Here is a 53201-nt window from a genome sequence, read left to right as displayed (position 1 = left end):
GCGCTTCGCCGGAGCCCCCAAGGCACCCGCCACCCCCTCCGCCGCGCCTGCCCGAGACCCGCGCTGGACCGCGGAGGCGCAGGCCGGCGCGGCCAGGCTCGGCGCGCTGCGGCGGGCCGGGGAGAGCGGCGCCGCCTACCTCGTGCTGTGCGCCGCCGCCGAAGGGCCCGCCGACCGTATCCCCTACGTCGTAAGGGAGTTGGAGCGCACCGGGCTCGGCGCCGACGTCGCCACCCTGCTCTGGGAGATCGCCGCGCTCCCGCCGGAACCGCTCGCCGAGGCCGTCGCCGCGCTCGCCGCCGACGGGCGCGGACCCGACTGCCGCACCCTGCTCCACCAAGCGGCCGCCCGCAGCCCCGAGGACGTCGCCGTCGTGGCCGACCTCCTCCACCACGCCGGCCGCACCGACGAATCCGGCGAACTCCTGGAGACCTTCGCCCGCTCCCGCCCCGCCGCCACCGCGGCCGCCGTCACCCGCACCCGCCCCTCCCTCGCCACCCCCCTCCTCGCCGCCGCCGCCCGCGTCTCCGCCCCCTGCCAACGCGACATCTCCGCGGCACTCCGCCTCTAGCCGGCCCTTGCCCGTGGGCGGTACGGCTCCCGGCGACCGGCTCCATGTCCCGCGCGACTTCCCGGGCATGGACCAGGAGCGGCTTGCTCAGCGGTGCACCCTCAACTCGCCCCGGAAATCCCCCCGGAACGCGGCCCGCACGGCCTCCCGCTCCGGCCGCCACCGGTCAGGTACGACCGCCACCCGGCGATCGTGGCCGTCACTCTCGACGGGAAACGGTGCCACCTGCACGTTGCGGGCAGGGAACCGGTCACCGGCCGGCCGCTGTCCGGCTTCGATCCGGTGGACATGGCGCCTGCGAGCGACGGTGGTTTCTACACCATCGCGGAGAACGCCGCCATCAGCGAGTACGTCCTCCTGCACGTGCCGGCGACCGGGAGGACGGCTGAAGGACATGGCCGCGATATCGACCGCGGAGGCTGACATACGCGCAGCCATCGGCAAGGTGAACGCGATGATGACCCACACCTGGACCGGCTCGGCCGCCGACAAGTGGGGCGCTGACTTCCATGGCCGGATGACCCGGCTGACGCATCTGCTCGACCAGTTCACGCCGGCAGTTCACGCCCGAGCAGATCCGGCTGATCGGCAAGGCGAACACGGCCGACGCCGCCAGGAAGGCCGGCACGAAGCAGTGACCGGGCGGCTTCTCGGCGCGCCGCACCGTGGGCGCGGCCTTCGCCGGCGGACCCGGCCCAGCCCCCGGCAAGGGACCCGCGCGAGGTCCACCGGGATGCGCCGTATGGGTCGGGCGGGCAGGAAACATGCCCGTTGTCGGCTGGTAACCGCACGGGCCTTGCCAGAGTGGAGCGCGGGACTTACGTTCGTCGGACGGCTGGGATCTACGGGCGTAGAACCGACGTGACGTCACGTCAGAGGAGCTGCGGATGAGCAACGTCGTCAGGGCCGCCTTGGTGCAGGCCACCTGGACCGGTGACACCGAGTCGATGATCGCCAAGCACGAGGAGCACGCGCGGGCCGCGGCCGCGCAGGGCGCGAAGGTGATCGGGTTCCAGGAGGTGTTCAACGCCCCCTACTTCTGCCAGGTCCAGGAGGCCGAGCACTACCGGTGGGCCGAACCGGTGCCGGACGGCCCGACGGTGCGCCGGATGCAGGCGCTCGCCAAGGAGACCGGGATGGTCATGGTGGTGCCGGTCTTCGAGGTCGAGCAGTCCGGCTTCTACTACAACACCGCCGCCGTGATCGACGCCGACGGCAGCTACCTCGGCAAGTACCGCAAGCACCACATCCCGCAGGTCAAGGGCTTCTGGGAGAAGTACTACTTCAAGCCCGGCAACCTCGGCTGGCCGGTCTTCGACACCGCCGTCGGCCGGATCGGCGTGTACATCTGCTACGACCGCCACTTCCCCGAGGGCTGGCGCGCCCTGGGCCTGGCCGGCGCCCAGCTCGTCTACAACCCCTCGGCCACCAGCCGCGGCCTGTCGGCGTACCTGTGGCAGCTGGAGCAGCCCGCCGCGGCGGTCGCCAACGAGTACTTCATCGCGGCGATCAACCGGGTCGGCACCGAGCCGTACGGGGACAACGACTTCTACGGCACCAGCTACTTCGTGGACCCGCGCGGCCAACTCGTGGACGGCGCCGCCTCCGACAGCAAGGAGGAACTGCTCGTCCGCGACCTCGACTTCGACCTGATCGACGAGGTCCGCCAGACCTGGGCGTTCTACCGAGACCGCAGGCCGGACGCCTACGGCGACCTGACGGAGGCGTGAGCAGATGGCCACCGCGACCCAGAGCGCGCACGCCGCGCTGTACGCCCGCCACCAGGCGGTGCTCCCCGACTGGCTGGCCACCTACTACGCCCGGCCGATCGAGCTGACGCACGGCGAGGGCCGCCACGTCTGGGACGCCGAGGGACGCCGCTACCTGGACTTCTTCGGCGGCATCCTCACCACCATGACCGCGCACGCGCTGCCGGAGGTGACCGCCGCCGTCACCGAGCAGGCCGGGAAGATCCTGCACACCTCGACGCTCTACCTCAGCCGCCAGGCCGTCGAACTCGCCGAGCGGATCGCCCACCTGTCCGGCATCCCGGACGCCCGGGTGTTCTTCACCACCTCCGGCACCGAGGCCAACGACACCGCGCTGCTGCTGGCCACCACCTACCGCCGCTCCAACCAGGTGCTGGCGCTGCGCAACAGCTACCACGGCCGGTCCTTCACCTCGATCGGCATCACCGGCAACTCCGCCTGGTCCCCGACCAGCCTCTCCCCGCTCCAGACGCTCTACGTGCACGGCGGGGTCCGCACCCGCGGCCCGTACGCGCACCTGACCGACGCGGAGTTCACCGCCGCGTGCGTGGAGGACCTGGAGGACCTGCTCGGGCAGGCGAACGGCACGATCGCGGCGCTCATCGCCGAACCGGTGCAGGGCGTCGGCGGGTTCACCTCCGGTCCCGACGGTCTGCTGGCCGCGTTCAAGCGGGTGCTGGACCGGCACGGCATCCTGTGGATCACCGACGAGGTGCAGACCGGCTGGGGCCGTACCGGCGACCACTTCTGGGGCTGGCAGGCGCACGACCAGGCCGGCCCGCCGGACATCCTCACCTTCGCCAAGGGCATCGGCAACGGCCTGTCCATGGGCGGTGTGGTGGCGCGCGCCGAGGTGATGAACTGCCTGGACGCCAACTCCATCTCCACCTTCGGCGGCAGCCCGATCACCACCGCGGGAGCGCTCGCCAACCTCGCCTACCTGCTCGACCACGACCTCCAGGGCAACGCCCGCAGGGTCGGCGGCCTGCTGAAGTCCCGGCTGGACGCGGTCGCCGCGCGCAGCACCATCGTCCGCGAGGTGCGCGGCCGCGGTCTGATGCTCGGGGTGGAACTGGTCGAACCCGGCACCGACGTCCCGTCGCCGGCCGCCGCCTCGCTGGTCCTCGAAGCCGCCCGCGAGCACGGCCTGCTGATCGGCAAGGGCGGCCGGGCGGGCAACGCGCTGCGGATCGCCCCGCCGCTGACGCTCACCGTGGCCGAGGCGGAGCAGGGCGCCGACGCCCTGAGCGCGGCCCTGAGCGCCGCGCAGGCCGAACTGGAGCGGCAGTCCGCACAAGGGTCGTCCGCGCAGGGGTCGTCCGCGGGACGGGAGCCGTCCGCGCCGCCGCAGCCGTCCGCACCCGCGAAGTCCGCGCCGCCGGTGCAGGAAGGAGCCGCGCAGTGACCCGCACCCTCATCCGCGGCGGCCTGGTGATCACCGCCGCCGACGAGGTCCACGCCGACGTGCTGATCGAGGGCGGGCGGATCGCCGCGCTCGCCGCCCACGACAGCGACACCGCGGCCGGCTGGACCGCCGACACCGTCATCGACGCCACCGACCGCTACGTCATCCCCGGCGGCGTGGACGCGCACACCCACATGGAGATGCCGTTCGGCGGCACCGTCGCCTCGGACACCTTCGAGACCGGCACCCGCGCCGCCGCGTGGGGCGGCACCACCACCATCGTGGACTTCGCCATCCAGCAGGTCGGCGGCAGCCTGCGAGCCGGCCTCGACGCCTGGCACGCGAAGGCCGACGCGCGGTGCGCGATCGACTACGCCTTCCACATGATCGTCGCCGACGTCAACGAGCCGGTGCTCAAGGAGATGGACCTCCTCGTCGAGGAGGGCGTCACCAGCTTCAAGCTCTTCATGGCGTACCCGGGCGTGTTCTACAGCGACGACGGCCGGATTCTGCGGGCGATGCAGCGTGCGGCGGCCAACGGCGGCCTGATCATGACGCACGCCGAGAACGGCATCGCCATCGACGTCCTGGTCCAGCAGGCGCTCGCCGCGGGGAAGACCGACCCGCGCTACCACGGCGAGGTCCGGCACGCGCTGCTGGAGGCCGAGGCCACCCACCGCGCCATCCAGCTCGCCCGGGTCGCCGGCGCGCCGCTGTACGTGGTGCACGTCTCCGCGCAGCAGGCGGTGGCCGAGCTGATCACGGCCCGCGACCAGGGCCTGCCGGTCTTCGGCGAGACCTGCCCGCAGTACCTGTTCCTGTCCACCGACAACCTCGCCGAACCCGGCTTCGAGGGCAGCAAGTACGTGTGCAGCACCCCGCTGCGGCCGCGCGAGCACCAGGCCGCGCTGTGGCAGGGCCTGCGCACCGACGACCTCCAGGTGGTCTCCACCGACCACTGCCCGTTCTGCTTCACCGGGCAGAAGGACATCGGCGTCGGCGACTTCTCCAAGATCCCCAACGGCCTGCCCGGGGTGGAGAACCGGATGGACCTGCTGCACCAGGCGGTCCTCGACGGCCACCTCACCCGGCGCCGCTGGATCGAGATCGCCTGCGCCACCCCGGCCCGGATGTTCGGGCTCTACCCCCGCAAGGGCACCCTCGCGCCCGGCGCCGACGCCGACGTGGTGGTCTACGACCCGCACGCCGGCCAGGTGCTCTCGGCGCAGACCCACCACATGAACGTCGACTACAGCGCGTACGAGGGCCGCCGGATCACCGGGCGGGCGCAGACCGTCCTGTCCCGCGGGGTGCCGGTGATCCAGGACGGCGCGTACGTCGGGCGGGCCGGGCACGGGCAGTACGTGCCGCGCGGCACCTGCCAGTTCCTCGGCTGACGTCCCAGTTCCTCGGCTGACGTCGTTCGGCGCCCGCCGAACCCCGCCGACCCCCTGCGAGCCTCCCCACGTTGAAGGAGCGGTGCCGCCATGGACTTCGGACTCGTCCTGCAGACCGACCCGCCCGCGTCGAACGTCGTCGGCCTGATGCGCCGCGCCGAGCGCAACGGCTTCAGCCACGGCTGGACCTTCGACTCCGCCGTGCTGTGGCAGGAGCCGTTCGTCATCCACAGCCGCATCCTCGACCACACCGACCGGCTCACCGTCGGCACCATGGTCACCAACCCCGGCACCCGCACCTGGGAGGTGACCGCGTCCACGTTCGCCACCCTCAACTCGATGTACGGCAACCGCACGGTGTGCGGCATCGGGCGCGGCGACTCCGCGATGCGGGTGGCGGGCCGCCCGCCCAACACGCTCGCCCGGCTCGGCGAGGCGATCACCGTGATCCGCGACCTCGCCGAGGGCCGCGAGGCAACCGTCGACGGCACCGCGCTGCGGCTGCCGTGGGTGGAGGGCGGCGAACTGCCGGTGTGGATGGCCGCCTACGGGCCGAAGGCGCTGGCCATGGCGGGGGAGAAGGCCGACGGGTTCATCCTCCAGCTCGCCGACGTCTACCTCGCCGAGCAGATGGTCAAGGCGGTGCGCGCAGCCGCGGAGCGGGCCGGCCGCGATCCGGCCGCGATCACCATCTGCGTGGCCGCCCCGGCGTATGTCACCGACGGTTCGGCGGAGGGGCTGGCGCACGCCCGCGAGCAGTGCCGGTGGTTCGGGGGGATGGTCGGCAACCACGTCGCCGATCTCGTCGCCCGCTACGGCGAGCACTCCGCGCTCGTGCCCGACGAGTTGACCGCCTACGTCAAGCAGCGCCAGGGCTACGACTACGCGCACCACGGGCGGACCGGCAACCCCGACACCGCGTTCGTGCCCGACGACATCGTGGACCGCTTCTGCGTGCTCGGCCCCCCCGAGGCGCACCTCGACAAGCTCGCCGCACTCCGTGACCTGGGCGTCGACCAGTTCGCGCTCTACGCCATGCACGACGCGAAGGAGTCCGTCATCGACGCCTACGGTGCCCACGTCGTTCCGGCGCTGCGGTAACCCGCCGCAGGGGTTCGCCGCGGTCCCCGGGCGCGCGCGACCCACCACCGGGCGACAGCCGGGGACGAGACCGGCACCGTCACGGCGGGACACCGTTGTCTGGTTGGATGGCCGCATGGCCAACGATGCTGATGCGGTCGATGACGCGCTCCTCGCCGCTGTCCAGGAGACGGTCAGGGACGTGGTGGCGGCGGAAGTCGTCCCCCGTTGGCGGCAACTGACGGCCGCGGACGTGGTGGAGAAGCACGGCCCGCACGATCTGGTCACCACTGCCGACCGGCGCGCCGAGGAAGCCCTCACCGAACGGCTCCCCGCGCTGCTGCCCGGGTCCGTCGTGGTCGGTGAGGAAGCGGTCGCCGCGGACCCGTCCCGGCTGGAACTGCTGCGCGGCGACGCCCCGGTGTGGGTGGTCGACCCGGTCGACGGCACCTCGGCGTTCGTCCGCGGCGACAAGGGGTTCTCCACGCTGGTGAGCCTGGTGCGCGGCGGCCTGCCGGTGGCCTCCTGGACGTACGCCCCGCTGCTCGGCCTGTTCGCCACCGCCGGACGCGGCCGGGGCGCGTACCTCGACGGCGAGCGGCTTCGTACCGCCGGCGCCCGCGAGCCGCTGCGGATATGGATCTCCAACCCGGTCTTCCGCGACGAGGAGGAGCGCGCCGCGCTGGAGCGGCTGGAGGCCGCGGGCGTCGAGACGGTGCCGTGCACCACGAGCGCGGGGCTGGGCTATCTGGAGGTGGCCCGGGGGATCGCGGACGGGGTGGCGTTCTTCTGGGAGGCGCCCTGGGACCACTCGGCGGGGCTGCTGCTGGTCTCGGAGGCGGGCGGCGCGAGCCTGACGCCGACCGGGGAGCCGTTCCGCGTGGCCGGGGGCAACCGGCTGCCGTTCACGGTGGCCCGGGACGAGGCGACGGCGCGGCGGGTGGTGCGCACCCTGGGGGTCGGCTTCACCGAGGACTCCGCGGACGCCGGGAACGCGGGGAACTCCGCGGACGCCGGCCGGGAAGGCGGCGCGCGGTGAGCCGGGCGGTGGTGGCCGACGCGGTCGTGGTCGGCGCCGGCCCCAACGGGCTGACCGCCGCGGTCGAACTCGCCCGCGCGGGCCTGTCCGTGCACGTCTACGAGGCGGCCGACACCGTCGGCGGCGGCGCCCGCACCGAGGAGTTGACGCTTCCCGGCTTCCGTCACGACCCCTGCTCCGCCGTCCACCCCTTCGGCGTCGGCTCGCCCGTCTTCCGTACGCTGCCGCTGGCCCGGCACGGCCTGGAGTGGCTCCAGCCGCGGGTGCCGATGGCGCACCCCTTCCCCGACGGCACCGCGGCCGTGCTGGCCCGCACGGTCGGCGAGACCGCGGCCTCGCTCGGGCCGCGCGACGCCCCCGTCTACCGCAAGCTGCTCGCCCCGTACGTCGGCCACTGGGAGACGATGGCCGCCGACTTCTTCCGGCCGCCGTGGTCCGGGCTGCCCAAGGACCCTTACCGTTTCGCCCGGTTCGGCCTCACCGGGCTGCCGCCGGTCGGGCTGCTGGCGTACCGGTTCCACGACGCGAAGGCCCGCGCGATGCTCGCGGGTCTCGCCGGGCACGCCATCGCCCGCCTCAGCGAGCCGCTCACCGGTGCGATGGCCCTGATGTTCGCGCTCGCCGCGCACGAACGCGGCTGGCCGGTGGCGCGCGGCGGCTCCCAGGCGATCAGCGACGCGCTCGCCGCCCACCTCACCGAACTCGGCGGTGTCCTCACCACCGGCGTGACCGTACGCAAGCTCGACGAACTCCCGCCCGCCCGCGCCTACGTCTTCGACACCTCGCCGACCGCGCTGGCCCGGATCGCCGCGCTCGGCGACGTCTACCGCGGCTACCGCCACGGGCCGTCCGTCTTCAAGATCGACTACGCGCTGGACGGCCCCGTGCCGTGGACCGCGCCGGTCGCCAGGGAAGCCGGCACCGTGCACATCGGCCCCACGTACACGGAGATCGGCGACGCCCTCAACCGCGCCGTCACCGGCCGCCCGCCGCAGACGCCGTTCCTCATCACCTCCCAGCCCACCGTGGTCGACCCGTCCCGGGCGCCGGAGGGCAAGCACGTCTTCTGGGCGTACGGCCATGTCCCGCGCGGCTGGCACGGTGACGCGACCGACGCCGTCGAGCGGCAGATCGAACGGTTCGCGCCCGGCTTCCGGGACCTGGTGCTGGCCCGCGCGGTGACCGGCCCGGCCGGGCTCGCCGCCCGCAACGCCAACTACGTCGAGGGCGACATCGCCTGTGGCGCGTTCTCCGGCCTGCAGACGGTGTTGCGGCCCCGGCTCGCCGCGATCCCGTACGCCACGCCCCGGCCCGGGGTCTTCCTCTGCTCCGCCGCGACCCCGCCCGGCCCGGGCGTGCACGGCATGAGCGGCCACCACGCGGCGAAGGCGGTGCTGCGGCACCTGCGGCGCGCGGCGGCCCGCCGGTAGGTCGGGCACGCGGGCGGGAACCTCGCGGTTCGGGCCCCGAAGGTGAGGAGCCGGGCAGGTCAGGAGCGGGGCAGGTCAGGAGCCGCGCGGTCAGGAGCCGTGCACCCGGCGGTGGCTCCACACCAGCAGCCCGAGCAGCACCAGGCCGGAGAGGATCAGGCTGGACCCGGTCGACCAGCCGCCGAAGGGCAGCCCGGACACCAGGCGCGCGCCCCAGACGACCCCGGCGCCGATCAGCCCGAGGCCGACCAGCGCGGTGCCCGCGATCCGCCATCGCGAGGCCACGCTCGCCTCGACGCCCTGCATCGCCCGGACCCGTACCGGCTCCTCGAACCGGGCCACCGCGGGCATCGCCCGCGAGAGCAGCACCAGCCCGGCGAGCACCAGCAGCATCCCGGGACCCGGCAGCACCAGCAGCGCCACCCCGACGAGCAGCAGGACGCCTCCTGCGGTGCCCAGCAGCACCCGCTTGGCCGGGTGGATGCGCCGGGCCCGCTCCGCGGCGTCGAGCCTGCCGCCCCCGCCGGTCCTGCCTTCTCCCGCCCGCCGCGCCGCGTTCACTCACTCACCGTAACGGTTTGGCGTGCGGCGAGCACGGCAACGCGCCTGGTGGGGCGGTACGGCCACGGTGACGACCGCGGGCCCGGCCACGGGCGACGGGCGGTTCAGCCGCGGGCCAGCTCCTGGAGCCCGACCACGCGCAGCAGCTCCAGCCGCTCGTGCGACTCGCTGCCCGGGCGGGCGGAGTGGACGATCAGCCGCTGGTCGTGGTCCGGGTTGAGCAGCACCTCGCAGTCCAGCTCCAGCAGGCCGACCACCGGATGGAGGAAGCGTTTGACGTCGCTGCGGCGCACCGCCACGCGGTGGTCGTCCCACAGCGCCGCGAACTCCTCGCTGCGGGCGCGCAGCCGGCGGACGAGCCCGGCCAGCCGCGCGTCGTCCGGGCGGCGGGCGCAGGTCGCGCGCAGGTCCGCCACCGACACGCGGGCGGCCCGCTCCCGGTCCTCGGCCGGGATGAGGTCCCGCGCGGCGGGATTGGTGAAGTACCGCCAGATGATGTTGCGTTCGGCCTCGGGGCGGGCGGACGCGTCGCCATGCAGCGCCTTGGCCATCGGGTTCTGCGCGAGGATGTCGCCGCGGTCGCTCACCACCTGGGCGGGGGTGTCGGTCAGCCGGTCGAGGAGCAGGAGCAGGCCGGGGCGGACGTGCTCCGTGGCGGGCCGGTTGCCGCGCGGGGGCTCCTCGCCGGCCAGATGGAAGAGGTGGTCCCGTTCGTCGCCGGTCAGGCGCAGCGCGCGGGCGACGGCGGCGAGCATCTGGCGGGACGGGTGCGAGCCCCTGGCCTGCTCCAGCCGCGTGTAGTGGTCCGTGGACATCCCCGCCAACTGCGCCACCTCCTCGCGGCGCAGCCCCGGGGTACGGCGCCGCGGGCCTTCGGAGAGCCCCACGTCGGCAGGGGCGAGCCGGGTACGGCAGCGGCGCAGGAAGTCGGCCAGCTCGGTTCTGTCCACCTCTCCACCATGCACCGGGACGCCGGGCGCAGCCAGGGACCGGCTGTCCCTGGATGAGGACGTCTCTCCCGCCGGCCCCCGAACCGCCCCAGGCTGGGCACCGGACGCGGCGCCGCACCCTCGGCACCCTCGACCAGGCGTACGTGCCGCCGGCCCTCCGGCAGGTGAGCCTGCGCCGCCGCCCGGTCGGCGAACGCACCGCCTCCTGACAAAGCCCGCGGCGGCGTTCCCGCGGGGCTAGGGTGGCGGGATGAGTGATCTTCGGGGGTATCACCGTACGGCGATCGAGGTGGCGTCGGCACTGGTCGGTGGCGTGCCGGCGGACGGGCTCGGGGTGGCGACGCCCTGCGGCTCCTGGGACCTGGGGCGACTGCTCGCGCACATGACCGGGCAGAACCACGGGTTCGCGGCGGCGGCGCGCGGCGAGCGCGAGGACATGGGGATCTGGGCGGACCGCCCGGTGGCGGCGGGGGAGGACCCGGGGCGGGTCTTCGCCGCGTCCGGCACCGAGGTGGTGGCCGCGTTCGCGGCGATCGAGGACCTGCCGGGCAGCCGGATGTGGCTGCCCGAGGTCCGGCCCGAGCCGCTGCGCGCCGAGGTGGCGGTCGGCTTCCAGCTCGTGGACACCGTCGTGCACGCCTGGGACGTGGCCAAGTCCGTCGGTGCGCGGGCCGAGTTCGACGCGGACCTGCTCGACGTCACGCTGCGGATCGCGCTGGCGGTGCCGGACGGCGCCGAACGGACGGCGCAGGGCGCGGCGTTCGCGCCCGGGGTGGCGGCGCCCGAGGGGGCCGCGGCCCTGGACCGCATCGTGGCGGCGCTGGGCCGCGACCCCCACTGGGCCGCGCCTGCGGGGTGACCGGTGTGATCAGGCGGTCGGGTAGCCGTAGCCCTGGCCGGGCTGCTGGCCGGGCTGACCGCCGGGCTGCTGCGGGTAGCCGTAACCGGGCGCCGGCTGCTGGTAGTTGGGCTGCTGCTGGTAGCCGAGCTGCGCCGGCTGGCCGCCGGCCGGGAACGCGCCGTTGGGGTCGCGGACCTCGGACAGCGCCCGCTTGATGACGACCTTCTGGAAGTAGCCGCTGCCGAAGAGTATGCAGAGGATGACGTACCAGAACTTCTCCGCGCCGGTCATCTCGACCAGGCCGTACTCGCTCAGCGCCTTCTTCACCGGCACCTTGGCCATGTAGTAGGCACCGAAGTAGATGCAGCCGAGGACGTACCAGAACTTCTCCGCACCGGTGTTGGTGCCGTGTCCGAGGAACTGCCGTTCCGCCATGGGACTTTCCGCCTTCTGTCGCTCGAAATGGGAGTGCCGGGGTCGTGCCCGACCCGACTCCCGTCGGAGCGATGCCAGCTGGGCCGTCCGCGAAGCGGAAAGCCGTCGTCCCCCGTGGGCGGAATCCTAAGGGGCAAGGGGCACGGATGTCCCGTCCCGGTGGGGAAGCCTTGCCACGTGGAGAGCGGTTCATTAACCTTACTCATGAGTAAGGTTACTCCGAAGTCAGGAACAGGAAGAGGCGTTCGCATGGCCGCACTTGATGATCTCGACCTGGAGGCACTGGACTTCGGGTCGGTCGAGCCCCGGGAGTTCGCCCGGATCGTGAAGGGTCTGCCCGGCCGGCGGATCGCCGAGCTGATGGCCGGGCCGCAGCGCCGCCGGGTGCTCGACGAGGTGTTCGGGCGGATGCACACCCTCTTCAAGCCCGAGGCCGCGGGCGGCCGGGACGCCCTGATCCGCTGGCGGATCACCGAGAACGGCACCGAGCCGGGCGACGGCGACGACGTCTACGAAACGCACATCGCCCGGGGCGCCTGCACCGTCGTCACCGAACGCACCGACCGCACACCGCAGTTGAGTCTCACGATGGCCGCGCCGGAGTTCCTGAAGCTGGTCTCGGGCAACGCCTCGGGGCCGACCCTGTTCTTCACCCGCAAGTTGAAGCTGAAGGGCGACATCCGGCTCGCGGGCGGCCTCACCTACTTCTTCGACATCCCCAAGGCGTGAGCGGCCGCGGCGGTCAACTCCCCGCGGAGTCGGCCGAGCCGGCCGAGTCGGCTGGAGTGGCCGAGTCGGCCTGAGCGGGCGAGCCGGCCGCGTCCGCCGGGTCCCCGTCGACCAGTTCGACCGGTCCGGTGCCCGCCGCCAGCGCGGCCAGCCCGGCGCGGATGCGGCGCGCGCCGTTCGCGTACAGGTACTGCTCCAGGTCGTCGGGCTCGACCAGCCGCCAGGAGTCCAACTCCTCCTCCTGCAGCCGGATCGCGCCGAGTTCCTGCTCGCCGAGCACGCCGCCGTCGTAGAGGTAGATCACCAGCGGGGGCCGCGCGGTCCCGCCGATCCAGTCCACCGCGAGCAGCGCGCCCGGCGGCACGTCGAGACCGATCTCCTCCAGGGTCTCCCGGCGGGCGCCCTGCCGCGGGTTCTCGCCCTGGTCCGACTCGATGGTGCCGCCCGGCAGCGTCCAGGTGCCGTCGTCCCGGTAGTTGGGCTCCACGAGCAGGACCCGGCCGTCGGCCGACCGGAACAGGGTGTTCGCGCTCGCCAGGATCTTGGGCAGCGAGGCGATGTACGTGGCGTAGTCGGTGGTCATGCGCACCAACCTACGGGGCGCGCAGCGCACGTGGGATAAGGTCCGGAGCGGCGCGACGTTCCGTTTCGGATCAGGAGAATTCACGTGTCCGATGCAGTACGACGGCCGACGGGGCATGTGCTCGTCGCCGCGGACAAGTTCAAGGGCTCGCTCACCGCGGTCGAGGTGGCCGCCCGTGTCACGGCCGGCCTGCACCAGGTCGCACCCGAGGTGACCGTCACGTCGCTTCCGGTGGCCGACGGGGGCGACGGCACCGTGGACGCGGCGGTCGCCGCCGGGTTCGAGCGCCGTACCGCCCGGGTGACCGGCCCGCTCGGCGAGCCGGTCGAGGCCGCGTACGCGCTGCGCGAGGGCACCGCGGTGGTCGAGATGGCCGAGGCGTCCGGGTTGCGGCACCTGCCGCCCGGGGTCTTCGCGCCGCTGACCGCCACCACCTACGGCACCGGTGAGCTGCTGCGGGCCGCGCTCGACGACGGTGCCCGCACGATCGTGCTCGGGGTCGGCGGCAGCGCCACCACCGACGGCGGCGCGGGCATGCTCAGCGCGCTCGGCGCGCGGCTGCTGGACGCGGAGGGGGTGCCCGTCGCCCCCGGTGGCGCCGCGCTGGCGTCGCTCGCCACCGCCGACCTGTCCGCGCTGGACCCGCGGCTGGCGGACACCGGGATCGTGCTCGCCAGCGACGTCGACAACCCGCTGCGCGGGCCCAAGGGCGCCGCGGCCGTCTACGGGCCGCAGAAGGGCGCCTCCGAGGACGACGTGGCGCTGCTGGACGGTGCGCTCGGGCAGTACGCGGCCGTGCTCGGCGCCACCCTCGGGGGTGCCGCGCTCAGCGCCGCCGACGCCCCGGGAGCGGGCGCCGCCGGCGGGATCGGCTACGGCGCCCTCGTCGGGCTGCGCGCGTCGTTCCGGCCCGGGATCGACGTCCTCCTCGACGTCCTCGGGTTCGCCGCCGCCCTCGCCAAGGCCGACCTCGTCATCACCGGGGAGGGGTCCCTCGACGCCCAGACCCTGCACGGGAAGGCCCCGGTCGGGGTCGCCGCGGCGGCGAACGCCTCCGGTGTGCCCGTGGTGGCGGTCTGCGGCCGCCTCGCCCTTTCCCCCGCGGAGCTCGCGGGGGCGGGGATCAGCCGCGCCTACGCACTTGCCGAGCTGGAGCCCGACGTCCAGCGGTCCATGGCTGAGGCGGGGCCGCTTCTTGAGCGGGCGGCCGTCGCCCTCGCGCGGGATTTCCTGGGGTAGCGGCTAACGAACCCCCGGGCCGCCCCCGTCCTGCCGGTTCAGGGACCACCCGTGAGCAGCTGCGGCTCCCTCCGTGCTTGAGGCGGAGGGAGCCGTGCTCAGCAGGCCACCGGCCTGGGGTCGGGAAAACACCGTGGCCGGGAAACACCGCGGCCCCGACGGCGGGTAGCCGAAGGGGCGCGGGGAACGGGCGCGGGGACCCACCACTCACCGGTGGTCCCGGAACCGACAGGACGGGGAAACCCGGGGGGACCGCCTACCGGGCGGTAGCGCGCTCACGACGGTTCGCCCGGATCGTGTTGACCCGACGGGTCGTCGCGAACCCGGGAATCGTGGCCGCGGCCACACACTGGAGGGCGCAGCCCGCCTGCAGAAGCTGGTGCCCACCGGGAATGTTCAGGGTCCACGCGGCGAGGCACCCCATGCTGACCAGCGTCCAGCAGAACGTGATCAGCGCGAGCCGTCCGCGCGGCTTGGGGTACTCGACCCGGCTCACCATCAGCCACGCCACCCCGACGATCGCGATCACCGTGGGCAGGAAGGGCAGCTCCAGCAGGACCAGGGAGACCACGGTCATCGCCCCGAAGGGACTGGGCATGCCCTGGAAGACCCCGTCCCGCAGCGTGGTGCAGGAGAAACGGGCCAGCCGCAGCACCACCGCGAGTACGACGAGGACGGCCGCGGCGGCGGCCACCTTGCCGTGCGCGTCGTCGGAGACGATGCCCCACACGACGACGAAGTACGCGGGCGCGAGCCCGAAGCTGATCAGGTCCGAGAGGTTGTCCAGCTCCGCGCCCATCGCCGAGCTGCGCAGCTTGCGCGCGACCAGCCCGTCGAAGAGGTCGAAGACCGACGCCATCAGCATCAGCGTCACCGCGTTGGCCGCGCTGTGCTTGGACATCGCGCTGTCGCCGTTGCCCATCAGGTGCGGCACCAGCACGCCGGTGGTGGTGAAGTAGACGGCCATGAAGCCGCAGATCGCGTTGCCGAGGGTCAGCGCGTCGGCGATCGACAGCCGTGTCGACAGGGGCAGGTCGTCGTCCTGCTCCTCGATCTCGCTGACCCAGCTGCCGTGTGTCTCGTGCTCAGTCACGGTCAAGGCGCGTCACCCCAGCCGTCATGGTCTCGCCGACCTCGACCGCGGAGCCCACGCCTTCCGGCAGGTAGACGTCCACCCGGGAGCCGAACCGGATCAGCCCGATCCGCTCGCCCTGCTCGACCTTGCAGCCGCGCGGCACGTACGGCACGATCCGCCGGGCCACCGCGCCGGCGATCTGGATCACCTCGACGTCACCGATCTCGGTGTCGAAGTGCCAGACCACCCGCTCGTTGTTCTCGCTCTCCTTGTTGAACGCCGGGACGAAACCGCCGGGGACGTGCTCGACGGAGGTGACCGTGCCGCTGAGCGGGGCGCGGTTGACGTGGACGTTCAACGGGCTCATGAAGATCGCGACGCGGGTGCGCCCGTCCTTCCACGGCATGACGCTCTGGACCACGCCGTCGGCGGGGGAGACCACCCCGCCCTCGGTGATCTTCCGCTCGGGGTCGCGGAAGAACCACAGCATGCCGGCCGTGAGAACGGTGGCGGGGACGGCCACCGCCGTCCAGCGTCCGGAGCGGCGGGCACGCAGCAGACTGACCGCCGCCGTGGCCGCGGTCGGGAGGAGCCACGGCGACGCTCCGCGCGCGAGGCCGACCCGGCGGCGAGGTGCAGAGGATTGGCTGTGGGGCATGGAAGACCTTCGTAGCGGAGGGTGCCGCGAAATGCTTCAGGGGACGGCGGCTTTCATTGATGGTATCGGCTGACACCGGCAACTCGGCAAGCTGATGGGCGAGTCGATGGCTGGTTCCCGCGACCCCGGTCTTCACGCAGTGTGACCCTGATCTCAGGAAAACCACCGCGAACGCGGACATTCAGCCTTGGACACGGTACTCCTCCAACAGCCGCCGTCCGATGATCATTTTCTGGATCTCAGCGGTCCCTTCGCCGATCAGCAGCATGGGCGCCTCGCGGTACAGCCGCTCGATCTCGTATTCCTTGGAGAAGCCGTAACCGCCGTGGATGCGGAAGGCGTCCTCCACGACCTCTTTGCAGTACTCGGAGGCGAGGTATTTGGCCATGCCCGCCTCCAGGTCGTTCCGCTCGCCTGAGTCCTTCTTGCGGGCGGCGTTCACCATCAGCTGGTGGGCGGCCTCGACCTTGGTGGCCATCTCGGCCAGCTTGAACTGGATCGCCTGGTGCTCGGCGATCGGCTTTCCGAAGGTGTGCCGCTGCTGCGCATAGGAAATGCCCAGCTCAAAGGCCCGGCGGGCGACTCCGCAGCCGCGCGCGGCGACATTCACCCGGCCCACCTCGACGCCGTCCATCATCTGGTAGAAGCCGCGGCCGCTGTCCCCGCCGAGCACGCGGTCGGCCGGGATGCGGACGTCCTCCAGGATCAGCTCGGTGGTGTCGACGCCCTTGTAGCCCATCTTCTCGATCTTCCCGGGCACGGTGAGCCCGGAGACCTTCGGGTTCGGGCCGAAGCCGGGTTCCTTCTCGATCAGGAAGGTGGTCATCGACCGGTGCGCCGGCGCGTCCTGCGGCTGGCCCTCGTCGGTGCGGCACAGCACGGCCACGAGGTTCGCCGAGCCGCCGTTGGTGAGCCACATCTTCTGCCCGTTGATGACGTACGCGTCGCCCTCGCGGACCGCCTTGGTGCGGATCGCGGACACGTCGGAGCCGAGCCCCGGCTCCGACATCGAGAACGCTCCGCGTACGTCGCCGGTCGCCATCTTCGGCAGGAAGTAGTCCTTCTGCTCCTGCGTGCCGTGCTGCTGGATCATGTAGGCGACGATGAAATGCGTGTTGATGATGCCGGACACGCTCATCCAGCCGCGGGCGATCTCCTCCACGGTGAGCGCGTACGTCAGCAGCGACTCGCCGAGGCCGCCGTACTCCTCGGGGATCATCAGGCCGAAGATGCCGAGGTCCTTCAGGCCCGCGACGATCTCGGTCGGGTACTCGTCGCGGTGCTCCAGCTCGGTGGCGACGGGCAGGATCTCCTTGGCCACGAAGGAGCGCACGGTGGCGAGGATCTCCTGCTGGACGTCGGTCAGGCCATCGGTCTGCGCGAGGCGCTCGGCCATGTCACTTCCCTCCCCGGGAGTCGGTGCCGGTCGTGGTGGCGGTCGTGGTGCCGGGCGTGGCGGCTGCGGGTTCGGGGCGGCCGGGCTGCTCGCCGCCGCGCTCCTTGACGTACGAAGCGGTCGGCACCATCACCTTGCGGCGGAAGACGCAGACCAGGGTGCCGTCCTGCTTGTAGCCGCGGGTCTCCACCTCGACGATGCCGCGGTCGTCCTTCGACTTCGACGGCCGCTTGTCGAGCACGGTGGTCTCGCCGTAGATCGTGTCGCCGTGGAAGGTCGGCGCCACGTGCCGCAGCGACGCGACCTCCAGGTTGGCGATCGCCTTCCCCGACACGTCGGGCACGGACATGCCCAGCAGCAGCGAGTAGACGTAGTTGCCGACCACCACGTTGCGGCCGAAGTCCGTGGTGTGCTCCGCGTAGTTCGCGTCCATGTGGAGCGGGTGGTGGTTCATGGTGAGCAGGCAGAAGAGGTGGTCGTCGTACTCGGTGACCGTCTTGCCGGGCCAGTGCTTGTAGATCGCACCGATCTCGAACTCCTCGTAGGTGCGCCCGAACTGCACAGTCATACCTCCAGCTTGTTCGCTCGCCGGATCTCGTCCACGATCCGGCCGATGATCACGGTGATACCGAAGTCCTTCGGCGTGAAGACGGCCGCCACACCGGCCGCGCGCAGTTCCTCCGCGTCCGCGGCCGGGATGATGCCGCCGACCACCACCGGCACGTCGTCCACCCCGGCCCGCCGCAACCGCGCGAGCACGTCCGGCACCAGCGCCGCGTGTGATCCGGACAGGATCGACAGACCCACGCAGTGCACGTCCTCGGCGACCGCCGCGGAGACGATCTGCTCGGGGGTCAGCCTGATCCCCTGGTAGACCACCTCGAAGCCGGCGTCGCGGGCGCGTACCGCGATCTGCTCGGCGCCGTTGGAGTGCCCGTCCAGGCCCGGCTTGCCGACCAGCAGCCGCAGCCGCCCGTCGCCCAGCTCCGCCGCGGTCCGCGCCACCTTCCGCCGCACGTCGGCCAGTTCGCTGCCGGCGTCGGCGGTGACCGCGACCGGCGCGCCGCTCACCCCGGTCGGCGCGCGGAACTCGCCGAACACGTCGCGCAGCGCCGACGACCACTCGCCGGTGGTCACCCCGGCCCGCGCGCACTCCAAGGTGGCGGACATCAGGTTCTCGGTGCCGGCGGCGGCGGCCCGCAGCTCCGCGAGCGCCTTGTCGGCCCGCGGCTGGTCGCGGGCGATCCGCCAGTCGTGCAGCGCCGCCACCACGCGGGCCTCGCCGGCCGGGTCCACCGTCATGATCGCCCGGTCCAGGTCCGCGGTGAGCGGGTTGGGCTCCGTGGACTCGTAGACGTTGACGCCGACGATCTTCTCCTCGCCGGACTCGATCCTGGCCCGCCGCTCGGCGTGCGCGGCCACCAGTTGCGACTTGAGGTAGCCGGACTCCACCGCGTCCATCACCCCGCCCAGTTCGGCGATGTGCGCCATCTCCGCGCCGGCCTGCTCGACCAGTTCGGCGACCTTCGCCTCGATCACATGGCTGCCGGCGAAGATGTCGTCGTACTCCAGCAGGTCGCTCTCGTGCGCCAGCACCTGCTGGATACGCAGGCTCCACTGCTGGTCCCAGGGCCGGGGCAGGCCCAACGCCTCGTTCCACGCTGGGAGTTGCACCGCGCGGGCGCGGGCGTCCTTCGACAGCGTGACGGCCAGCATCTCCAGCACTATCCGCTGGACGTTGTTCTCCGGCTGCGCCTCGGTCAGGCCCAGCGAGTTGACCTGCACGCCGTAGCGGAACCTGCGCTGCTTCGGGTCCTGGACGCCGTACCGCTCGCGGGTGACGGTGTCCCAGATCCGGCCGAAGGCGCGCATCTTGCACATCTCCTCGACGAACCGCACGCCCGCGTTGACGAAGAAGGAGATCCGCGCGACCACGTCGCCGTGCCGCTCCCGCGGGATCTGCCCGGAGGCGAACACCGCGTCCAGCACGGCGATCGCGGTGGACATCGCGTACGCGATCTCCTGGACCGGGGTGGCCCCGGCCTCCTGGAGGTGGTAGCTGCAGATGTTGATCGGGTTCCACTTCGGGATGTGGTTGACCGCGTACGTGATCATGTCCGTGGTCAGCCGCAGCGAGGGGCCGGGCGGGAAGACGTGGGTGCCGCGGGACAGGTACTCCTTGACGATGTCGTTCTGCGTGGTGCCCTGCAGCGTGGTGATGTCGGCGCCCTGCTCCTCGGCGACCACCTGGAGGAGCGCGAGCATCCACATCGCGGTGGCGTTGATCGTCATCGAGGTGTTCATGCGCTCCAGCGGGATGTCCTGGAACAGCCGCCGCATGTCGCCCAGATGGGAGACCGGCACCCCCACCCGGCCCACCTCGCCGAGCGCCAGCACGTGGTCGGGGTCGTAGCCGGTCTGGGTCGGCAGGTCGAACGCCACCGACAGCCCGGTCTGCCCCTTCTCCAGGTTCCGCCGGTACAGCGCGTTGGACGCCTCGGCGGTCGAGTGCCCGGCGTACGTCCGCATCAACCACGGCCGGTCCCGCCTTTTTCTGTGCTCGCTCACCTCCGGCGGCTTCGACCCGGTGTCGACGTTCCTCGCTCCCGCGCTCGTGCCTCGCCTGTCGCTCGTCTCTTTCGACACCGGCGCCGCCTTTGGCTCGCTCGCCGGGGGCGCCGTCCTCACAGGGTTGCCCTGCGGGTGCTGGTCGTCCGTCATGGGTGCCCTCACACGTCCCGGAACAGGTTGATGGCAGGCAGGTGGCGCTCGCGCAGTTCGGGGTCGGTGACGCCCAGGCCCTCGCGCGGGGAGAGCGCGAGAACGCCGACCTTGCCCTGGTGCAGGTTGCGGTGCACGTCGTAGGCGGCCTGGCCGGTCTCCTCCAGGCTGTAGGTGCGTGACAGGGTGGGGTGGATCTTGCCCTTGGCGATCAGGCGGTTGGCCTCCCACGCCTCACGGTAGTTGGCGAAGTGCGAGCCGACGATGCGCTTGAGGCTCATCCACAGGTAGCGGTTGTCGTACTCGTGCGTGTAGCCGCTGGTGGAGGCGCAGGTGACGATGGTGCCGCCCTTGCGGGTGACGTAGACCGACGCGCCGAACGTCTCGCGGCCGGGGTGCTCGAAGACGATGTCCACGTCCTCGCCGCCGGTCAACTCCCGGATGCGGGCGCCGAATCGTTTCCACTCGCGCGGGTCCTGGTGGTGCTCGTCCTTCCAGAACCGGTACCCCTCGGCCGAGCGGTCGATGATCGCGTCGGCCCCCATCCGCCGGCAGATCTCCGCCTTCTGCGGGCTGCTCACCACGCAGACCGGGTTGGCGCCGCCGGCCAGCGCGAACTGCGTGGCGTACGACCCGAGTCCGCCGCTCGCGCCCCAGATCAGCACGTTGTCGCCCTGCTTCATGTCGGCGCCGTTGCGGGAGACCAGTTGCCGGTAGGCGGTGGAGTTGACCAGCCCGGGCACGGCGGCCTCCTCCCAGGTGAGGTGCGCGGGCTTGGGCATCAGCTGGTTCGACTTGACCAGCGCGATCTCCGCCAGCCCGCCGAAGTTGGTCTCGAAGCCCCAGATCCGCTGCTCCGGGTCGAGCATCGTGTCGTTGTGCCCGTCGGCGGACTCCAACTCCACGCTCAGGCAGTGCGCCACCACCCGGTCGCCGGGGTGCCACTTGTTGACGCCCGGCCCGGTGCGCAGCACCACGCCCGACAGGTCGGAGCCGATCACGTGGTACGGCAGGTCGTGCCGCTCGGCCAGCGGCGACAGGCGGCCGTAGCGCTCCAGGAAGGCGAAGGTGGGGACCGGCTCGAAGATCGAGGTCCACACCGAGTTGTAGTTGACCGAGCTGGCCATGACCGCGACCAGGGCCTCGCCCGGGCCGAGTTCGGGCACCGGCACCTCGTCCAGGTGCAGCGAGGTGCGCGGGTCCTTGTCGCGGGACTCCAGACCGGCGAACATCTCCGCCTCGTCCTTGTGCACGGTGACGGCGCGGTACGACGCCGGCAGCGGCAGGGCCGCGAAGTCGGCGGCGGTGGCGTCCGGTGCCTGGATCGCGTCCAGGACTTCCTTCGTGGAACTCGTCGTCATGTGACTCGCCTCCGGCGAAGCGTTCTGCGCGTTCGCACGCTCTGCGGCAACGCTCGTTCAGGGAACGCGGTGTCGATGGGATGGAGGTGCCGTCGTCGGTTCGGCGAACAGATGAGATTCCCGGCCGGGCCTGGGGGACAGTGCCCGGACTACGGATACGGTATGGCACTGCGTGCCAGCCGTAAAGACACTGCGTGCCACTAATTTCTCTCAAGTGTCACCCCGGCGGTACAGACGAGCAACGCGAACGCCACCCGCCGCATCCGCCGGCGCCCGGCATGCGAACGGCCGCCCGGATGGCGCCGGGCGGCCGTGTCAGCGGTCGATGTGCGAAGGGGAAGCGGGGGGAACGGGGCGGACGGGCGCTACGCCTTGCGCAGCGCCTCCTCGATGCTGCGCAGGATCTCCGCGGGGGAGGCGTCCGTACGGGCCACCGCGACCACCACCTCGCCCTGCCGCGAGACGGCCGTGGCGCTGCCGGTGCCGGCCCGGGACGGTATCCGCCCCGCCCCGATGCCGGTGCCGAACGTCGCCTTGATCACGTCGAAGGCGTGGTCGAGCTGCGCCTCCACGTCGCCCTTGCCGTCCGCCCGCAGCCAGCGCCTCAGCACGTGGTTGTGGGCGGCGACCACCGCGGAGGCGGCGACCTCGGCGAGCAGCGGGTCGTCGTCGCCGTCGCGGTGCGCGCCCTCGTCGAAGTGGCCCAGCAGGTAGCGGGTGAACAGCCGCTCGTAGCGGGCCACCGAGGCGATCTCCCGCTCCCGCAGGGTGGGCACCTCGCGGGTGAGCCGGTAGCGCTCGACCGACACCTCGGGCACGTTCGCGTACATCCGCAGCACCTCGGTGATGCCCCGGCAGACCGTGTCCAGCGGGTGTTCGTGCGGGTCGGCGGAGTCCAGCACCGCCTGCACCCGGACCAGGGTGTCGTCGTGGTCCGGGAAGATCGCCTCCTCCTTCGACCGGAAGTGCCGGAAGAAGGTGCGCCGGGCCACCCCGGCGCTCGCGGCGATCTCGTCGACGGTCGTGGCCTCGTACCCCTGCGTCGCGAACAGCCGCATGGCCGCCGACGCGAGGTCCTGCCGTACCCGGTGGCGCTGAGCGGCCGCACGGCGCCCGCTGGCGGTGTCGGTGGCGGACTTCACAGGCTGCGGCATGCGGGGAACGTAACACGAGCGGCAGCCGATGATCGACGGCGAGCCCTCCGGCCGCCGAGCCGTCGTCCGTGGCCATCGAGCCGGGGAGCGCGCCGCTCAGCGGGCGTACTCACGGAAGCCGCGGCCGGTTTTGCGGCCGAGGCAGCCCGCTGAGACCAGGTGTTCCAGGAGCGGGGCGGGGGCCAGGCCCGGGTCGCGGAACTCGTCGTGCAGGACCTGCTCGATCGCCAGCGAGACGTCCAGGCCGACCACGTCGAGGAGTTCGAACGGGCCCATCGGGTAGCCGCCGCCCAGCTTCATCGCGGCGTCGATCGCGTCGACGGTCGCGTAGTGGTCCTGGACCATCTTCACCGCGTTGTTCAGGTACGGGAAGAGCAGGGCGTTGACGATGAAGCCGGCCCGGTCGCCGCAGTCCACCGGGTGCTTGCGCAGCGCGCCGCTCACCTCGTGCGCGGTCGCCACCACGTCGTCCGAGGTCAGCACGGTCCGCACCACCTCGACCAGCCTCATCGCCGGCGCCGGGTTGAAGAAGTGCAGGCCGACCACGTCCTGCGGGCGCCCGGTGGCCCGCGCGATCGCCACCACCGGCAGCGAGGACGTGGTGGTCGCCAGCACCGCGCCCGGCCGGCAGACCTTGTCGAACACCCGGAACAGCTCCTGCTTCACGTACAGGTCCTCCGCGACCGCCTCGACCACCAGGTCGGCGTCCGCGAAGACGTCGTACGACCCGGCCGGCGTCACCCGCGCCACCGCCGCGTCGCGCTGCTCCGTGGTGAGCCGCCCCTTGGCCACCGATCGGTCCAGGGAGGCCGTCAGTCGGGCCAGCGCCCGCGCCGCCTTCTCCGGCGTCCTGGCCGCCAGCGCCACCTCGAACCCGGCCTTCGCGAAGACCTCCGCGATGCCGGTGGCCATGGTGCCGGAGCCGGCCACGCCGACCGTGTGGACCGTACGGCCCCGCGCGCCCCCGCCGCGCTTGCGGGGCGTCTCGGCGTCCGGCACGACCGCGCCCGAGCCGGGGGATTCGTAGCTGTAGAAGCCGCGCCCCGACTTGCGGCCCAGCAACCCCGCCGCCGTGAGCTGCCGCAGCACCGGCGCGGGTGCGTGCAGCCGGTCCCTGCTCGCCTCGTACATCGCCTCCAGCACGGTGGTGGCGGTGTCCACGCCGATCAGGTCGAGCAGCGCCAGCGGGCCCATCGGCAGCCCGCAGCCGAGCCTCATCGCCGCGTCGATGTCCTCCCGGGTGGCGTACCGCGCCTCGTACATCGCCGCCGCCTGGTTCAGGTACCCGAAGAGCAGGCCGTCCGCGATGAAGCCCGCGCGGTCGCCGACCGGCACCGGCTCCTTGCCCAGGCTGCGCACCAGCGCGGTCACCGTGCGGGTCGCCTCGGGCGCCGTCAGCACCGTGGAGACCACCTCGACCAGCTTCATCGCCTGCGCGGGCGCGAAGAAGTGCAGGCCGAGCACGCGGTCGGGCCGCCCGGTCTCCGCCGCCAGCCGCGTCACCGACAGCGCGTTGGTGCCGGTGGCGAGGATCGCCCCCGGCTTGGCGATACGGTCCAGCGCGGTGAACACCTCGCGCTTGACGTCGTACCGCTCGGAGACGACCTCGATCACCAGGTCGGCCGCGGCGGCCGCCCGCAGCTCGGGGAAGGTGCGGAAGCGTGCGAGCACGTCGTCCCGCTCGGCCGGGGTCAGCCGGCCGCGCTCGACCTGGCGGGCGGTACGGGCCTCCAGGGCGGTGACGGCTCGGCGGGCGGCGGCGTCGTCGATGTCGACGCCGACCACCTCGTGGCCGGCGCAGGCCAGCACTTCGGCGATGCCGGTGCCCATGGTGCCCAGGCCGACCACGGCCACCACGGAGGGGAGGAGCGGCGGTTCGGTCGCGGACCGGGTGGACCGGGCGGACTCGGCGGCCGAGTCGGTCGGCGTGTTCGATGCGGTCGCGGAAGAAGTGGAGGGACGGTCCATCGCGTGACTCCAGGAGTGGCAAGAGCCGCGCCGCGCAGCGCGCGGGCGCACGGCAGAGGGATGAGTGGAGTCGCGGGCCTGACCGCAGAAGCGGTGCGTGTGCGCGCCCGCGCGAGCCGGCGGACCCTGTCCCGGGGCCACGCCGCACAGTGCCGAACCGACAACGGCATCCGCCGAGCGGTCGGTTCACCGGCCGCCTGGCGTGTCCTCCGAGGGTAACTCGCGGGTAACTTGGCCGCCAGTCCTTTGCACAGGTGATTTCGGTGCGTGACAGATGAGCGGCCGTGGGCGACCCGCCCGGGCAAGCCACGGCAAGGAGGCAAGCCGCGGCAAGGAGGCGGGGCGCGACCGGCCTTACGGGCCGCGGCGAACCGTAGGGCGCGCTGCGCCGGTTCGGGCTCGCCCTACGGCAGCGAGCGGGTGTAGCGCGTCTCCTCGACCGGGACGCCGTCGTACAGCTCGGTCATGGTCGCGCCGTCGGGTGAGAAGCCGGCGGCGGCGTAGAAGCGGCGGGCCCGCACGTTGTCGGTGAGGACCCACAACGCCAGCCGGGTGCGGCCGAGTTCGGCCGAGCGGCGGACCACCTCCGCGGTGAGCGCGCGGCCGGCGCCGGTGCCGATCCGGTCCGGTCGTACGTACAGCGCGTACAACTCCCCGGTCGTCGCGCCGGTGTCCTCGCCCCGGTATGGCCCGAAGGCGGCCCAGCCGATCACGGGCGCGGTGCCGTCGGCGGCGGCCTCCTCGGCCACCAGGTTGTGTACCCGCCCCGCCGAGCGTACGAACCACTCCCGTCGCCGCGCCGCGTCGTCGGCCGGGTCCATCGCGTCGAGGTGGCTCTGCGGCACCATCCCGGCGTACGCGTGCTGCCAGCCGCGGACCCGGATCGCCGACACGGCCGGCACGTCCGGCTCGGTCATCGTCCTGATCCGCACCATGCCCCGCATTCTAGGCAGTTCACAACAGGGTGAGCTGGGTGTTCTCCGGACCCGGACCCGACCCCGGCTCCCGCCCCGGCTCCCGTCCCGGCCCCGACCTCGCGCCGGGTGCTCCGGCGGCGCCCTCCACCGTCTCCTCGGCGTCCTCCCCGGGCGCCGGCCGCCCGCGCATCGCCCCGAGCCGGGCCGGGCCGCAGCCGAACTCCGCCGCGAACTCGTGCACCTGCCGGGTGATCCGCCGCTGGTACCACTTCGGCGCGTACGAACCGCCCGCGTAGAGCGCTTCGTACCGCCGCACCAGGTGGGGGTGGTGCTGCCTGAGCCACGCGGTGTACCACTCCCGCGCGCCCGGCCGCAGATGCAGCACCAGGGGCGTCACGGAGGTGGCGCCGGCCGCGGCGATCGCCCGGACCGTCGCGCGCAACTGCGCGGGGGAGTCGCTGAGGAAGGGCAGCACCGGCGCCATCAGCACCCCCACGGGTATGCCGTTCTCGCTCAGGGTGCGGCAGACCGCCAGCCGCGTCTCGGGGGAAGGCGTGCCCGGCTCCACGCTGCGCCACAACTCCCCGTCCAGGAAGCCGATCGACAGTGCTATGGACACATCGGTGACGCTCGCGGCCTGCCGCACCAGTTCGAGGTCGCGCAGGATCAGCGAGCCCTTGGTGAGGATCGAGAACGGGTTCGCCCGGTCGCGCAGCGCGGTGAGGATGCCGGGCATCAGCTGGTAGCGGCCCTCGGCCCGCTGGTAGCAGTCCACGTTGGTGCCCATGGCGACGTGCTCGCCCTGCCAGCGCGGCGCGGCCAGTTCGCGGCGCAGCAGCTCCGGCGCGTTGACCTTCACCACGATCTGCGAGTCGAAGCCGAGTCCGGTGTCCAGGTCGAGGTAGCTGTGCGTCTTGCGGGCGAAGCAGTAGACGCAGGCGTGCGAGCAGCCGCGGTAGGGGTTGAGCGTCCACTCGAACCTCATCCGCGAGGTGCCGGGCACCCGGTTGAGGATCGAGCGGGCCCGCACCTCGTGGAAGGTGATGCCGCGGAATCCAGGGGTGTCGAAGGTCCGCGTCGTCACCGCCGAGGTCCCGAAGAGCGCACCCGCGGAGTCCTCGGCGTTCAGCCCGTCCCAGCGCATCGTGCCCTCCTTCCGTCGTCCGGCCCCCACGGGCGGTCCGATGGCCGCCCGCTACCCACAATAGAACACAGATTCGATAAGCGAGTGTGGTTGGCTGGTGTGTCGCGTGAGGAAGTGCGCGCACCAAGCACCCCGATGCCCGCAGGGGCATGGACCCGAGGAGAAGTCATGGCGCTGGTCGAGGCCACCACGGAGCGGATCGTCGCGGCGGAGCCGGAGCGGGTGTTCGCCGCCCTGGCCGACTACGCCGGCACCCGCGGCCGGGTCCTGCCCGGTCAGTACAGCGAGTACGAGGTCCGCGAGGGCGGCGAGGGCGCCGGCACCGTCGTGCACTGGAAGCTCCAGGCGACCAGCAAGCGCGTGCGCGAGTGCCTCTTCGACGTCACCGCGCCCGCCGCCGGGCAGCTCGTCGAGACCGACCGCAACTCCTCGATGGTGACCACCTGGACCGTCACCCCGGCCGGCGAGGGCCGCAGCAAGGTGGTCAACGCGACCGCCTGGCAGGGCGCCACGGGCGTCGGCGGCTTCTTCGAGCGGACGTTCGCCCCCAAGGGCCTCAACGCCATCCACGACGAGGTGCTCGCCAAGCTCGCCGCCGAGGTGGAGCAGTAACTCCCCCGATACTCGCCCGGTTTCGCGAGCATTCACCAGTAAGGGTGGTTTTGCCAACTTCCTGAGACTCGCCGGGTCCGTCCGTCGTTGTCGCCTCATGGCGGGAGACGGTGGCGGAGCAGGTGTGACGAGGGGAGTGGCAGTGAGTGGCGGCACGCTGATCGAGCGACTGGGGGAACCTCACCCGGACGAAGTCCTGGGCGAGGCCGGGCCGGTGGACGGCACGGCGGGCGGTGCGGCGCAGCCGCCCCCCGACGTGCTCGCCACCGGCCCCGAGGGGGAGCCGGGCGCCCTCACCCCGCGCCGGCTTCGGCTGGTCTTCCTCGGGCTGATGCTCGCCCTGCTGCTGGCCGCCCTCGACCAGATGATCGTGGCGACCGCACTGCCCAAGATCGTCGGCGAACTGCACGGCCTGGACCGGATGTCCTGGGTCGTCACCGCCTACCTGCTCTCCTCCACCATCGGCCTGCCGATCTACGGGAAGCTCGGCGACCTCTTCGGCCGCAAGAGCGTCTTCCAGTTCGCGATCCTGACCTTCGTGGTCGGCTCGGCGCTCGCCGCCTGGTCCCAGACGATGAACGAGCTGATCGCCTTCCGCGCGATCCAGGGCATCGGCGGCGGCGGGCTGATGATCGGCGTGCAGGCGATCATGGCCGACATCGTGCCGCCCCGCGAACGCGGCCGGTACATGGGCCTGATCGGCGCCGCGTTCGGCGTCGCCTCGGTCGCGGGACCGCTGCTGGGCGGCTTCTTCACCGACCACGCCTCCTGGCGCTGGTGCTTCTCCATCAACGTGCCCTTCGGCCTGGTCACCCTGGTGGTGATCAGCCTGGTGCTCAAGCTGCCCAAACCCACCGCCCGGCCCCGGCTCGACGTGATCGGCGCCCTGCTGCTGGCGGCCGGCTCGACCTGCCTGGTGCTGCTGACCACCTGGGGCGGCTCCACCTACGGCTGGCGGTCCAAGGAGATCCTCGGGCTCGCCGGGGGCACCGTCGTGTGCGTGCTGCTCTTCGTCCTCGTGGAGCGGTTCGCCGCCGAACCCGTCATCCCGCTGCGGCTGTTCCGCGACGGGGTGTTCAACACCTCCGCGCTGATCGGCGCCGTGGTCGGCGTCGCCCTCTTCGGCGCCGCCAGCTACCTGCCGACGTTTCTCCAGATGGTCGACGGCGCCAGCGCCACCGGCTCCGGGCTGCTGATGCTCCCGATGATGCTCGGCGTCGTGGTCGCCTCCATCGGCAGCGGGCAGCTCATCAGCCGCACCGGCCGCTACAAGGTCTTCCCGCTGGTCGGCAGCGGCCTGTCCGCGATCGGGATGTATCTGCTCTCCCGGCTGGACGCCCACACCGCGCGCCCCGAGTACAGCGTCTACATGGCGGTGCTCGGCCTCGGCATCGGCTTGATCCTGCCGGTCCTGGTGCTCGCCGTGCAGAACTCGGTGAAGCCCACCGACATCGGCTCCGCGACCAGCGCCAACAACTACTTCCGGCAGATCGGCGGCTCCGTCGGCGCCGCGGTCTTCGGCACCCTGTTCGCCAACCGCCTCAGCCACCAGCTCGCCAACGACCTCCCGCGCGGCGTCAAACTGCCCGACCCCGAGTCGGTCACCCCCCAACTGGTCCGCACCCTGCCCGCGTCCCTTCGCGACGGATACGTACACGCGTACGCCGACGCCATGCCGCGGATCTTCCTCTACCTGGTGCCGGTCCTCGTCCTCGGCTTCCTCATCACCTTCCTGCTCAAGGAGAAACCCCTGGTGACCCAGCACGGCCCCGCCGCTCAGGCGGCGTACGAACCCGGTTACGACCCCGGCTACGACCCCGGGTACGAAACCCCCTACGAGTCCGGCCACGACCCCGTCTACGGCGCGAACCCCGCCGCCGTGACCGCCACGATCGCCCCCGGCGGTCCCGCACCCGACTCGGTGGTGCCCGGTGCCCGGCGCGGCCAGGGCGGCGTCCCGGTGTGCGGCACCGTCCAGCACTCCGACGGCACCTCCGTGGGCCGCGCCGCCCTCACCCTCATCGACGGCTCCGGCCGCCAGGTCGGCCGCGGCGCCACCGCGGAGGACGGCCGCTACGCCCTGAGCACCCCGGGCGCCGGCAGCTACGTCCTGATCGCCGCGGCCGGCGGGCACCAGCCGCAGGCCGTCACCGTCGCCGTCGGCGACCACCCGGTCGAACTCGACGTCGTGCTCGGCGGCGCCGGGCGGCTGGCCGGCACCGTCCACACCGCCGACGGCACCCCGGTCCGGGACGCGATCGTCACGCTCACCGACGTACGCGGCGACGTCGTGGCCACCTCCCGCAGCGGCCGCGAGGGCGTCTACGCGCTCACCGAACTCGTCGCCGGGGAGTACACCCTCGCGGCCAGCGCGCCCGCCTACCGGCCGGCCGCCCTCCCCGTCACCGTCCAGGCGTCCCGCGAGACCCGCCAGGACGTCGAGCTCGCCGGCGGCGCCTCCCTGCGCGGCATCGTCCGCGCGCCCGGGGGCCGCCTGGTGGAGGACGCCCGCGTCACCCTCCTCGACGCCGCCGGCAACGTCGTCGACTCCGTCACCACCGGCCCTGACGGCCACTTCCGGTTCGTCGACCTCGCGGCCGGCGAGTACACCGTCATCGCGGCGGGGTACCCGCCGGTGGCCACGGTGCTCCAGGTCGCCGGGGGCGGCCGCACGGAACGCGACCTCCAGCTGGGCCACGCGGACTAGTCCCCGCGGGCGGCCCGGGCGGACCCTCCCCAGCGCCCTGTCCTGTCGGTCCAGGGACCGGCTGTGAGCATGCGGCCGAGCGCGCAGCCATCCGCGCCCCTTGAGACAGGTGCGGCTCCTTCCGCGGAAGGACGCCGACCCTCAAGGGGCGCGGGGACGTGCTCAGAGGGGGTACCCCCAGCGATCAACCACCGGGGGCGGTCCCTGGGCCGACAGGACGGGCCGACAGGACAGGCCGCCCGGGTGGGTGGGTCACCCTCCCCCGGAGGAGGGGTTGCGGCCGGTGCCGTCCTGGATCTGCGCCTTGTCGCACTGCGTCCCGCGGATCAGCGCGTAGGTCCCGCCGATCTTGTACGTCCCGGCCTTGGGCGCGTACAGCCGCGTCCAGTCACCGTCGGGCGCGAGGCACCCGCTGTCGTTGTCGGCGGCCCCCTCGATCCCCAGCACGGGCGACCACGGGATGCGCAGCAGCACCGACCCGCTGCTCGGCATCGTGACGGTCAGATCGGCAGGGCCGGCCTGGTCGACCACGGCCGGCGGGTCCGCCATCGGGTCCGCACCCGTCACGGAATACACCTGCCAGTCCGGGTCGTGCCACACCTCGGTCATCCAGGGCTGTCCCGCCGCCACCAGCTTCGCCTCGGCGACGCCCGCGCCGTCCGGCTGGGCCGCGGGCAGCACCACGTAGTTGACGCTCCAGCGGCGCAGCCAGTCCCGGTAGGTGTCGGGGGTCAGGGTCCCGTCGTAGAAGAGCGGGTTGCGCTCCACGTCGGCCTGCCGGTTCCAGCCGCGCGCGAGGTTGACGTACGGCGACAGGCCGGACGCCTCCCAGTGCGAGCGCAGCGGTACCACCTCGACCCGGCCGCGGTCGGCACGCAGCGTGCGCAACTCGTGGATCAGGGAGGACGCCTGCACGGAGGAGGTCCCCGAGGAGGTGGTGACCTGGTCCACTATCGGCTTCGTGATCTGCCAGGACGCGGTCCCGGCGAAGGCCAGCCACAGCAGCAGCGTCCGCTTGGTGCCCCAGGTGCTCGCCATCGCGACGATCAGCAGTATCGTGCCGCCGTACAGCAGCGCGAGCCGTTCGACGTTGCTGCCGATCGGCGAGGGGATGACGAAGGTCAGCACCACGCCCGCCGCGTAGACCCACGAGCCCAGGTGGATGGCCTTCCACGCCTTGGGCACCGCGAGCGCGATCGCGACCGACACCGCGAACGGGATGATCGCGAAGTACCACTTGAAGGGCTGCACCCCGTAGAAGGGGAAGAGCAGCGAGGTGGCGCCGACCACCAGCGGCGGCGCGGCGGCCAGTATGTACGCGTCCTTGCGCCGGCCGGTCAGGAACAGCGCGGCGGCGACCACGAGCAGGAAGAGCCCGGCGACCGGGCTGCACATCGTGGCGAACGCCGCCATGACCGTGGCGAGCGCCAGCCGCGGCGACCGGCCGCGTGCGGCCCGCTCCACGGGGTAGAGCACCATCGTGGCGACCACCGCGAAGAGCATGCCCAGCGCGAAGGTGACCCGGCCCGAGACGACATCACCCCAAAGAGCGAACGTCGTCCACAGCACCGGCACCAGCGGCCGCTTCACCCGGGCCCGCATCAGCAGCGCCGCGGAGAACGTCGCGGTGAGGGTGCCGGCGATCACCCCGGTCATCCGCACCCCGAGCGCGGCCATGATGTACGGCGACAGGATGCTGTACGAGGCCGGGTGCATGCCGCCGTACCAGGACAGGTTGTACGACGCGGCGGGGTGGGCCTTTATGAACTCCGTCCACGCGTACTGGGCGGCCATGTCGCCCGAGTCCTTGGCCAGGTACAGCGCCCACACCGCGTGCAGTACGGCGGCCAGCAGTGTGGCGATGACCACCGGGTGGCGCAGATCGACCCGTCGCAGCAGGCCCCTCGGTCCGCGGACGACAGCGACGCGCGCGGGCTGCCAGGTGGTCACGTGGCCTCTTCCGGTAGCGGGTGCGGAGTGTCCCGGCCGGGGTCCCGTCCGGCGGGAACGAACTCCACCGTGACAAGAGTTCGAACACAGGGTTTGGACGCTAGCACGCTCGGATCGGTTGCTCCCGTGCGGGCGTACGCCGGTTTCCTGCTTTGCCTCCCCTGCTGGTCCGGTCCGGCCGTACCGTGGTATCGGCATCGCGGATCATGTGCCGGGGACAAGCTCAGGCGCGCCCGGGCATGACCCCGTGACTGCCACGGGAAGGAGCCCAACGAACCATGGACCGCCGCAATCCGCCAGTGATTTCCGGCCGGGTGCCGCTCGCGGTGGTGGTCGTCGACGTCGCGGGTGAGATCTCCCACTGGAGCACGGGGGCCAGGCGCCTGTTCGGGCCCACCAGGGACGAGGCGGTCGGCCGCCCGGCGGTCGACGTGCTGCCCGTGGTCGGGGCTCTGGACGCTGCCTGGGTGGAGGACGACCCGGAGCCGGTCCAGGCCGGCGAGGGCGCGTATCCCACCGCGGGGCGGGCCCGGGTCTTCGATCGGGCGCACCGCGTGGCCGGCGATGCGGGCGGGCCGCTCGGCGATGCGGGCGTGCTGCTCGCTGAGGAGGGCGGCGGGGCGGACGACGCGCGGCCGCTGGACCTGCTGTGGTGGGCGTATCCGCTGGTCGGCCCGGGGCCCGAGCGGCTGCTGGTGCTCGCCGCGGACGCCGTGCAGGCCGGGGTGGTGGACCCCGAGGCGCTCGCCGCGGCCGGGTCGGACGCCCCCGAGCCGGCCGAGGTCTTCGAGCGGATCGCGCCGGGCTTCGCGCTGCACTCGGTGTTCGCCGAGTTCCCGGGCTCCGACGAGCTCGCCAAGCGGTTACCGGAGATCCTGCCCAGCATGAACCCGCTGGACAGCGCCCGGATCGTGGCCCAGGTGCTGGAGCTGGGGTATCCGGTGCTGGAGGTCAGCCGCCAGGACCGGGTGCCGGTCACCCCGGACTGGGGCGTGCCGCGCCGGGCCGAGCGCGAGGCAAGACGGCGGGCCGCCGAGGCCGCCCGCGCCGGAGCGGATGCGGGCGCGGATGCGGATGCCGGCGCAGCAGCGGGAGCGGGCGCGGGTGTGGGCGCGGGTGCTGGGGAGCGAAGAGCGCACGCCGGCGCATCGGCGGTCGTCGGAGTGGCCGGCGGCACGGGGCCCTCGACCGCGGACGACGACCTGGCGCCCGACCTGGAGTACGCGGCGGTCCGCGAGCACCTGGAGTTCCTCAACGAGGTCAGCCGCAGGATCGGCAGCTCCCTGGACCTGGCCCGCACCATCGAGGAGGTCAGCGCGGCAGTCGTGCCGCGCTTCACCGACGTCGCGGGCACCTACCTGCGCGAGCAGGTACTGGCCGGCGAGGGCTTCCCGGACGGTCCGCCCGACGTCACCACCATGTGGTACCGCGTCGCGGTCGAGCACACCGACGAGCCGGGCCGCTGGGACGACGTGGTGCCGGTCGGCGAGTCCATGCCGTTCCCGGCGCAGACCCCGTTCTTCCGCTGCATGACCACCGGCGAGCCCGTCCTGGTGCCGCGGATCAGCGAGGAGATGGGCAACGCGATCGCCGCGCAGTTCCCCAAGCGCGACATCAGCCCGCTGATCAACCACCGCTCGATGCTGGTGGTGCCGCTCAAGGCGCGCGACGTGGTGCTCGGCTTCATGATCCTGCTGCGCCACCGGGAGCGGCCCGCGTTCGACGACATGGACCGTGTCACGGGCGCCGAACTCGCCGCCCGCGCCGGGCTCGTGCTCGACAACGCCCGGATGTACACCTACCAGGAGAACGTCGCCGACACCCTCCAGGACAGCATGCTCCCGCACATCGCGCCGCGCATGCCCGGCTGCGACGTGGCCACCCGCTACCTGCCGGGCACCCGGCTCGGCCGGGTCGGCGGCGACTGGTTCGACACCATCAAGCTGCCCGGCTCCCGGCTGGCCCTGGTGGTCGGCGACGTGATGGGGCACGGCCTGAACTCGGCCGCGATGATGGGCCAGTTCCGTACCGCCGTGCAGACCATGGCCGGGCTCGACATGCCGCCCGCGCACCTGCTGCGCAACCTCGACGACCTCGCCCAGCGGCTCGGCGAGCAGTACCTGGCCACCTGCCTCTACGCGGTCTACGACCCGGTCGAGTCCGACCTGCTGATCGGCAACGCCGGGCACATCCCGCCGGTCCTGGTGCGCGCCGCCGACGGGCGCAGCGAGCTGCTGGAGGTGCCCACCGGCGCGCCGTTGGGCGTCGGCGGGGTCGCCTTCGAGACGGTCCGGGTGCCGGTCGCGCCCGGTGACCGGCTGGTGCTGTGCACCGACGGCCTGGTCGAGGTGCGCGGCCAGGACATCGGCGCCGGGCTCGCCGCCCTGTGCGAGAGCGCCGCGCACCCGGCCGCGTCGATGGACGACGCCTGCGACACGATCATCCGCGCCCTGAACCCGCGCGGTGGCCGCAAGGACGACGTGGCGCTGCTGATGGCGCGGCTCAACGGCATCCCGCGCGGCGACGTGGCGGCCTGGGAGCTGGCGAACGACCCGCGCGAGGCGGCCCGGGCCCGCGGCCTGGTCCGGGCGGCGCTGCACGGCTGGGGTCTGGACGCGATCGGCGAGAGCGCGGAGCTGCTGGTCGACGAGCTGGTCACCAACGCGCTGCGCCACGCGCGCACCGACCGGGTGAGCCTGCGGCTGGTGCGGGCAGGTGCCCTGCTGTGCGAGGTCGGCGACGACGACCACGCGGTGCCGGTCCTGCTGAGCGCCGGCGCCGAGGACGAGGGCGGGCGCGGCATGCGGATCGTCAGCCGGCTGGCCCGCGAGTGGGGCACCAGCCGGTCCGCGCACGGGAAGACGGTCTGGTGCGAGCTGGCCCTGCCGCGGGGCCTGTGAGCCGGGTGGCTCCTGCGGGGTGTGCGGGGGAGCAGGGGGAGAAGGTGCGGGGCGGCTACGCGCGCGCGGGCGTGCGCGGGGGTGAACAGGGGTAGCGGGCAAGGACATGCGGCGGTTCCACGGCGGAGGTGCGTACCCATGAAGGTGACCGGCGAGTACCAGCAGGTCTGGGAGAGCTTCTGGAAGGACGCGCCGGACGAGGTGGGCGGGGCGCTCTGGGACGTCGAGCCCGCGCTCGCGTCGGCGCTGCATCTGCCGCACTTCGAGGGGTACTTCGACCCGGGGCTGCCACTGGTCGACCTGGGCTGCGGCAACGGCACGCAGACGCGCTTCCTCGCCGGCCGGTACGACCGGGTGGTGGGTGCGGACCTGTCGCGGGAGGCGGTGGCCAGGGCCCGGCGGGCGGACCCGCACGGCGCGGCGGGCTACGAGGTGCTGGACGCCGTCGACCGCGAGGCGATGCGGCGGCTGCACGCGGAGACCGGTGACGCGAACGTGTACATGCGGGGCGTGCTGCACCAGTGCGCGCCGCAGGACCGGGCCGAACTGGTGGCGGGCATCGCCGAGCTGACCGGCGTGCGCGGCCGGGTCTTCGCGCTGGAGCTGGCGGAGGCGGCGAAGGGGGTGCTCGGCGCGCTCGCCGCGGCGCCGGCCGGTCCTTCGCTGAAACTCCGGGCGATCTTCTCGCACGGCATCGCGCCGGGCGAGGTGGCCGACGCGGCGGTGCCCGGCTACTTCTCCGACGCGGGCCTCGACATACTCGCGCAAGGTGAACAACCCCTGTTGACCGTCGAGTTCGACGCGGCCGGGGAGCGGGTGGCGGTGCCGTCGAAGTGGCTGGTCGCGGGCCGGAAGGGGTGAGGTGAGGGGCCGCCCGCGGGATCGGACCGGCCCGCCCGAGAGGTCTGGACCATTGAAGTTATCCACAGGCGGGGAGGAGGGGCTGGCACGGCCGTCACGGGGCCGCGTAACGTGACGCTCATGACGAAGATCCTCATCTCGGCGGACATGGAAGGCGCGACCGGCGTGACGTGGCCGGCCGACGTCCTGCCGGGCAGCGAGCAGTGGCAGCGCTGCCGCCATATGTTCACGTCCGACGTCAACGCGGCGATCGCCGGCTTCTTCGACGGCGGCGCCGACGAGGTCCTTGTCAACGAGGCGCACTGGTCCATGCGCAACCTCCTGCTGGAGAAGCTGGACGAGCGCGCCCAGATGCTCACCGGCCGCCACAAGGACCTGTCGATGGTCGAGGGCGTCCAGCACGGCGACGTCGACGGCATCGCCTTCGTCGGGTACCACACCGGCGCCGGCACCGAGGGCGTCCTCGCCCACACCTACCTCGCCAACTCCATCACCGGCGTGTGGGTCAACGGCGAGCCGGCCAGCGAGGGCCGGCTCAACGCCCTGGTCGTCGCCGAGTACGGCGTCCCGGTGGTGCTCGTCACCGGCGACGACCGGACCGGGCTGGACGCGCGGGGATACGCCCCCGAGGCCCACACGGTCGCCGTCAAGGACTACGTGTCGCGGTACGCCGCGGTGTGCCGCCCGCCCGCGCGCACCGCCGCCGACATCCGGTCCGCCGCCAAGCAGGCCGCCGCGCTCGCCGTCAAACACGCACCCGCCGAGGCCGGGCCGTACACGGTGGAGCTGGAGTTCGACGCGGTCCACCTGGCCGGGGCCGCCACCGTGGTACCCGGCGTCGAGCGCACCGGAGAGCGGCGGGTGGCCTACACCCTGCCGACCATGTACGAAGGAATCCGCGCCTTCAAGGCGGTCACCACACTCGTTTCGCAGGCCGTGGAGGAGCAGTATGGCTGAGCAGTTTGTCGACGCACAGGCGCTCGACGAGGTGGTCCGCTTCACCTCCGACCTGATCCGGATCGACACCACCAACCGCGGCGGTGGCGACGGCAACGAACGCCCCGCAGCCGAATACGTCGCGCGGCAACTCGCCGACGCCGGCATCGAGCCGCAGATCCTGGAGTCCGCCCCCGGCCGGGCCAACGTGGTCGCGCGCATCCCCGGCACCGACCCGTCCGCCGACGCGCTCCTCGTGCACGGCCACCTCGACGTGGTGCCCGCCGAGGCCGCCGACTGGAGCGTGCACCCCTTCTCCGGCGAGATCCGCGACGGCGTGGTCTGGGGCCGCGGCGCCATCGACATGAAGAACATGGACGCGATGGTGCTCGCCACCGTCCGCAACTGGGCCCGGGCGGGCCACCGCCCGGTCCGCGACATCGTGCTCGCCTTCACCGCCGACGAGGAGGACAGCGCCGACTACGGCTCCGGGTTCCTCGCCGACAAGCACCCCGAGCTCTTCGAGGGCTGCACCGAGGGCATCAGCGAGTCCGGCGCCTACACCTTCCACGCGGGCGACGGCCTGCGGCTCTACCCGGTCGCGGCCGGCGAGCGCGGCACCGCCTGGCTCAAGCTCACCGCGCGCGGCCGGGCCGGCCACGGCTCGAAGGTCAACGCGGACAACGCCGTCAGCCGGCTCGCCGCCGCCGTCGCCCGGATCGGCGACCACCGCTGGCCGCTGCGGCTGAGCGACACCGTGCGCGCCGCACTCACCGAACTGGCCGCGCTCCAGGGCGTGGACGTCGACCTCGACCGCGTCACCGACGGCGACGGAGCGACCGACCCCGACAGCATCGACGCCCTGCTCACCAAGCTCGGCCCGGCCGCGTCCTTCATCCGCTCGACCGTCCGCAACAGCTCCAACCCGACCATGCTCCAGGCCGGTTACAAGGTGAACGTCATCCCCGGCTCCGCCACCGCCCACATCGACGGACGCGTGCTGCCCGGCGGCGAGGAGGAGTTCACCACCACCATGGACCGGCTCACCGGGCCGGACGTCGACTGGGAGTACCACCACCGCGAGGTCGCCCTCGAAGCGCCCGTCGACTCGCCCACCTTCGCCGCGATGCGCGAGTCCCTGGAGCACTTCGACCCGGGCGCCCACGTGCTGCCGTTCTGCATGTCCGGCGGCACCGACGCCAAGCAGTTCTCCCGGCTCGGCATCGCCGGCTACGGCTTCTCGCCGCTGAAGCTGCCGCCCGGCTTCGACTACAACGCGCTCTTCCACGGCGTGGACGAGCATGTCCCGGTCGAGGCGCTGCACTTCGGGGTCGAGGTGCTGGACCGCTTCCTGCGCCGCACCGGCGCACCCGCCGCGCACACCACCGGCACCGCGACCGCCACCACCGGGAAGGGCACCCGATGACCACCACCGACCGGACGGCCGTCGCCTACGGCACCTGGCCGTCACCGATCGACGCCACCACCGCCGCCTCGCACGACGGCAGCCCGGAGTTCGTGGGCGTCGTCGGCGACGAGGTGTGGTGGACCTCGCCCCGCCCCGCCGAGGGCGGCCGGCGCGCGCTGATCCGCCGCCTGCCCGACGGCACCGAGCAGTGCCCGCTGCCCGCGCCCTGGAACGTCCGCAGCCGCGTCATCGAGTACGGCGGCACCCCCTGGGCGGGCGCGGTCCTCGACGGCTCGGCGCTGATCGTCTTCGCGCACCACCTCGACCAGCGGCTGTACGCCTTCCGCCCCGACCAGCCGGAGAGCGAGCCGCGCCCGCTCACCCCGGTCTCGCCGGTCGGCGGCGGTCTGCGCTGGGCCGACCTCACGATCAGCCCGGAGCGCGGCGAGGTCTGGGGCGTGCTGGAGGAGTTCACCGGGGAGGGGCCCTCGGACGTGCGCCGGGTGCCCGCGGCCGTCCCGCTGGACGGCTCGGCCGCCGACGACCGCGGCGCCGTACGCGAACTGGCCGCCGAGGCCCACCGCTTCGTCACCGGACCGCGGCTGTCGCCCGACGGCGCGCGGGCGGTCTGGCTCGCCTGGGACCACCCGCTCATGCCGTGGGACGGCACCGAGCTGCGGATCGCCGACGTGGGCGCCGACGGCGTGTTCGGTCCGGCCCGCACCCTGATCGGCGGCCCCGAGGAGTCCGTCTCGCAGGCCGAGTGGGCGCCGGACGGCACCCTGCTCGCCGCCACCGACCGCACCGGCTGGTGGAACATCCACCGGGTCGACCCGGTGGGCGGCGACGCGGTCAACCTGTGCCCGCGCGAGGAGGAGTTCGCCGGGGCGCTGTGGAAGCTCGGCCAGCGCTGGTTCCAGCCGCTGGAGCACGGCCTGATCGCGGTGCTGCACGGCGTCGGCGCCCCCCGGCTCGGGCTGCTCGACACCGCCACCGGCGACGTCATCGACGCCCCCGGCCCGTGGACGGAGTGGAACCCGACCCTCGCCGCCACCGGCGGCCGGGTGATCGGCATCGCCGCGAGCGGCCGCACCTCCTACGAGGTGGTCGAGCTCGACACCGCCGTCGGCCGCACCCGCGTGATCGGCAACGCGCACCACGACACGGTCGACCCCGCGTACCTCCCCGAACCGGTCGCCCGCACCTTCACCGGCCCCGACGGCCGCGAGGTGCACGCCCACGTCTACCCACCGCGTCACCCGGAGATCACCGCCGACGGCCCCGCGCCGTACGCGATCTGGGTGCACGGCGGGCCGACCAGCCGCGCGGCGATGGTGCTCGACCTGGAGATCGCCTACTTCACCTCGCGCGGCATCGGGGTCGCCGAGGTCAACTACGGCGGCTCCACCGGCCACGGCCGCGAGTACCGCAACCGGCTGCGCGAGCAGTGGGGCGTGGTCGACGTCGAGGACTGCGCCGCGGTCGCCCAGGGGCTGGTCGCGGAGGGCGCCGCCGATCCGGACCGGCTCGCCATCCGGGGCGGTAGCGCCGGTGGCTGGACCAGCGCGGCGGCCCTGACCAGCACCGACACCTACGCCTGCGGCACGGTGATCTACCCGATCCTCGACCTGCTCGGCTGGTCGAAGCAGGGCGGTGAGACCCATGACTTCGAGTCGCAGTACCTGGAGTCGCTGGTCGGACCGGTCGACGAGGTGCCCGAGCGCTACCGCGACCGCTCGCCGATCAACCGCAGCGACCGGATCGGGGTGCCGTTCCTGCTGCTCCAGGGGCTCGACGACGTGATCTGCCCGCCGGTGCAGTGTGAGCGGTTCCTCGCCGCCGTCGCAGGGCGCGGCATTCCGCACGCGTACCGCGCCTTCGCCGGCGAGAGCCACGGCTTCCGCCTGCTCGACACCATGGTGACCTGTCTGGAGGCCGAACTGTCGCTCTACGGCCAGGTGTTCGGCTTCACCCCGGCCGGGGTGCCGGCGCTGGAGCTGACCACATGACCGGGCAGGAGCCGACCTCATGACCGAACGGCTGCGACGGGTCGCCGATGTCGTCGGCGTCCCCGTGCCCGCGCTGATCCGGTCGCGCCGGCTCAGCCCGGGCGACCGGATCTCCGTGGTGGCCCCCAGCGGACCGGTACCGGCCGACCGGCTCGCGGCAGGTGTCGAGGTGCTGCGCGGCTGGGGCCTGGAGCCGGAAGTGGCCCCGCACGTCCTGGACATTCACCGCTCCGGCTACCTCGCCGGCAGCGACCAGGCCAGGGCGGACGACTTCCAGGACGCCTGGTGCGACCCCACCACCACCGCGGTGCTCTGCGCCCGCGGCGGCTACGGCGTGCAGCGGATGGTCGACCTGCTGGACTGGGACGAGATGCGGGCCGCGCCCCCGAAGGCGCTCATCGGCTACAGCGACATCACCGCCCTGCACGAGGCCGTCGCCACCCGGCTCGGCCTGGCCACCGTGCACGGCCCGATGGCCGCGGCCGCCACCTTCCTCGACGACGCCCCGACCCGCGACGGATTGCGGCGCACCCTGTTCGAGCCGGAGACGGTGCAGGTGCTGGCCCCGGCCGGTGCCCGCACCCTCGTCCCCGGCCGGGCCGAGGGAGTCACCCTCGGCGGCTGCCTGTCCCTGCTCGCCGCCGACCTCGGCACGCCGTACGCGCGCCCGTCGGCGGCCGGCGGCATCCTCCTGCTGGAGGACGTCGGCGAGGAGCCGTACCGCCTCGACCGCTACCTCACCCAACTGCTGCGGGCGGGCTGGTTCGACGGGGTCGGTGCGGTCGTGCTCGGTTCCTGGGCGGACTGCGGGCCCTACGACGCGGTGCGCGACCTGTTGGTGGACCTGCTCGGGCCGCTCGGGGTGCCGGTGGTCGAGGAGTTCGGCTTCGGGCACTGCGCGTCCACGCTGACGATGCCGTTGGGTGTCCCGGCGGTCCTCGACGCGCCTCCGCCCGGCGCGCCCGGCGACCCGGCGGCGGCCCGGCCCGTGCTCACCATGGAGGTGCCCGCGCTGGCGTGATGAGGGTGCGCGGGTGTTCCGGGCCGGGCGGGTGTTCCGGGCCGGGTGGCCGGCCCGCGTGCCGCGTACCCCCCGTCGGTAACGGGCGCGCGGGGTCGGCCGCACGGCCGACGTTGCCAAGGGCCGTTCGGGATCAGCGAGCCGGGTCGGTACGAGGCCGGCCGCCGGCGGGGTCAGGCACGAAGACGCTCAACCGGTAGGTGGTCGGCTGGGCCAGCCGGCCACAGAGCGTGTCGATCCGGGCCATGGCGGGGTCGATCGGCTCGTCCCCGGCGAGCAGTTCGGGCAGCCGGGCGCGCCACTCCCGCTCGTCCTGAGTCTCGAAGACCACGTCCCAGCGGCCCGTGCCGGCGGCCGTGCGAGCGGCGGCCCGACGGCTCGCGTCGAGCCGCTGACGTCTCCGCTTCCGCTGACCGGGCACCGCACCAGGATCACGGGCCGGCCGCGCTCACGGCAAGGCCGTCGCCCAGGGCGCGGCCCGCGCGGCAGCGGTCATGGGCGGTAACGGTCACGGCCGGCGGTGGTCACGGGCGGCGGCGCTGGTCGGGCCGCGGCGTAGGACCGGGGGGCGGTCGTCGGCCGGGCGGCCTCGGGTCATCCCGCTGCCGGGAGCAGGACCTCGAAGCGACAGCCGCCCGGCACGTTGTGCACCGAGGCGCGACCGTGGTGGGCCTCCACGATGCCGCGCACGATGGCCAGTCCGAGGCCGGCGCCGGCCGGAGGGGTGCGCGCGCCGGTGCCGCGCCAGCCGGTGTCGAAGACCCGCGGCAGGTCGTCCGCCGGGATGCCGCCGCAGCCGTCGGTGACGGACAGCACCACCGAGTGCGAGGCCGAGTCGTGCCGGGCAGAGACCGCCACGGTGCCGTCTGCGGGGGTGCGGTGGATCGCGTTGGCCAGGAGGTTCGCCAGCACCCTGGTCATCTCCCGGCCGTCCACCTCGATCGGCACCTGCTCCACCCGGTCGCCGACCAGCCGTACGCCGTGCTCGGCGGCGAGCGGGTTGGCGCCGGCGATCGCGTCGCCCACCAGGTCGTACACCGACATACGGGCGGGCGTCAGCGCGAGCACCCCGGCCTGGATGCGGGAGAGTTCGAAGAGATCGCCGACCATGCCGCTGAGCCGGTCCACCTCGGCGCGGATCTGCCGGTGGTAGCGCGCGGGGTCCTCCGCTATCCCGTCCTCCAGGGCCTCGGTCATCGCCCGCAGCCCGGCCAGCGGGGTGCGCAGGTCGTGCGAGATCCACGCGACCAGCTCGCGCCGGGACGCCTCCAGGGCGCGCTCCCGCTCCCGGGAAGCCGCCAGCTTGGCGCTGGTGGCGGCCAGCTCGCGCCCCAGATCGGCCAGTTCGGCCGTGGGTGCCTGGGCGGGGGCGGCGAAGGGGCCGCCGTCGCCGAAGGCGCGGGCCGCCTCGGTCAGCGCGCGGCTGCCCGCCACCACCCGCCGCCCCAGGATCAGGGCGACCGCGAGCGAGACCACCGCCGCTATGGCGCACACCGTGGTCACCACTCCGAGGTCGTGCTCGGACAGGAACATCGCCCACGCCACCGACAGGGTGCCCGCGAGCATCGCGGCGACGGTCACCGCGGCGACCACGGCGAGCGACAGCGCGACCGAGCGGTTCCGCAGCAGCCGCAGCGCCAGCGCGCCCAGCAGCCCGGCCGCCGCGGCGCCCATCGCCGCATAGGCGGCGATCAGCAGGACGTCACGCATCGCGCACCTCACTCGGGGGGCTCGCGGTCCCGTCCGGCGCCGGCCCCGCGTCCCCCTCCCTTGCCAGGTGCGCACCCGCGCCCTCGTCCGTACCCGCGGCCGGGCCCGTGCCGTCGGCGGCAGAGCCGACGTCGGCCGGGTCGAAGCGGTAGCCCACCCCCCACACCGTGCTGATCAGCCGGGGCCGGGCCGGGTCGTCCTCGACCTTCTCGCGCAGCCGCCGGACATGCACGGTGACCGTGGACAGGTCGCCGAACTCCCAGCCCCACACCCGACGCATCAGCTCCTCGCGGCCCAGCACGCGGCCGGGGTGCCGCAGGAAGAAGGCGAGCAGGTCGAACTCGCGTATGGTCAGCGCCAGTTCCTCGCCCTGCCGCAGCGCGCGCCGGGCCGCGGGGTCCAGCGCGAGCGACCCGGCCCGCAGCCAGGGGCCGGCCGCGGGCGGGCTGCCCGCCCGCCGCAGCACCGACTCCACGCGCAGCACCAGCTCGCGGGGGCTGAACGGCTTCGTCACGTAGTCGTCCGCGCCGACCTCCAGGCCGAGGATGCGGTCGTCCTCGTCGCCACGCGCGGTGAGCATCACCACCGGCAGCGGCCCCGGCTCGCGCAGCCGCCGGCACACCTCCAGACCGTCCATGCCCGGCAGCATCAGATCGAGCACCACCAGATCCGGCCGGATCGCCGCCGCCCGCGCCACCGCCGACGGACCGTCCGCGACCCGCTCGACCGCGAACCCGGCCCGGTCCAGATAGCTCGCGACGACCTCCGCGACGGTCGGGTCGTCGTCCACGACCAGGACCCGCCGCCGCGCGTCACGCGGCGGCGTCGGCGATACGGACACGGGTGCGCTGCTCATGTTCCCGAGTCTGGCACCCACCACTGACAGTGACCACGGCCGGGCGCCCGCAGGGCCCCGCCGTCCGCGTTTCGTAAGGACCGCGCATCCGGTATGTCCGTTCGGCGTCCCTAGGGTGAAGCGGGTGACCAAGCCAGCGCCCGCCGCCGACATCGTCCTGCCGTGCCTCGATGAGGCCGCCGCCCTGCCCTGGGTCCTGGGCCGTATCCCGCCCGGCTGGCGGGCGATCGTGGTCGACAACGGCTCCACCGACGGCTCCGCGCGGATCGCCGGGGAGCTGGGGGCCCTCGTCGTACGCGAGCCGGTGCGCGGGTTCGGCTCCGCCTGCGACGCCGGGCTGCGCGCGGCCACCGCCGAACTCGTCTGCTTCTGCGACTGCGACGGTTCCCTCGACCCGGCGCTGCTGCCGGAACTGGCCGCGCCGGTGCTGGCCGGGAGCGCGGACCTGGTGCTCGGGCGCCGCCGGCCCACCTCGCCGCGCGCCTGGCCGCCGCACGCGCGATTGGCCAACCTCCAGCTCGCGCGGCTGGTCCGGCGCCGCACCGGGCTGCGTCTGCACGACCTCGGCCCGATGCGTGTGGCCCGCCGCGCCGCGCTGCTCGACCTGGAACTCACCGACCGCCGCAGCGGCTACCCGCTCCAGATGGTCGTACGGGCGGCCGACGCGGGATGGCGGATCACCGAGGCCGACGTGCCCTACACCCCGCGCTCGGGCCGCTCCAAGGTCACCGGTACCTGGCGCGGCACCTGGCACGCGGTCCGGGACATGTCCGCCGTGCTCCAGGAGCCCGCCGCGCCGGCCCTGACCACCTTGCCGACCGGCCCCGTCGCCTCCGTCGTGCCGGCGACGCGCCCGGCAGCCGCCTGCCCGCCGCCCGCCGCACCGGCCGCATCCACCGCATCCACCGCAGCCTCGGCCGGCTCCCGCACGGGAGAACCGCGATGAGCCGCACCGCCGCGCCGCCGGCGCCCGCGCCCACGTGGGGCGGAGACCCGTACGCCCGGGCGCTGGCCCAGGGGCGCGGTCCGCTGTTCCTGCGCCGGGCGGACGGCTGGCTGCTGCCGTTGGAGGTCGAACGCTGGTGCGCGCCGCCGGATGAGGCCGACCGCACGCTGCTGGCACGCTGCCGCGGCCCGGTGCTCGACATCGGCTGCGGCCCGGGGCGCCTGGTCGCGGGGGCGGCCCGCCGCGGTATGCCGGTGCTGGGGCTGGACGTGAACCCGGTGGCCGTCGAACGCACCAGGGGCACCGGGGGAGCGGTGCTGCGCCGTTCCGTCTTCGACCGGCTGCCGGCGGAGGGCCGTTGGGACACCGCGCTGCTCGCCGACGGCAACATCGGCATCGGTGGCGACCCGGTGGCCCTCCTCCGCCGGGTGCGCGGTGTCCTCGCCCCGGGCGGCCGGCTGCTCGCCGAGGCCGCGCCGCACGAGGTCGACGAGCGGCTGACCGTACGCGTCGAGGACGGTCGCGGCCGGCAGGGCGTCGACTTCCCGTGGGCCCGGCTCGGCCCCGGCGCCCTGCGCGCGGTCGCCCGAGCCGCCGGCTGGCAGGTCGCGGAGGAGTGGTCCGCGTCCGGGCGCCGCTTCGCCGCTCTCCTCAACTCGCCGCTCCCCGCCGCCAGATCGGCCGAATCGGCCTGAAGCCACGGCGCCCGGGTGGCCCCGCGTCCGCCCGGGGCCACCAGCGGCCGTCCGGTACGGTTCCGACCCGTTCCGGTACGGTTCCGATCCGCTTCGGTCCGGTCCCGGTCCTTCCGGTACGGGTCCGGTCCGCCCGGCGGCGTCCCGGTCCGGCCGCGGGTTTCGGGGGCGAACCGGGCCAGGCCCGCCACCGCCTGATGCGTTCCCTCCCGTTCCGGTTCCCGGTCTGCTGCGTATCGTGCCTGCGGCGGTCGCCGTCGTCGGACCGGCGTATCTGCCGTAGCTCGTCCGGTCACCGTCGGGAAGGCCCGGGGGCCCGGCCGACCGTGTCAGGGGGGCGGGCGCGGGTGTCCGCGGTGGCCGGAAAGAGGCTCTGGTGGGTGCTTCCGGTGCGGTCGCCGGCGCCGGGCCGCGCGGGCGAGGGGCCCGGTGGTGAGCCGGCGGGACATCGTGACGCACTGCTGCTGAGCTGCGCCTTGTCCGCGGCCGAGGCGCGTGGCGCGGTCGCGGTCGGGTTCCCGCGCCGGCGTCCCGCATCCGCCGGCGCGCCCGCCGCCGCGCCGGGGCGCGCGCCCGACCGCGGCCCGCCGGCACGGCGCCGTGCCGCCTGCGCTGGCGGCGCCCGCGGCACAGCTCGGGAACGGTGTCGGTAGCACCGTTGACACCTTTGCGCGGGGCGTGACCTACTGACGGAACCGAACTCGAAGTCGTCATGCGGGGTGCGGGCTCGGGGGTCCGCGGCAGGGGGTTGCGGTGACGGGAGAGCAATATCCGACGACAGCCGACGTCACTCATGGTGCTCGTCGACTCACTTTGAGATACCGCGGGCTGTGCCGGCTGGGGGAGGTCGGCAGATCGCGAGCAGGCCGTCCGCTGCTGATGCTGACGGTGGGTCAAGGGCCGCGCAACGTCCTGGTGGTGGCCGGACCGCACGCCAACGAGGCCGCGGTGGGCGGCGCCACCGTCCTGCGGCTGGCCGAGCGGATCGCCGAGACATGCAGGTCCGGCGCGGGCGACGGCAGCACCTGGCACTTCCTGCTGTGCATCGACCCCGACGGCGCGGCGCTCAACGAGCCCTGGTTACCCGGGCCTTACACGCTGCGCCGGCACTACGAGCACTTCTTCCGGCCGTGCGCCGCCGAGCAACCCGAGTGGCTGCCGCACGACGGCACCGTCCGCTCCGCGGCACTGCCCGAGACCCGCACCCTGGTCGGACTCCTCGACCGGCTGCGACCGGTGCTGCAGTGCTCGCTGCACGGCATCGACGTCGGCGGCAGCTTCGTACAGCTCACCCGGGACGTGCCCGGCGTGGCCGAGCGGATCGGCAAGTCCGCGGCCGAACTCGACATCCCGCTGGAGAGCGGTTCCTCCGACGCCTTCCAGTGGCCGAGCCCCGGCCCGGGGGTCTACGTCATGCCGCCCACGTCCGACCCCGCCGCCGGCGACGGCGCCCACTCCACCTGGGCGCACGCCGAGCGGTACGACGGGGTGACCGCCATCGTCGAGGTGCCGATGTGGGCCTGCGACCGCGCCGCCGACACCACCCCGCATCCTGACGCCGACCGCGCCCTGCGTACCGCCGGGGCCGCGCTGCGCCGCGATCTGCCCACCGTGGCGAGGATGCTGGCGCGGATCGACCCCCGAACGATCGGCGCCGACGGCCCGATGCTCCGCACCGTACGCGAACTCGTCGGCATCGGGCCCCAGTTGAGCGCCGAATGGGACCCGGCGGTCCGTCCCGCGAGCGCGGGCCCGCTGCCGGAGATGACCACCGCGCGCGTCACCAGCATCCAGGTCTACGCACAGCGCATTCCGCTGCGCGCCGCCGCGATGCTGCGCCGGATCGCCGCGCTGCCCGCCGTGACCCGCCTGGTCGACTCCTGGTGCGAGGCGTACGAGGCCGCCTACCGGCCGCGCTGGGTGCCGGTCGACGACCAGGTGGAGCAGCAGGCCCGCAGCGTGATGGCGGTGTACGAGGAACTGCGTTCATGACGTCGAGCGGGTGGCCTGACGGCGGGGCCGCGATCACCCGTTCGGCTCGCCCCGCGGCCCCCGCGGCCGTCACTGCGGCGACCATGGGGACCGGGGGCGACCGTGGAGCGGAAGCAGGTGGGCGCGATGAGTACCGACAAGGCCGCCAAGGCCGGCGGCGGCCGCGTGCGGGAGATGCTGACGCCGCGCCGGATCGCCGCTCTGGTGCTGTGCGCGCTGGCTCTCGTGTTCATCTTCGAGAACACCCAGCGGGTGAAGATCCGGCTGATCGTGCCCGAGGTGAAGATGCCGCTGTGGCTGGCGCTGCTGATCACGTTCGTGGTGGGCGGCGTGTGCACGCTGCTGTGGCGGTGGAGCGGCCGGCGGCGCGCGCGGCGCGCCACGAGGTGAGCGGGTGCCGCGCGGCATGAGCCGAGCACTCGGTACGAGGTGAGCGGACCGCGCGCCGGAGGACGCCCTGGCAACGGCAACGGCAACGCAACGGGAAGGGCGCCGGCGCATGGCCCCAGCGACGGCCCCGGGCGTCAGGCGGTGAGCGGCTTTCCCAGGTGCACGCTCAGCGCCTCGTACCGGTAGTAGCCGAACTTGGCCACCGGCAGGTACCCGCACGACTCGTACAGCGCGATCGCCTCGGGCTGCTTCTGCCCGGTCTCCAGCACCATCCGGGTGCGGCCGGCCGCCGCGGCCGTGGCCTCCAGCTCGGCCAGCAGCGCCCGGGCGTAGCCGCGGCCGCGGGCCTCCCGCACCACGAACATCCGCTTGATCTCCGCGTCGCCGTCCTCGAAGCCCTCCGGCGAGGCGTCCTGCGCCCGCCAGCCGCCGCTGGCCACCGGCTTCCCGTCGGCGTCGTACCCCAGCAGGTAGAGGCCCTGCGGCGGGTCGAAGTGGTCCGCGGCCATGTGGGTCAGGTCCCCGTCGCCGTACCGCTCCGCGTATTCCAACTGCACCAGGTCGTTCAGCCGTATCGCGTCCGGGTGGTCGAAGCGCGTCTTCCTGATCTCCATCCGGCCATCGTAAGCGGACCCACCGACAGCCCCGAAAGCGTCCCCTGCTGGTTACCGGCGCCCGGCGGTGGGGCGGAAAGCCGTGGCAGGCGGGAGCGCGGCGGTGGGATGCTGAGGGGGTGAGGCGAAACACCGAGGGCCTGCCGCGGATCAGCGTGCGCATCGCCCCTGAACTGCACGTGTTCGTGGCGGCCGAGCGACGCGGGGCGGTCGCGGAGGTGGCGACGGACGGGGCGTCCTCGCTCGGGCACGTGGTGGAGTCCCTCGGCATCCCGCTCACCGAGGTGGGCCGGTTGCGGGTGGACGGCCGGGAGGTGTCCGTCGGGCACGTGCCCGGGGCGGGCGAGGAGGTCGCCGTCGAGGCGGTGCGGCGGCCGCAGCAGATCCCCGACCCGCCGCCGAGGTTCCTCCTCGATGTCCATCTGGGCACGCTGGCACGGCGGTTGCGGCTGCTCGGCGTCGACACCGCGTACGAGAACGAGGACATCGGCGACCCCGCGCTCGCCCGCCGGTCCGCGCAGGAGCGGCGCGTGATGCTCTCCCGGGACCGGGGACTGCTGCGCCGCCGGGAGATCTTCGCCGGCGGGTACGTCTACAGCGACCGCCCGGAGGAGCAACTGCGCGACGTGCTCGGCCGGTTCGCGCCGCCCCTGGCGCCCTGGACCCGGTGCGTGGCCTGCAACGGCACCCTCGCTGCCGCGGACAAGGACACCGTCCGCGACCGGCTGCGCGACGGCACCCAGAAGTCCTACGACGTCTTCGCCCGCTGCACCGCCTGCGAACGCGTCTACTGGAAAGGGGCGCACCACGCCCACCTGGAGGCGGTCGTGGAGTGGGCGATGCGGGAGTACGGCCCGGCGCCGACCGTCCCCGGCGAGGCTTCGGGCGTCCCGGGCGAGGCTTCGGGCGTCCCGGGCCCGGCGGCCTGAGCGCGGCGCGACGGGTCCACGAACCCGCGCGGGGGCGGCCAACGGGTCCAGCGGACCGCCGACGACGGCGTGCGCGCCCAATGGGCCGGCGGCCGGTCAGGCGCCGACGCGGGCGCGCCAGGCGAGGAAGGGCGCGACGGGTGAGCGCTCGTCGAGATACCGCCAGGGCATCTCGGTGGGCAGCTTGCGCACCATCCGGAACATGGCCCGGGCCGCTTCGTTCTCACCTGCCAGCGCGAACGCCAGCGCGAAGGTGTTGACGCCGACCGCCCAGTCCCGGCGCCGGACGAACGCCGGATGGTGCACCGAGCGCGCGCCCGCCTCGTGCAGGGCGCGCACCGCCTCCGGGGCCCGCAGCAGGGTGGAGTCCGGATCGCCGCCGGCCTCCTGCCAGTCCTCCAGGTGGGCCTGCGCGACGAGTTGACCCAGTCCGCTGCCGTCGGGCGCGGCGAGCACGGCCTGCCGCGCGAAGGCGTGCATCCGGTCCCGCGAGCCACCCCACTTCACGCTCAACTGCCGCAACTGCTGCCGGTGCGCGGCCACATGGCCCGGCGCCCGGTGGCACGTCGCCTCGAACCGGCGCTCCGCCTCCTCCTGCCCGACCCGCAGACCACGGCCGCTCACCTGGAGGAAGTACCAGGGCGCCGCCCACGACGGTTCGCGCTCGGCCACCTCGGACAGCTGCGTCTCGGCGACCAGCAGCCGCTCCCGGGACACCTCCCGCTGCTCCTCCGACACGGAAGAGGGTTCGTACCCGCTGTGCGCCTGCCAGGCCGACGCGACGTAGCGGGCGCCGGAGACCAGCAGCGCCAGCGTGTCGTCGGGGTCGGCGGCGACCACCTCGGCGATCCACCGCTCGACATGGGCGACGTCCTGGACCCCTTCGACCAGGAAGGTCAGATCCTCGTGGCCCTCGGCCGCCGCCAGATGGCCGCGGATGTCGGGCCACCGCTCGGCGCCACCCTGGAGCGCCGCCGCCCGCATGGCGACGAGCCGCGCGTCGCCGTACGAGCGGTCGATGCCGGGACTGCTGTTCCGTCGCCGCAGCAGGAACGTCGCCCCCTCGGGTCGGCGCGCCCGCAGCAGCCTCCACCACGCCATGCGCGGCCACCTCCGTCCGTACTGTCGCCGCGCCCGGCCGGCCGCCCCGGCGAAGCTTTCCGACGACTGGATATCACGCCGCCGACCGGCCAACCCCCGCGCCCCGCTTCCCCCGGCCCACGTGTACGCCCTCGCCCCCGCCCGGCCCCCGCCTCCGGCCGACCCCCGGCCCACGTGTACGCCCTCGCCTCCGCCCGGCCCCCCGCCTCCGGCCGACCCCCGGCCCGCGCGTCCGCCCTCGCCTCCGCCCGGCCCGGCCCGGCTCTGCCCGGCCCGCGCGTCCAGCCGATCCCCGCGCCGCGCCTCCCCCCCGGCCCGCGCGTCCGACCGATCCCCGCGCCGCGTCCACGCGATGCCCGCGCGTACACCCGCCTCGGCCCCCGACTCACCGACAACAAAAACGCGCTGGACAAAAAAAGTTTTCGGTGAGACGGTGGGGACATGTTGGACGTGACGGTGATCGAGGACGCGGCGGCGGCCGCCGCCTCGCTGGACCCCATACGGGCCCGGCTGCTGGCCGAGCTGGGGCAGGGGCCGGCCTCGGCGGCGATGCTGGCCGCGCGGGTGGACCTGCCGCGGCAGAAGGTGAACTACCACCTGAAGGCGCTGGAGCGGCACGGACTGGTGGAGCTGGCGGGGGAGCGCAGGAAGGGCAACGTCACCGAGCGGATGATGCGGGCGACGGCGGCCTCGTACGTGATCTCGCCGAGCGCGCTGGCCGCGGTGCAGCCGGACCCGGCCCGGGCCCGGGACGAGCTGTCGGCGCGGTGGCTGCTGGCGGTGGCCGCGCGGCTGGTGCGGGACGTGGGCGCGCTGATCACCGGCGCGAGCCGGGCCCGGCAGCGGGTGGCCACCTACGCGCTCGACGCGGAGGTGCGCTTCGCCTCGGCGGCCGAACGTGCCGCGTTCGTGGAGGAGTTGACCCGCGGGGTCAGCGCCCTGGTGGCCAAGTACCACGACCCGGACGCGGAGGGCGGCCGCCCGCACCGCGTCGTGGTCGCGCTCCATCCGACCGTCAAGCCCGAGACGCTGGCCGAACTGGCCCGCCCGGCAAACGAGTCGGTGGCCGAGATCCCGTCAGCCGCCCCGGCCGAAGGCTCCGAGCGCCGCGAGCGCCCCGAGTCCCCTGAGGAGTCGCGATGAGAAAGCTGATCGTCACCGAGTTCCTGACCGCCGACGGCGTGATGGAGGCCCCCGACCAGTGGCACGGGCCGTACTTCGACGACGACATGGCCCGTACCGTCGCCGCGCAGATGGCCCGCTCCGACGCGCTGTTGCTCGGCCGGAGGACGTACGAGGGCTTCGCCGCGGCCTGGCCCGCGATGCCCGACGCACCCGGCGCGGAGCACATGAACGGCGTCGCGAAGTACGTCGTGTCCCGCACCCTCGACACGGTGGAGTGGAACAACTCGACCCTGCTCGGCGGCGGTGACCAGGAGGAACTGGCCGCTGAGATCGCCGGGTTGAAGCGGCGTGACGGCGCCGCGATCAGCGTGATGGGCAGCGCCACGCTCGTGCGGTGGCTGCTGGCCCGCGGCCTGGTGGACGAACTCGACCTGCTGGTCGACCCCGTGGTCATCGGCCGCGGCAGACGGCTGTTCCAGGAGGGACTGCCGGTGATCCCGCTGACGGTGGCGGAGTCACGGATGTTCGGATCGGGTGTGCACCACGTGGTCTACACGGTCGGCACGCCCCTGCAGAAGGGTGAGAGTGGCAAAGATGTCTGAACGGTTCGAGATCGTCAAGGAGTTGGAGATCGCGGCGAGCCCGCAGGAGGTGTGGGACGCGATCACCACCGGCACCGCAGGCTGGCTGTGGCCGATGGAGTACGAACCGAAGGAAGGCGGCGCCGCCCCCTTCGGCGGCACCGTCACCGTGTGGGAGCCGCCGCACCGCCTCACCGCGCGCACCGAGGACGCGGCCGGGATCTCCCAGCAGACCTTCAACCAGCTCGAGCACGTGATCGAGCCGCTGGAGGGCGGCGGCTGCCGGCTGCGGTACGTGCACAGCGGCATCTTCGTCGACGACTGGGCGAACCAGTACGACGGCGCGGACAAGCACAACGACTTCTACCTGCACACCCTGCGCGAGTACGTCACGCACTTCACCGGCCGCCAGGCGGTCTTCGCGACCGCCGACGGCCCGGCCGCGGCCGGTGCGCCCGACGCGCTCGACACCGCGGCCCGCGCGCTGGGCCTGGCGCCCGGGACGGCCGTCGGGGAGACCGTGACGGTGACGTTGCCCGGCGCGTCCGCTCCGGCCGCCGTGGTCCTGGACTACCGCAACCCGTACTTCATCGGGCTGCGCACCCAGGACGCGATGTACCGGGTCTTCGGCCGCAACCGCTTCGGTGCGACGGTCGGCCTGTCCATCCACGACTTCGCCCCGGGCGCGGAGCGCGGCGCCGGCTCCGAGGCCGCCTCCGCCGCGCTCACCCGCGATGCCGAGAGCTGGCTCGCCGCGGTATTCGGCTGACGGCGGGTGGCGGCCGGCCGCGGGTCGGCCGCTCTGACGTCGATCGCTCCGACGTCGATCTCCCGGACGTCGATCGCCCGTTGGGGGCCGTGCGGCGGCCGGGTCACAGGATCACCGGGTCACTTGTAGACCTTGCCCGCCTGCGGCGTCCCCGGCGCGAGGAGCTGCTTGACGGTGACGAAGGTGTAACCGCGGGCCTGGAGCGTGGAGATGATCGGGGCGATGGACGCCACGGTGCCGTTGTAGCCCTTGTTCGTCTTGTCGACCAGGTCGTGCAGCAGGATTATCCCGTCCGGCTTGGCCGACTTGAGTATCCGGGAAGCTATCAGCTTGGAGTCGGTGGTCTTGTAGTCCGCTCCGTTGGAGTTCCAGACCACCTCCGACATGCCGAGTTCCTTGGCGATCTTGGTGACCTTGCTGCTGGTCCGGCCCTGCGGGGGGCGCAGCAGGGTCGGCGTCACCCCGGCGACCTTGTGCACCGCGTCCCGGCCCTCGGTGATCTCCTTGCGGACCTCGGACGAGCTGATCTTGGTGAGGATCTGGTGGCTCCAGGTCAGGGTCTCCACCTCGTGGCCCTGCGCGACCATGTCCCTGACCATCTGCGGGTGCTTCATCACGTGGTTCTTGCCGAGCGTGAAGAAGGTCGCGTGCACGTGGTACTTGCTG

Annotated in this window: 48 protein-coding genes and 1 pseudogene (1 of these 49 running past the window's edge); 28 read left to right on the top strand and 21 right to left on the bottom strand. The window is 73.4% G+C overall.

Annotated elements, in window-relative coordinates:
- From AB0399_RS06735 to AB0399_RS06700, 8 genes and pseudogenes are all read left to right on the top strand, one after another.
- Nucleotides 1-571, top strand: a pseudogene (locus tag AB0399_RS06735) (hypothetical protein); the annotation flags it as partial.
- 192 nt (nucleotides 572-763) lie between these two features.
- Nucleotides 764-994, top strand: a complete 231-nt coding sequence (locus AB0399_RS06730; RefSeq protein WP_366410470.1) for a hypothetical protein — start codon at nucleotides 764-766, stop codon at nucleotides 992-994.
- Between the two features lie 464 nt (nucleotides 995-1458).
- Nucleotides 1459-2301, top strand: coding sequence for a nitrilase-related carbon-nitrogen hydrolase (locus AB0399_RS06725; protein ID WP_329363541.1), 843 nt, complete (start codon nucleotides 1459-1461; stop codon nucleotides 2299-2301).
- Between the two features lie 4 nt (nucleotides 2302-2305).
- Nucleotides 2306-3745: an aspartate aminotransferase family protein gene (locus AB0399_RS06720; protein WP_366410469.1), complete on the top strand. Its 1440-nt coding sequence runs from the start codon at nucleotides 2306-2308 to the stop codon at nucleotides 3743-3745.
- Nucleotides 3742-5142 (top strand): dihydropyrimidinase, encoded by a 1401-nt coding sequence (gene hydA, locus AB0399_RS06715; protein WP_366410468.1) that lies wholly within the window; start codon nucleotides 3742-3744, stop codon nucleotides 5140-5142. Before AB0399_RS06720 ends, hydA begins: the two co-directional genes overlap by 4 nt.
- A gap of 90 nt (nucleotides 5143-5232) precedes the next feature.
- Nucleotides 5233-6243, top strand: coding sequence for a TIGR03842 family LLM class F420-dependent oxidoreductase (locus AB0399_RS06710; RefSeq protein ID WP_329363537.1), 1011 nt, complete (start codon nucleotides 5233-5235; stop codon nucleotides 6241-6243).
- A gap of 115 nt (nucleotides 6244-6358) precedes the next feature.
- Entirely contained in the window at nucleotides 6359-7261 is a 903-nt protein-coding gene (locus AB0399_RS06705; protein ID WP_366410467.1) for an inositol monophosphatase family protein, read from the top strand.
- Between the two features lie 11 nt (nucleotides 7262-7272).
- Nucleotides 7273-8691, top strand: a complete 1419-nt coding sequence (locus AB0399_RS06700; protein ID WP_329373779.1) for an NAD(P)/FAD-dependent oxidoreductase — start codon at nucleotides 7273-7275, stop codon at nucleotides 8689-8691.
- Between the two features lie 90 nt (nucleotides 8692-8781).
- On the opposite strand, the gene AB0399_RS06695 is transcribed toward AB0399_RS06700, so the two are convergent.
- Nucleotides 8782-9174: a PGPGW domain-containing protein gene (locus AB0399_RS06695; RefSeq protein ID WP_329373778.1), complete on the bottom strand. Its 393-nt coding sequence runs from the start codon at nucleotides 9172-9174 to the stop codon at nucleotides 8782-8784.
- A gap of 182 nt (nucleotides 9175-9356) precedes the next feature.
- Nucleotides 9357-10202 (bottom strand): helix-turn-helix transcriptional regulator, encoded by an 846-nt coding sequence (locus AB0399_RS06690; RefSeq protein WP_329363533.1) that lies wholly within the window; start codon nucleotides 10200-10202, stop codon nucleotides 9357-9359.
- Nucleotides 10203-10255: 53 nt separating this feature from the next.
- Here AB0399_RS06690 and AB0399_RS06685 point away from each other — a divergent pair, with 53 nt between their 5' ends.
- On the top strand, nucleotides 10256-10411 hold the full coding sequence (locus AB0399_RS06685; RefSeq protein ID WP_329363531.1) for a hypothetical protein: 156 nt from the start codon (nucleotides 10256-10258) through the stop codon (nucleotides 10409-10411).
- 41 nt (nucleotides 10412-10452) lie between these two features.
- Nucleotides 10453-11061, top strand: coding sequence for a TIGR03086 family metal-binding protein (locus AB0399_RS06680; protein ID WP_366410466.1), 609 nt, complete (start codon nucleotides 10453-10455; stop codon nucleotides 11059-11061).
- Between the two features lie 9 nt (nucleotides 11062-11070).
- Here AB0399_RS06680 and AB0399_RS06675 read toward each other — a convergent pair whose 3' ends face one another.
- Nucleotides 11071-11478: a hypothetical protein gene (locus tag AB0399_RS06675; protein ID WP_328470995.1), complete on the bottom strand. Its 408-nt coding sequence runs from the start codon at nucleotides 11476-11478 to the stop codon at nucleotides 11071-11073.
- A gap of 249 nt (nucleotides 11479-11727) precedes the next feature.
- On the opposite strand from AB0399_RS06675, the gene AB0399_RS06670 reads away from it, so the two are divergent.
- The gene (locus AB0399_RS06670; RefSeq protein WP_328470997.1) at nucleotides 11728-12207 is read left to right on the top strand and encodes an SCP2 sterol-binding domain-containing protein; all 480 of its coding nucleotides are present in this window, start codon (nucleotides 11728-11730) and stop codon (nucleotides 12205-12207) included.
- Nucleotides 12208-12220: 13 nt separating this feature from the next.
- Here the strand turns inward: AB0399_RS06670 and AB0399_RS06665 are convergent, their stop codons facing one another.
- Nucleotides 12221-12790, bottom strand: coding sequence for an NUDIX hydrolase (locus AB0399_RS06665; RefSeq protein WP_329363526.1), 570 nt, complete (start codon nucleotides 12788-12790; stop codon nucleotides 12221-12223).
- An 84-nt stretch (nucleotides 12791-12874) separates the two neighbouring features.
- On the opposite strand from AB0399_RS06665, the gene AB0399_RS06660 reads away from it, so the two are divergent.
- A complete protein-coding gene (locus AB0399_RS06660; RefSeq protein WP_366410465.1) occupies nucleotides 12875-14029 on the top strand; it encodes a glycerate kinase in 1155 nt (384 codons plus the stop codon).
- Nucleotides 14030-14285: 256 nt separating this feature from the next.
- On the opposite strand, the gene pssA is transcribed toward AB0399_RS06660, so the two are convergent.
- The 10 genes from pssA to AB0399_RS06610 form a co-directional block, all read right to left on the bottom strand.
- Complete coding sequence (gene pssA, locus AB0399_RS06655) at nucleotides 14286-15128, bottom strand: CDP-diacylglycerol--serine O-phosphatidyltransferase (protein ID WP_329363522.1); 843 nt, start codon at nucleotides 15126-15128, stop codon at nucleotides 14286-14288.
- Nucleotides 15115-15762: a phosphatidylserine decarboxylase gene (locus AB0399_RS06650; RefSeq protein ID WP_329363520.1), complete on the bottom strand. Its 648-nt coding sequence runs from the start codon at nucleotides 15760-15762 to the stop codon at nucleotides 15115-15117. The genes pssA and AB0399_RS06650 overlap by 14 nt, the downstream gene beginning before the upstream one ends.
- Nucleotides 15763-15943: 181 nt before the next feature.
- On the bottom strand, nucleotides 15944-17158 hold the full coding sequence (locus AB0399_RS06645; protein ID WP_366410464.1) for an acyl-CoA dehydrogenase family protein: 1215 nt from the start codon (nucleotides 17156-17158) through the stop codon (nucleotides 15944-15946).
- Between the two features lies 1 nt (nucleotide 17159).
- Nucleotides 17160-17720, bottom strand: coding sequence for a MaoC family dehydratase (locus AB0399_RS06640; protein ID WP_366410476.1), 561 nt, complete (start codon nucleotides 17718-17720; stop codon nucleotides 17160-17162).
- 2 nt (nucleotides 17721-17722) lie between these two features.
- Nucleotides 17723-19726, bottom strand: coding sequence for a protein meaA (locus tag AB0399_RS06635; RefSeq protein ID WP_366410475.1), 2004 nt, complete (start codon nucleotides 19724-19726; stop codon nucleotides 17723-17725).
- 161 nt (nucleotides 19727-19887) lie between these two features.
- Nucleotides 19888-21240 (bottom strand): crotonyl-CoA carboxylase/reductase, encoded by a 1353-nt coding sequence (gene ccrA, locus AB0399_RS06630; RefSeq protein WP_366410463.1) that lies wholly within the window; start codon nucleotides 21238-21240, stop codon nucleotides 19888-19890.
- Nucleotides 21241-21605: 365 nt separating this feature from the next.
- Nucleotides 21606-22394 carry a TetR family transcriptional regulator gene (locus AB0399_RS06625; protein WP_328471013.1) on the bottom strand — a complete coding sequence of 263 codons (789 nt, stop codon included), beginning with the start codon at nucleotides 22392-22394 and terminating at the stop codon, nucleotides 21606-21608.
- Between the two features lie 96 nt (nucleotides 22395-22490).
- Nucleotides 22491-24362, bottom strand: coding sequence for a 3-hydroxybutyryl-CoA dehydrogenase (locus tag AB0399_RS06620; protein ID WP_366410462.1), 1872 nt, complete (start codon nucleotides 24360-24362; stop codon nucleotides 22491-22493).
- A gap of 404 nt (nucleotides 24363-24766) precedes the next feature.
- Nucleotides 24767-25297, bottom strand: a complete 531-nt coding sequence (locus AB0399_RS06615; RefSeq protein ID WP_329363514.1) for a GNAT family N-acetyltransferase — start codon at nucleotides 25295-25297, stop codon at nucleotides 24767-24769.
- 19 nt (nucleotides 25298-25316) lie between these two features.
- A complete protein-coding gene (locus AB0399_RS06610; protein ID WP_366410461.1) occupies nucleotides 25317-26423 on the bottom strand; it encodes an Rv2578c family radical SAM protein in 1107 nt (368 codons plus the stop codon).
- A 168-nt stretch (nucleotides 26424-26591) separates the two neighbouring features.
- On the opposite strand from AB0399_RS06610, the gene AB0399_RS06605 reads away from it, so the two are divergent.
- Both AB0399_RS06605 and AB0399_RS06600 read left to right on the top strand, forming a co-directional pair.
- Nucleotides 26592-27035: an SRPBCC family protein gene (locus tag AB0399_RS06605; protein ID WP_366410460.1), complete on the top strand. Its 444-nt coding sequence runs from the start codon at nucleotides 26592-26594 to the stop codon at nucleotides 27033-27035.
- A gap of 142 nt (nucleotides 27036-27177) precedes the next feature.
- Nucleotides 27178-29742: an MFS transporter gene (locus tag AB0399_RS06600; protein ID WP_366410459.1), complete on the top strand. Its 2565-nt coding sequence runs from the start codon at nucleotides 27178-27180 to the stop codon at nucleotides 29740-29742.
- Between the two features lie 252 nt (nucleotides 29743-29994).
- On the opposite strand, the gene AB0399_RS06595 is transcribed toward AB0399_RS06600, so the two are convergent.
- On the bottom strand, nucleotides 29995-31692 hold the full coding sequence (locus tag AB0399_RS06595; protein WP_366410458.1) for an MFS transporter: 1698 nt from the start codon (nucleotides 31690-31692) through the stop codon (nucleotides 29995-29997).
- A 278-nt stretch (nucleotides 31693-31970) separates the two neighbouring features.
- Between AB0399_RS06595 and AB0399_RS06590 the strand changes: the two genes are divergently transcribed.
- The 6 genes from AB0399_RS06590 to AB0399_RS06565 all read left to right on the top strand — a co-directional run bounded on the left by AB0399_RS06590 (nucleotide 31971) and on the right by AB0399_RS06565 (nucleotide 40827).
- Nucleotides 31971-34592 carry a SpoIIE family protein phosphatase gene (locus tag AB0399_RS06590; protein ID WP_366410457.1) on the top strand — a complete coding sequence of 874 codons (2622 nt, stop codon included), beginning with the start codon at nucleotides 31971-31973 and terminating at the stop codon, nucleotides 34590-34592.
- A gap of 138 nt (nucleotides 34593-34730) precedes the next feature.
- Nucleotides 34731-35453, top strand: a complete 723-nt coding sequence (locus AB0399_RS06585) for a methyltransferase domain-containing protein (protein WP_366410456.1) — start codon at nucleotides 34731-34733, stop codon at nucleotides 35451-35453.
- Nucleotides 35454-35573: 120 nt separating this feature from the next.
- Nucleotides 35574-36410: a M55 family metallopeptidase gene (locus AB0399_RS06580; protein WP_329363501.1), complete on the top strand. Its 837-nt coding sequence runs from the start codon at nucleotides 35574-35576 to the stop codon at nucleotides 36408-36410.
- Nucleotides 36403-37815 (top strand): M20/M25/M40 family metallo-hydrolase, encoded by a 1413-nt coding sequence (locus tag AB0399_RS06575; RefSeq protein WP_366410455.1) that lies wholly within the window; start codon nucleotides 36403-36405, stop codon nucleotides 37813-37815. The genes AB0399_RS06580 and AB0399_RS06575 overlap by 8 nt, the downstream gene beginning before the upstream one ends.
- A complete protein-coding gene (locus tag AB0399_RS06570) occupies nucleotides 37812-39806 on the top strand; it encodes a prolyl oligopeptidase family serine peptidase (RefSeq protein WP_366410454.1) in 1995 nt (664 codons plus the stop codon). Before AB0399_RS06575 ends, AB0399_RS06570 begins: the two co-directional genes overlap by 4 nt.
- Nucleotides 39807-39825: 19 nt before the next feature.
- Nucleotides 39826-40827, top strand: coding sequence for an LD-carboxypeptidase (locus tag AB0399_RS06565; protein WP_329363495.1), 1002 nt, complete (start codon nucleotides 39826-39828; stop codon nucleotides 40825-40827).
- Nucleotides 40828-40960: 133 nt separating this feature from the next.
- Here the strand turns inward: AB0399_RS06565 and AB0399_RS06560 are convergent, their stop codons facing one another.
- The 3 genes from AB0399_RS06560 to AB0399_RS06550 form a co-directional block, all read right to left on the bottom strand.
- A complete protein-coding gene (locus AB0399_RS06560; protein ID WP_329363493.1) occupies nucleotides 40961-41248 on the bottom strand; it encodes a hypothetical protein in 288 nt (95 codons plus the stop codon).
- Nucleotides 41249-41421: 173 nt separating this feature from the next.
- Nucleotides 41422-42537: a HAMP domain-containing sensor histidine kinase gene (locus tag AB0399_RS06555; protein WP_329363491.1), complete on the bottom strand. Its 1116-nt coding sequence runs from the start codon at nucleotides 42535-42537 to the stop codon at nucleotides 41422-41424.
- Nucleotides 42530-43393 (bottom strand): response regulator transcription factor, encoded by an 864-nt coding sequence (locus tag AB0399_RS06550; protein ID WP_366410453.1) that lies wholly within the window; start codon nucleotides 43391-43393, stop codon nucleotides 42530-42532. The genes AB0399_RS06555 and AB0399_RS06550 overlap by 8 nt, the downstream gene beginning before the upstream one ends.
- Nucleotides 43394-43508: 115 nt before the next feature.
- On the opposite strand from AB0399_RS06550, the gene AB0399_RS06545 reads away from it, so the two are divergent.
- The 4 genes from AB0399_RS06545 (at nucleotide 43509) to AB0399_RS06530 (ending at nucleotide 47416) form a co-directional block, all read left to right on the top strand.
- The gene (locus AB0399_RS06545) at nucleotides 43509-44339 is read left to right on the top strand and encodes a glycosyltransferase family 2 protein (RefSeq protein ID WP_366410452.1); all 831 of its coding nucleotides are present in this window, start codon (nucleotides 43509-43511) and stop codon (nucleotides 44337-44339) included.
- A complete protein-coding gene (locus AB0399_RS06540; protein ID WP_366410451.1) occupies nucleotides 44336-45034 on the top strand; it encodes a class I SAM-dependent methyltransferase in 699 nt (232 codons plus the stop codon). Before AB0399_RS06545 ends, AB0399_RS06540 begins: the two co-directional genes overlap by 4 nt.
- Before the next feature lie 753 nt (nucleotides 45035-45787).
- Nucleotides 45788-47026 carry a M14 family zinc carboxypeptidase gene (locus AB0399_RS06535; protein WP_329363483.1) on the top strand — a complete coding sequence of 413 codons (1239 nt, stop codon included), beginning with the start codon at nucleotides 45788-45790 and terminating at the stop codon, nucleotides 47024-47026.
- Between the two features lie 126 nt (nucleotides 47027-47152).
- Nucleotides 47153-47416, top strand: a complete 264-nt coding sequence (locus AB0399_RS06530; protein ID WP_329363481.1) for a LapA family protein — start codon at nucleotides 47153-47155, stop codon at nucleotides 47414-47416.
- Nucleotides 47417-47550: 134 nt separating this feature from the next.
- On the opposite strand, the gene AB0399_RS06525 is transcribed toward AB0399_RS06530, so the two are convergent.
- Nucleotides 47551-48030: a GNAT family N-acetyltransferase gene (locus AB0399_RS06525; RefSeq protein ID WP_329363479.1), complete on the bottom strand. Its 480-nt coding sequence runs from the start codon at nucleotides 48028-48030 to the stop codon at nucleotides 47551-47553.
- 119 nt (nucleotides 48031-48149) lie between these two features.
- On the opposite strand from AB0399_RS06525, the gene AB0399_RS06520 reads away from it, so the two are divergent.
- Nucleotides 48150-48959, top strand: coding sequence for a Mut7-C RNAse domain-containing protein (locus AB0399_RS06520; RefSeq protein WP_366410450.1), 810 nt, complete (start codon nucleotides 48150-48152; stop codon nucleotides 48957-48959).
- A gap of 96 nt (nucleotides 48960-49055) precedes the next feature.
- Here the strand turns inward: AB0399_RS06520 and AB0399_RS06515 are convergent, their stop codons facing one another.
- Entirely contained in the window at nucleotides 49056-50060 is a 1005-nt protein-coding gene (locus AB0399_RS06515; RefSeq protein WP_366410449.1) for a hypothetical protein, read from the bottom strand.
- 441 nt (nucleotides 50061-50501) lie between these two features.
- Here AB0399_RS06515 and AB0399_RS06510 point away from each other — a divergent pair, with 441 nt between their 5' ends.
- From AB0399_RS06510 to AB0399_RS06500, 3 genes are read left to right on the top strand one after another with little or no spacing between them, the layout of a single operon-like run.
- Nucleotides 50502-51203, top strand: coding sequence for a helix-turn-helix domain-containing protein (locus AB0399_RS06510; RefSeq protein WP_366410448.1), 702 nt, complete (start codon nucleotides 50502-50504; stop codon nucleotides 51201-51203).
- Nucleotides 51200-51787, top strand: a complete 588-nt coding sequence (locus AB0399_RS06505; protein WP_366410447.1) for a dihydrofolate reductase family protein — start codon at nucleotides 51200-51202, stop codon at nucleotides 51785-51787. Before AB0399_RS06510 ends, AB0399_RS06505 begins: the two co-directional genes overlap by 4 nt.
- Nucleotides 51780-52535 carry an SRPBCC domain-containing protein gene (locus AB0399_RS06500; protein WP_366410446.1) on the top strand — a complete coding sequence of 252 codons (756 nt, stop codon included), beginning with the start codon at nucleotides 51780-51782 and terminating at the stop codon, nucleotides 52533-52535. Before AB0399_RS06505 ends, AB0399_RS06500 begins: the two co-directional genes overlap by 8 nt.
- 119 nt (nucleotides 52536-52654) lie before the next feature.
- Here the strand turns inward: AB0399_RS06500 and AB0399_RS06495 are convergent, their stop codons facing one another.
- Nucleotides 52655-53201, bottom strand: the 3' portion of a protein-coding gene (locus AB0399_RS06495; RefSeq protein WP_329363467.1) for a polysaccharide deacetylase family protein. 257 nt of this gene lie beyond the right edge of the window; 547 of the gene's 804 nt are visible here — the last part of the coding sequence; its start codon lies off the right edge, out of view; it ends in the stop codon at nucleotides 52655-52657.

The organism is Streptomyces sp. NPDC088194, assembly GCF_040702025.1.
GTDB lineage: Bacteria > Actinomycetota > Actinomycetes > Streptomycetales > Streptomycetaceae > Actinacidiphila.
This window is presented reverse-complemented; position numbering and strand designations above follow the sequence as displayed.

What these genes read in the sequence shown, in the direction of transcription:
- AB0399_RS06615 (WP_329363514.1), bottom strand. Translation starts at nt 25,297, where the DNA reads ATGGTGCGGATCAGGACGATGACCGAGCCGGACGTGCCGGCCGTGTCG.
- AB0399_RS06645 (WP_366410464.1), bottom strand. Translation starts at nt 17,158, where the DNA reads ATGGCCGAGCGCCTCGCGCAGACCGATGGCCTGACCGACGTCCAGCAG.
- AB0399_RS06665 (WP_329363526.1), bottom strand. Translation starts at nt 12,790, where the DNA reads ATGACCACCGACTACGCCACGTACATCGCCTCGCTGCCCAAGATCCTG.
- AB0399_RS06580 (WP_329363501.1), top strand. Translation starts at nt 35,574, where the DNA reads ATGACGAAGATCCTCATCTCGGCGGACATGGAAGGCGCGACCGGCGTG.
- AB0399_RS06705 (WP_366410467.1), top strand. Translation starts at nt 6,359, where the DNA reads ATGGCCAACGATGCTGATGCGGTCGATGACGCGCTCCTCGCCGCTGTC.
- AB0399_RS06680 (WP_366410466.1), top strand. Translation starts at nt 10,453, where the DNA reads ATGAGTGATCTTCGGGGGTATCACCGTACGGCGATCGAGGTGGCGTCG.
- AB0399_RS06585 (WP_366410456.1), top strand. Translation starts at nt 34,731, where the DNA reads ATGAAGGTGACCGGCGAGTACCAGCAGGTCTGGGAGAGCTTCTGGAAG.
- AB0399_RS06510 (WP_366410448.1), top strand. Translation starts at nt 50,502, where the DNA reads ATGTTGGACGTGACGGTGATCGAGGACGCGGCGGCGGCCGCCGCCTCG.
- AB0399_RS06575 (WP_366410455.1), top strand. Translation starts at nt 36,403, where the DNA reads ATGGCTGAGCAGTTTGTCGACGCACAGGCGCTCGACGAGGTGGTCCGC.
- AB0399_RS06620 (WP_366410462.1), bottom strand. Translation starts at nt 24,362, where the DNA reads ATGGACCGTCCCTCCACTTCTTCCGCGACCGCATCGAACACGCCGACC.
- AB0399_RS06675 (WP_328470995.1), bottom strand. Translation starts at nt 11,478, where the DNA reads ATGGCGGAACGGCAGTTCCTCGGACACGGCACCAACACCGGTGCGGAG.
- AB0399_RS06590 (WP_366410457.1), top strand. Translation starts at nt 31,971, where the DNA reads ATGGACCGCCGCAATCCGCCAGTGATTTCCGGCCGGGTGCCGCTCGCG.
- AB0399_RS06500 (WP_366410446.1), top strand. Translation starts at nt 51,780, where the DNA reads ATGTCTGAACGGTTCGAGATCGTCAAGGAGTTGGAGATCGCGGCGAGC.
- AB0399_RS06565 (WP_329363495.1), top strand. Translation starts at nt 39,826, where the DNA reads ATGACCGAACGGCTGCGACGGGTCGCCGATGTCGTCGGCGTCCCCGTG.
- AB0399_RS06720 (WP_366410469.1), top strand. Translation starts at nt 2,306, where the DNA reads ATGGCCACCGCGACCCAGAGCGCGCACGCCGCGCTGTACGCCCGCCAC.
- AB0399_RS06610 (WP_366410461.1), bottom strand. Translation starts at nt 26,423, where the DNA reads ATGCGCTGGGACGGGCTGAACGCCGAGGACTCCGCGGGTGCGCTCTTC.
- AB0399_RS06625 (WP_328471013.1), bottom strand. Translation starts at nt 22,394, where the DNA reads ATGCCGCAGCCTGTGAAGTCCGCCACCGACACCGCCAGCGGGCGCCGT.
- AB0399_RS06710 (WP_329363537.1), top strand. Translation starts at nt 5,233, where the DNA reads ATGGACTTCGGACTCGTCCTGCAGACCGACCCGCCCGCGTCGAACGTC.
- AB0399_RS06540 (WP_366410451.1), top strand. Translation starts at nt 44,336, where the DNA reads ATGAGCCGCACCGCCGCGCCGCCGGCGCCCGCGCCCACGTGGGGCGGA.
- AB0399_RS06725 (WP_329363541.1), top strand. Translation starts at nt 1,459, where the DNA reads ATGAGCAACGTCGTCAGGGCCGCCTTGGTGCAGGCCACCTGGACCGGT.
- AB0399_RS06650 (WP_329363520.1), bottom strand. Translation starts at nt 15,762, where the DNA reads ATGCCCCACAGCCAATCCTCTGCACCTCGCCGCCGGGTCGGCCTCGCG.
- AB0399_RS06550 (WP_366410453.1), bottom strand. Translation starts at nt 43,393, where the DNA reads ATGAGCAGCGCACCCGTGTCCGTATCGCCGACGCCGCCGCGTGACGCG.
- AB0399_RS06570 (WP_366410454.1), top strand. Translation starts at nt 37,812, where the DNA reads ATGACCACCACCGACCGGACGGCCGTCGCCTACGGCACCTGGCCGTCA.
- AB0399_RS06525 (WP_329363479.1), bottom strand. Translation starts at nt 48,030, where the DNA reads ATGGAGATCAGGAAGACGCGCTTCGACCACCCGGACGCGATACGGCTG.
- AB0399_RS06605 (WP_366410460.1), top strand. Translation starts at nt 26,592, where the DNA reads ATGGCGCTGGTCGAGGCCACCACGGAGCGGATCGTCGCGGCGGAGCCG.
- AB0399_RS06505 (WP_366410447.1), top strand. Translation starts at nt 51,200, where the DNA reads ATGAGAAAGCTGATCGTCACCGAGTTCCTGACCGCCGACGGCGTGATG.
- AB0399_RS06530 (WP_329363481.1), top strand. Translation starts at nt 47,153, where the DNA reads ATGAGTACCGACAAGGCCGCCAAGGCCGGCGGCGGCCGCGTGCGGGAG.
- AB0399_RS06670 (WP_328470997.1), top strand. Translation starts at nt 11,728, where the DNA reads ATGGCCGCACTTGATGATCTCGACCTGGAGGCACTGGACTTCGGGTCG.
- AB0399_RS06555 (WP_329363491.1), bottom strand. Translation starts at nt 42,537, where the DNA reads ATGCGTGACGTCCTGCTGATCGCCGCCTATGCGGCGATGGGCGCCGCG.
- AB0399_RS06685 (WP_329363531.1), top strand. Translation starts at nt 10,256, where the DNA reads ATGAGGACGTCTCTCCCGCCGGCCCCCGAACCGCCCCAGGCTGGGCAC.
- ccrA (WP_366410463.1), bottom strand. Translation starts at nt 21,240, where the DNA reads ATGACGACGAGTTCCACGAAGGAAGTCCTGGACGCGATCCAGGCACCG.
- AB0399_RS06515 (WP_366410449.1), bottom strand. Translation starts at nt 50,060, where the DNA reads ATGGCGTGGTGGAGGCTGCTGCGGGCGCGCCGACCCGAGGGGGCGACG.